General features: G+C 59.9%; 56 protein-coding genes (1 of these 56 running past the window's edge). 29 read left to right on the top strand and 27 right to left on the bottom strand.

Annotation, left to right across the window (positions count from 1 at the left end):
* From AB5Y85_RS16960 to putP, 9 genes are all read right to left on the bottom strand, one after another.
* Positions 1-602, bottom strand: partial view of a LysM peptidoglycan-binding domain-containing protein gene (locus AB5Y85_RS16960; RefSeq protein WP_043821617.1) — the 5' portion only. The gene continues 469 nt to the left of window position 1, outside the view; only the first 602 of its 1071 coding nucleotides appear in the window; its start codon is at positions 600-602; its stop codon lies beyond the left edge, outside the window.
* A 9-nt stretch (positions 603-611) separates the two neighbouring features.
* Positions 612-1193, bottom strand: a complete 582-nt coding sequence (locus AB5Y85_RS16955; protein ID WP_005354505.1) for a YqaA family protein — start codon at positions 1191-1193, stop codon at positions 612-614.
* The gene (locus AB5Y85_RS16950; RefSeq protein ID WP_005335507.1) at positions 1190-1807 is read right to left on the bottom strand and encodes a protein-L-isoaspartate(D-aspartate) O-methyltransferase; all 618 of its coding nucleotides are present in this window, start codon (positions 1805-1807) and stop codon (positions 1190-1192) included. Before AB5Y85_RS16950 ends, AB5Y85_RS16955 begins: the two co-directional genes overlap by 4 nt.
* Before the next feature lie 7 nt (positions 1808-1814).
* Positions 1815-2576 carry a 5'/3'-nucleotidase SurE gene (gene surE, locus AB5Y85_RS16945; RefSeq protein WP_005335515.1) on the bottom strand — a complete coding sequence of 254 codons (762 nt, stop codon included), beginning with the start codon at positions 2574-2576 and terminating at the stop codon, positions 1815-1817.
* Positions 2557-3615, bottom strand: coding sequence for a tRNA pseudouridine(13) synthase TruD (truD, locus tag AB5Y85_RS16940; RefSeq protein ID WP_257687823.1), 1059 nt, complete (start codon positions 3613-3615; stop codon positions 2557-2559). The genes surE and truD overlap by 20 nt, the downstream gene beginning before the upstream one ends.
* The gene (gene ispF, locus AB5Y85_RS16935) at positions 3615-4091 is read right to left on the bottom strand and encodes a 2-C-methyl-D-erythritol 2,4-cyclodiphosphate synthase (RefSeq protein ID WP_005335518.1); all 477 of its coding nucleotides are present in this window, start codon (positions 4089-4091) and stop codon (positions 3615-3617) included. The genes truD and ispF overlap by 1 nt, the downstream gene beginning before the upstream one ends.
* A 146-nt stretch (positions 4092-4237) precedes the next feature.
* On the bottom strand, positions 4238-4930 hold the full coding sequence (ispD, locus tag AB5Y85_RS16930; RefSeq protein ID WP_257687822.1) for a 2-C-methyl-D-erythritol 4-phosphate cytidylyltransferase: 693 nt from the start codon (positions 4928-4930) through the stop codon (positions 4238-4240).
* Complete coding sequence (gene ftsB, locus AB5Y85_RS16925) at positions 4923-5240, bottom strand: cell division protein FtsB (RefSeq protein WP_257687821.1); 318 nt, start codon at positions 5238-5240, stop codon at positions 4923-4925. Before ftsB ends, ispD begins: the two co-directional genes overlap by 8 nt.
* Positions 5241-5448: 208 nt before the next feature.
* Positions 5449-6966, bottom strand: coding sequence for a sodium/proline symporter PutP (gene putP / locus AB5Y85_RS16920; RefSeq protein ID WP_005354514.1), 1518 nt, complete (start codon positions 6964-6966; stop codon positions 5449-5451).
* Positions 6967-7292: 326 nt separating this feature from the next.
* Here putP and AB5Y85_RS16915 point away from each other — a divergent pair, with 326 nt between their 5' ends.
* Complete coding sequence (locus tag AB5Y85_RS16915; protein ID WP_368221836.1) at positions 7293-8186, top strand: VirK/YbjX family protein; 894 nt, start codon at positions 7293-7295, stop codon at positions 8184-8186.
* A gap of 69 nt (positions 8187-8255) precedes the next feature.
* On the opposite strand, the gene AB5Y85_RS16910 is transcribed toward AB5Y85_RS16915, so the two are convergent.
* The 8 genes from AB5Y85_RS16910 to AB5Y85_RS16875 all read right to left on the bottom strand — a co-directional run bounded on the left by AB5Y85_RS16910 (position 8256) and on the right by AB5Y85_RS16875 (position 16388).
* The gene (locus tag AB5Y85_RS16910; RefSeq protein WP_005354531.1) at positions 8256-9182 is read right to left on the bottom strand and encodes a L,D-transpeptidase family protein; all 927 of its coding nucleotides are present in this window, start codon (positions 9180-9182) and stop codon (positions 8256-8258) included.
* 187 nt (positions 9183-9369) lie between these two features.
* Positions 9370-10611: a mechanosensitive ion channel family protein gene (locus tag AB5Y85_RS16905; protein ID WP_058059635.1), complete on the bottom strand. Its 1242-nt coding sequence runs from the start codon at positions 10609-10611 to the stop codon at positions 9370-9372.
* 143 nt (positions 10612-10754) lie between these two features.
* A complete protein-coding gene (locus AB5Y85_RS16900; RefSeq protein WP_005335525.1) occupies positions 10755-11954 on the bottom strand; it encodes an acetate kinase in 1200 nt (399 codons plus the stop codon).
* A gap of 274 nt (positions 11955-12228) precedes the next feature.
* The gene (locus AB5Y85_RS16895; RefSeq protein WP_257687819.1) at positions 12229-12699 is read right to left on the bottom strand and encodes a YhcH/YjgK/YiaL family protein; all 471 of its coding nucleotides are present in this window, start codon (positions 12697-12699) and stop codon (positions 12229-12231) included.
* Between the two features lie 314 nt (positions 12700-13013).
* The gene (locus AB5Y85_RS16890) at positions 13014-14120 is read right to left on the bottom strand and encodes a 1-acyl-sn-glycerol-3-phosphate acyltransferase (RefSeq protein WP_005362790.1); all 1107 of its coding nucleotides are present in this window, start codon (positions 14118-14120) and stop codon (positions 13014-13016) included.
* Between the two features lie 130 nt (positions 14121-14250).
* Positions 14251-14949: an aspartate/glutamate racemase family protein gene (locus tag AB5Y85_RS16885; protein ID WP_257687818.1), complete on the bottom strand. Its 699-nt coding sequence runs from the start codon at positions 14947-14949 to the stop codon at positions 14251-14253.
* 126 nt (positions 14950-15075) lie between these two features.
* Entirely contained in the window at positions 15076-15666 is a 591-nt protein-coding gene (locus tag AB5Y85_RS16880; protein WP_005335534.1) for a LysE family translocator, read from the bottom strand.
* Between the two features lie 125 nt (positions 15667-15791).
* On the bottom strand, positions 15792-16388 hold the full coding sequence (locus AB5Y85_RS16875) for a LysE family translocator (protein WP_206901178.1): 597 nt from the start codon (positions 16386-16388) through the stop codon (positions 15792-15794).
* Between the two features lie 116 nt (positions 16389-16504).
* On the opposite strand from AB5Y85_RS16875, the gene AB5Y85_RS16870 reads away from it, so the two are divergent.
* From AB5Y85_RS16870 to AB5Y85_RS16860, 3 genes are all read left to right on the top strand, one after another.
* A complete protein-coding gene (locus tag AB5Y85_RS16870) occupies positions 16505-17881 on the top strand; it encodes a PLP-dependent aminotransferase family protein (protein ID WP_101529607.1) in 1377 nt (458 codons plus the stop codon).
* Between the two features lie 54 nt (positions 17882-17935).
* Positions 17936-18403 carry a hypothetical protein gene (locus AB5Y85_RS16865; RefSeq protein ID WP_257687817.1) on the top strand — a complete coding sequence of 156 codons (468 nt, stop codon included), beginning with the start codon at positions 17936-17938 and terminating at the stop codon, positions 18401-18403.
* A gap of 168 nt (positions 18404-18571) precedes the next feature.
* Positions 18572-20233, top strand: a complete 1662-nt coding sequence (locus AB5Y85_RS16860; protein ID WP_257687816.1) for a hypothetical protein — start codon at positions 18572-18574, stop codon at positions 20231-20233.
* A 117-nt stretch (positions 20234-20350) separates the two neighbouring features.
* Here AB5Y85_RS16860 and AB5Y85_RS16855 read toward each other — a convergent pair whose 3' ends face one another.
* Positions 20351-20764 carry a CBS domain-containing protein gene (locus tag AB5Y85_RS16855; protein ID WP_040068349.1) on the bottom strand — a complete coding sequence of 138 codons (414 nt, stop codon included), beginning with the start codon at positions 20762-20764 and terminating at the stop codon, positions 20351-20353.
* Positions 20765-20918: 154 nt separating this feature from the next.
* Here AB5Y85_RS16855 and AB5Y85_RS16850 point away from each other — a divergent pair, with 154 nt between their 5' ends.
* The 3 genes from AB5Y85_RS16850 to AB5Y85_RS16840 are packed head-to-tail and all read left to right on the top strand — an operon-like array spanning position 20919 to position 24131.
* On the top strand, positions 20919-22829 hold the full coding sequence (locus AB5Y85_RS16850) for an ABC transporter ATP-binding protein (RefSeq protein WP_257687815.1): 1911 nt from the start codon (positions 20919-20921) through the stop codon (positions 22827-22829).
* Positions 22822-23283, top strand: coding sequence for a DUF2390 domain-containing protein (locus AB5Y85_RS16845; protein ID WP_042052355.1), 462 nt, complete (start codon positions 22822-22824; stop codon positions 23281-23283). Before AB5Y85_RS16850 ends, AB5Y85_RS16845 begins: the two co-directional genes overlap by 8 nt.
* Positions 23277-24131: a 23S rRNA (adenine(2030)-N(6))-methyltransferase RlmJ gene (locus tag AB5Y85_RS16840; RefSeq protein ID WP_257687814.1), complete on the top strand. Its 855-nt coding sequence runs from the start codon at positions 23277-23279 to the stop codon at positions 24129-24131. Before AB5Y85_RS16845 ends, AB5Y85_RS16840 begins: the two co-directional genes overlap by 7 nt.
* Positions 24132-24248: 117 nt before the next feature.
* Here AB5Y85_RS16840 and AB5Y85_RS16835 read toward each other — a convergent pair whose 3' ends face one another.
* Complete coding sequence (locus AB5Y85_RS16835) at positions 24249-24455, bottom strand: hypothetical protein (protein WP_043821654.1); 207 nt, start codon at positions 24453-24455, stop codon at positions 24249-24251.
* 191 nt (positions 24456-24646) lie between these two features.
* On the opposite strand from AB5Y85_RS16835, the gene AB5Y85_RS16830 reads away from it, so the two are divergent.
* Both AB5Y85_RS16830 and AB5Y85_RS16825 read left to right on the top strand, forming a co-directional pair.
* Positions 24647-25012 (top strand): DUF2061 domain-containing protein, encoded by a 366-nt coding sequence (locus AB5Y85_RS16830; RefSeq protein ID WP_042084552.1) that lies wholly within the window; start codon positions 24647-24649, stop codon positions 25010-25012.
* 188 nt (positions 25013-25200) lie between these two features.
* The gene (locus tag AB5Y85_RS16825) at positions 25201-25797 is read left to right on the top strand and encodes an MliC family protein (RefSeq protein ID WP_101529611.1); all 597 of its coding nucleotides are present in this window, start codon (positions 25201-25203) and stop codon (positions 25795-25797) included.
* Positions 25798-25835: 38 nt separating this feature from the next.
* On the opposite strand, the gene AB5Y85_RS16820 is transcribed toward AB5Y85_RS16825, so the two are convergent.
* Positions 25836-27011 carry a retropepsin-like aspartic protease gene (locus AB5Y85_RS16820; protein WP_042084557.1) on the bottom strand — a complete coding sequence of 392 codons (1176 nt, stop codon included), beginning with the start codon at positions 27009-27011 and terminating at the stop codon, positions 25836-25838.
* A gap of 483 nt (positions 27012-27494) precedes the next feature.
* Between AB5Y85_RS16820 and AB5Y85_RS16815 the strand changes: the two genes are divergently transcribed.
* The 3 genes from AB5Y85_RS16815 to AB5Y85_RS16805 all read left to right on the top strand — a co-directional run bounded on the left by AB5Y85_RS16815 (position 27495) and on the right by AB5Y85_RS16805 (position 29822).
* Positions 27495-27923 (top strand): VOC family protein, encoded by a 429-nt coding sequence (locus AB5Y85_RS16815; protein WP_257687813.1) that lies wholly within the window; start codon positions 27495-27497, stop codon positions 27921-27923.
* A gap of 178 nt (positions 27924-28101) precedes the next feature.
* Positions 28102-29178, top strand: coding sequence for an RES family NAD+ phosphorylase (locus AB5Y85_RS16810; protein WP_257687411.1), 1077 nt, complete (start codon positions 28102-28104; stop codon positions 29176-29178).
* Positions 29179-29336: 158 nt separating this feature from the next.
* Positions 29337-29822, top strand: a complete 486-nt coding sequence (locus tag AB5Y85_RS16805; RefSeq protein ID WP_101529612.1) for a GNAT family N-acetyltransferase — start codon at positions 29337-29339, stop codon at positions 29820-29822.
* A 123-nt stretch (positions 29823-29945) separates the two neighbouring features.
* Here AB5Y85_RS16805 and eno read toward each other — a convergent pair whose 3' ends face one another.
* The 5 genes from eno to rlmD form a co-directional block, all read right to left on the bottom strand.
* Entirely contained in the window at positions 29946-31247 is a 1302-nt protein-coding gene (gene eno, locus AB5Y85_RS16800; protein WP_005335583.1) for a phosphopyruvate hydratase, read from the bottom strand.
* A gap of 89 nt (positions 31248-31336) precedes the next feature.
* A complete protein-coding gene (gene pyrG / locus AB5Y85_RS16795) occupies positions 31337-32974 on the bottom strand; it encodes a glutamine hydrolyzing CTP synthase (RefSeq protein ID WP_005335584.1) in 1638 nt (545 codons plus the stop codon).
* 141 nt (positions 32975-33115) lie between these two features.
* The gene (gene mazG / locus AB5Y85_RS16790; RefSeq protein WP_101529613.1) at positions 33116-33913 is read right to left on the bottom strand and encodes a nucleoside triphosphate pyrophosphohydrolase; all 798 of its coding nucleotides are present in this window, start codon (positions 33911-33913) and stop codon (positions 33116-33118) included.
* A gap of 73 nt (positions 33914-33986) precedes the next feature.
* The gene (gene relA, locus AB5Y85_RS16785; RefSeq protein WP_005335588.1) at positions 33987-36200 is read right to left on the bottom strand and encodes a GTP diphosphokinase; all 2214 of its coding nucleotides are present in this window, start codon (positions 36198-36200) and stop codon (positions 33987-33989) included.
* Positions 36201-36431: 231 nt separating this feature from the next.
* A complete protein-coding gene (gene rlmD / locus AB5Y85_RS16780) occupies positions 36432-37754 on the bottom strand; it encodes a 23S rRNA (uracil(1939)-C(5))-methyltransferase RlmD (RefSeq protein WP_100645155.1) in 1323 nt (440 codons plus the stop codon).
* A gap of 153 nt (positions 37755-37907) precedes the next feature.
* Here rlmD and barA point away from each other — a divergent pair, with 153 nt between their 5' ends.
* The 7 genes from barA (at position 37908) to galE (ending at position 46909) form a co-directional block, all read left to right on the top strand.
* Positions 37908-40625, top strand: a complete 2718-nt coding sequence (barA, locus tag AB5Y85_RS16775) for a two-component sensor histidine kinase BarA (protein WP_257687410.1) — start codon at positions 37908-37910, stop codon at positions 40623-40625.
* 89 nt (positions 40626-40714) lie between these two features.
* The gene (locus tag AB5Y85_RS16770) at positions 40715-41194 is read left to right on the top strand and encodes a DUF1456 family protein (protein ID WP_005335594.1); all 480 of its coding nucleotides are present in this window, start codon (positions 40715-40717) and stop codon (positions 41192-41194) included.
* A 34-nt stretch (positions 41195-41228) separates the two neighbouring features.
* Positions 41229-42116, top strand: a complete 888-nt coding sequence (locus AB5Y85_RS16765) for an N-acetylmuramoyl-L-alanine amidase (RefSeq protein ID WP_257687409.1) — start codon at positions 41229-41231, stop codon at positions 42114-42116.
* Positions 42117-42271: 155 nt separating this feature from the next.
* Positions 42272-42739, top strand: a complete 468-nt coding sequence (locus tag AB5Y85_RS16760; RefSeq protein WP_005362843.1) for a Dps family protein — start codon at positions 42272-42274, stop codon at positions 42737-42739.
* Between the two features lie 289 nt (positions 42740-43028).
* Positions 43029-44678, top strand: coding sequence for a hydroxylamine reductase (hcp, locus tag AB5Y85_RS16755; protein WP_088868515.1), 1650 nt, complete (start codon positions 43029-43031; stop codon positions 44676-44678).
* Between the two features lie 111 nt (positions 44679-44789).
* Positions 44790-45779: a hybrid-cluster NAD(P)-dependent oxidoreductase gene (locus AB5Y85_RS16750; protein ID WP_257687408.1), complete on the top strand. Its 990-nt coding sequence runs from the start codon at positions 44790-44792 to the stop codon at positions 45777-45779.
* A gap of 116 nt (positions 45780-45895) precedes the next feature.
* Complete coding sequence (galE, locus tag AB5Y85_RS16745; RefSeq protein ID WP_005354620.1) at positions 45896-46909, top strand: UDP-glucose 4-epimerase GalE; 1014 nt, start codon at positions 45896-45898, stop codon at positions 46907-46909.
* A gap of 69 nt (positions 46910-46978) precedes the next feature.
* Here the strand turns inward: galE and AB5Y85_RS16740 are convergent, their stop codons facing one another.
* Entirely contained in the window at positions 46979-47680 is a 702-nt protein-coding gene (locus AB5Y85_RS16740) for a phosphatase PAP2 family protein (protein ID WP_257687407.1), read from the bottom strand.
* A gap of 258 nt (positions 47681-47938) precedes the next feature.
* Here AB5Y85_RS16740 and mpl point away from each other — a divergent pair, with 258 nt between their 5' ends.
* The gene (mpl, locus tag AB5Y85_RS16735) at positions 47939-49309 is read left to right on the top strand and encodes a UDP-N-acetylmuramate:L-alanyl-gamma-D-glutamyl-meso-diaminopimelate ligase (RefSeq protein ID WP_257687406.1); all 1371 of its coding nucleotides are present in this window, start codon (positions 47939-47941) and stop codon (positions 49307-49309) included.
* Positions 49306-49917, top strand: a complete 612-nt coding sequence (locus tag AB5Y85_RS16730) for a flavin prenyltransferase UbiX (protein WP_257687405.1) — start codon at positions 49306-49308, stop codon at positions 49915-49917. The genes mpl and AB5Y85_RS16730 overlap by 4 nt, the downstream gene beginning before the upstream one ends.
* Positions 49918-49989: 72 nt before the next feature.
* Here the strand turns inward: AB5Y85_RS16730 and AB5Y85_RS16725 are convergent, their stop codons facing one another.
* Positions 49990-50604: a TetR/AcrR family transcriptional regulator gene (locus AB5Y85_RS16725; RefSeq protein WP_042079938.1), complete on the bottom strand. Its 615-nt coding sequence runs from the start codon at positions 50602-50604 to the stop codon at positions 49990-49992.
* Positions 50605-50805: 201 nt separating this feature from the next.
* On the opposite strand from AB5Y85_RS16725, the gene hpt reads away from it, so the two are divergent.
* The 8 genes from hpt (at position 50806) to AB5Y85_RS16685 (ending at position 56576) form a co-directional block, all read left to right on the top strand.
* Positions 50806-51336 (top strand): hypoxanthine phosphoribosyltransferase, encoded by a 531-nt coding sequence (gene hpt / locus AB5Y85_RS16720; RefSeq protein WP_005335618.1) that lies wholly within the window; start codon positions 50806-50808, stop codon positions 51334-51336.
* 111 nt (positions 51337-51447) lie between these two features.
* Positions 51448-52365 carry an ABC transporter ATP-binding protein gene (locus AB5Y85_RS16715; RefSeq protein ID WP_100652864.1) on the top strand — a complete coding sequence of 306 codons (918 nt, stop codon included), beginning with the start codon at positions 51448-51450 and terminating at the stop codon, positions 52363-52365.
* Entirely contained in the window at positions 52362-53135 is a 774-nt protein-coding gene (locus AB5Y85_RS16710) for an ABC transporter permease (RefSeq protein WP_005362866.1), read from the top strand. The genes AB5Y85_RS16715 and AB5Y85_RS16710 overlap by 4 nt, the downstream gene beginning before the upstream one ends.
* Before the next feature lie 226 nt (positions 53136-53361).
* Positions 53362-54513, top strand: a complete 1152-nt coding sequence (locus tag AB5Y85_RS16705; RefSeq protein ID WP_257687404.1) for a double-cubane-cluster-containing anaerobic reductase — start codon at positions 53362-53364, stop codon at positions 54511-54513.
* A gap of 9 nt (positions 54514-54522) precedes the next feature.
* Complete coding sequence (locus AB5Y85_RS16700) at positions 54523-55305, top strand: acyl-CoA dehydratase activase (protein ID WP_257687403.1); 783 nt, start codon at positions 54523-54525, stop codon at positions 55303-55305.
* The gene (locus tag AB5Y85_RS16695) at positions 55302-55610 is read left to right on the top strand and encodes a DUF3343 domain-containing protein (protein ID WP_257687402.1); all 309 of its coding nucleotides are present in this window, start codon (positions 55302-55304) and stop codon (positions 55608-55610) included. The genes AB5Y85_RS16700 and AB5Y85_RS16695 overlap by 4 nt, the downstream gene beginning before the upstream one ends.
* A 14-nt stretch (positions 55611-55624) precedes the next feature.
* Positions 55625-56044 carry a MauE/DoxX family redox-associated membrane protein gene (locus tag AB5Y85_RS16690; protein ID WP_257687401.1) on the top strand — a complete coding sequence of 140 codons (420 nt, stop codon included), beginning with the start codon at positions 55625-55627 and terminating at the stop codon, positions 56042-56044.
* 4 nt (positions 56045-56048) lie between these two features.
* Entirely contained in the window at positions 56049-56576 is a 528-nt protein-coding gene (locus tag AB5Y85_RS16685) for a rhodanese-like domain-containing protein (RefSeq protein ID WP_216960909.1), read from the top strand.
* Positions 56577-56639 lie beyond the last annotated feature (63 nt).

Here is a 56639-nt window from a genome sequence, read left to right as displayed (position 1 = left end):
CCAGATCCACTCGGCTCGGCCAACGGACGCGGACCGCTGCTCGGACGGCTCACGGCCACCGGCGTCACGGTTGCCGGACGAGTCGCAGCCACCATCTGGGTCGAACCGCCGCCTGCGGTCTGGACATTGAGCACCTGACCCGGTTGCAGCGCATAGGGGGCGCTCAGGTTGTTGCTCTGGGCCAGCGCCTGCGGCGTCATGCCGAACTGGCGGCCGATGCTGCTCAGGGTATCGCCGCGGCGCACCTCATAGGTACCGGCACTGCGGCTGCTGCCAACACTGGCGCTGGAGCCATCGAGTCGCAAACGCTGCCCCGGATAGATGTTGTAGGGCGGGCTGATGTTGTTGAGGCTGGCCAGCGACGGCACGTCGTTGCCGGAGTTGAAGGCGATGGAGTAGAGGGTATCGCCCCGCTTCACCACATAGCTGCCGCCCTGAATGGGGGCGCTGACCTGGGCACCGCTTTGGCGAGCAGGAATGGTCGAGACAAACTGCCCCTCATCAACACCATCTACCGGAGCTGCATTTTTACTGGATGAGCAGGCAAGCAGCAGCCATGACAACACCACGACACTGCTTCCTTGCCAAATACGCGAACGCATAATGGATCCTTAACGACTAAACCAGAAATAGGCCACCACGGCCAGACCAATACAGAGCCAACCGAGCACATCTACGTAGTGCATCAGTTTGCGTTCCATCTTCTCGCCACCCCAGCGCATCAGGCCCGCAACCAGGAAAAAGCGCATGCCACGACCGATGAGGGAGGTGATGATGAAGGGCAGCAGAGCCATTTGCAACAACCCTGCCGTCACGGTAAACACCTTGTAGGGGATAGGGGTGAAGCTGGCAATGAAAATGACCCAGATCCCCCACTGCTCAAACCAGTTGCGAGCGATTTCGATCTTGTCCTGATAACCCACAGACTCCACCAGTGGCAGCACGACCGGATCCCACAGGGCATAGCCAAGGGCATAGCCAAACAGGGCGCCCAGCACAGAGAAGACGGTAGCCAGCGTGGCGTAGTGCCACGCCTTGTGGGGCTTGGCGAGCGCCATCGGCGCCAGCATCACATCCACCGGGATCGGCCAGAATACCGACTCGATAAAAGCGGTGATGGAGAGATACCAGGGGGCATGCTTGTGGCGAGCCCACTGCATCACCAGTACGTACAAACGGGAAAACAACTTCACTCAACATCTCCGTCAATCAGGGGAACAAAACGTACCGGCTCCAGAATACGGCTGGTCAGCTGGGATCCGGATCGTTCGATCAGTTGCAGGGTCTGCTGGCTGTCACCCACGGGCAACACCAGTCGACCCCCTTCGGCCAGCTGATCGGTGAGCGCCGTCGGGATCTCGCTCGCCGCGGCCGTCACCAGAATGGCATCATAAGGCCCCTTGTTGGGCCACCCCAGCCAGCCGTTGCCGTGCTTGGCCGAGACATTGTGCAGATCGAGCTGGCGCAGTCGGCGTCGGGCCTGGAACTGCAGCGACTTGATCCGCTCCACGGTATACACATGCTCCACCAGATGGGCGAGGATCGCCGTCTGATAGCCCGAGCCAGTGCCAATCTCCAGCACATGGGCCGGATTGTTTTGCATCAGCAACTCGGTCATTCGCGCCACCATATAGGGCTGCGAAATGGTCTGGCCGTGGCCAATGGGCAGGGCGGTGTTGTCCCACGCCTTGTGCGCCATGGCCTCGTCCACAAACAGCTGGCGCGGCACTTTCGCGATGGTCGCCAGCACGCGAAAATCGCGAATATCCTGCGCAATGAGCTGATTTAACAGGCGCTGTACTATCACACCACCCTCATCCCTGCAGATCTAACCAGGCCCCCAGACCGGCGAGACTGTCATAGGCAGTCATGTCGATGGTCAGGGGGGTAATCGAGACATAGCCCTGCTCGATGGCAGCAAAATCGGTGCCTTCACCGGCATCCTGCTGGCTACCGGGAGGGCCGATCCAGTAGATGGGCTGGCCACGGGGATCCTCGGTGCAGATCACCGACTCCGCCCGGTGGCGATTGCCAAGGCGGGTGGTTTTGATCCCCTTGATCTGCTCAAGGGGCAAGTCCGGCACGTTGACGTTGAGGATCTGATCGGCAGGCAGGGGGTGTTTCATCAGCCCCTTCACCAGCAGGGCCGCATAGTGGGCAGCCGTGGCGAAGTGGGTCTTGCCTACCAGCGAGATGGCGATGGAGGGGTAGCCAAGATGGCGCCCCTCGGTGGCCGCGGCGACCGTGCCCGAGTAGATGACATCATCCCCCAGGTTGGCACCGTGGTTGATACCGGCCACCACCATGTCGGGTTCAGGGCGCACCAGCTCGTTGACCGCCAGATGCACGCAGTCGGTCGGCGTCCCCTTCACCGCATAGCTCTCGCACCCATTAAAGCCGTTTTCTGCGATGCGGGTAACCCGCAGCGGTACTTCCAGCGTCAGGGAGTGACTCGCGCCGCTGCGGTTGCGATCCGGTGCCACCACAATGACCTCGCCGCAGGCGCGCAGCGCCTCGCTGAGGGCACGAATGCCCTCGGCATGCACACCATCATCATTACTGACCAGAATTCGCATCGGTCTGATTCCTGAAACCGTGATCGGCCTCTTCGGCCTGCATTAACTCGCGCACCACGCTGGTGGCAAACGCGCCCGCCGGCAGGAAGAAGGAGAGGGTCAGCGCCTCGCCATCCAGCTGCCAGCTCATCTGCTCCGGCTTGAGCAGCAGCGGGCGCCTGTCCTGATCCAGCCCGGCCTTCTCCAGCCCGTCACACCAATCGCTGTAAGGGGCCAGCACGCCCAGTTCGAACTCGGCAGCGGCGCCCTGACTGGCCAAGCGGCCACGGCCCCACTGGGGGGCGGTGAGCTGCACGTCGCCGGAGGCAAGACGCGCTTCCAGCTCGGGGGTCACGCTCTCTTCGCTGAAGATGGAGTGGCTGCCCTTGAGCATCACGCAATCACCGGCCAGCAGCTGATGAGCCAGCCCCTGCTCGATACGGGCGCTGACAATGGCGTTGAACAGCATGCTGCGGGCGGCAGAGAGGTAGAGGGAGCGCTTGTTGCGATCCTTGATCCGCTTGCCGGCAAACATCGCCTTGGCCGCTTCCAGGTTGTTGCCATCGCGGCCAAAACGCTGCTCACCATAGTAATTGGGTACGCCCTGCCCGGCGATAGCTTGCAGGCGCGCTTCCAACCCGTCGGCCTGTTCCAGACCGGTGAGACGCAGGGTGAAGTGGTTGCCCTTGAGGTAGCCGACCCGCAGCTTCTTGTTGTGGCGCTTCACCTCGAGGATCCGGATGCTGTCGCTCTCGATAACCGACAAGTCCGGCTCGGCCTTGCCCGGCAGATGAATGCCAAACCACTGCTCGGTCACCGCGTGGCGATCCTTCAGGCCCGCCCAGGTCACCGCATTGCGGTTGACCCCGGCCGCATCGGCCAGCAGACCCGCTACCCAGGCGGTGTTTTCGCCGGTTTTGCGCACCCGGACGAAGATATGCTCCCCTTCCCCGCAAGGCTCGAAGCCGAGATCTTCATTGACCACGAAGTCGGCGGCCTCGGCCTTGAGGATACCGCGGGCAGTGGGCGCCCCGTGCAGATAGGCAAGTTGTTCCAGCATTATTGTTTCACCAGTAGGACGACGGCTTCGGTGGCGATCCCTTCCTTGCGCCCCGTAAACCCAAGCTGTTCGGTGGTGGTCGCCTTGACGTTCACCCGGTTTAAATCACATTGCAGATCGGCGGCCAGCACAGCACACATGGCGTCGATATGGGGGGCCATTTTGGGAGCCTGGGCGATGATGGTCACATCCAGGTTGCCGATGGCATACCCCGCCTTCTGTACCCGGGCAAAGACATCACGCAGCAGAATGCGACTGTCGATCCCCTTGAACTCGGCAGCGGTATCGGGGAAGTGGCGACCGATGTCACCGGCACCGATGGCCCCCAGCAGGGCATCGCTCACCGCGTGCAGCACCACATCGCCGTCAGAGTGGGCAACCAGCCCCTGCTCGTAGGGAACCGGCACGCCACCCAGCATGCAGGGGCCAACACCACCAAATTTATGAACATCAAAACCATGACCAATGCGCATCATCAGCGGCAACCTCCCAACATGCTGAAACCAACCCCATCAATTTTGTGTACGTCCACACCATGTCCAATCCGGATCATGCTAACTCCTTGTTCGGGCCTGTTTGTTCGAGACACTCTGCTCTGAACGGTCTGTTCTGACTGAGGGGCTTATGCCTGCTGGCTTAAAAACAGCCCCGCCAGCGACAAGTCTTCCGGCCGGGTCACTTTGATATTGTCGGCGCGCCCCTCCACCATCCGCACCGTGAATCCGGCCCGCTCCATGGCGGAGGCCTCGTCGGTGATGGAGGCGCCCAGCAGCAGCCCCTCTTCCAGCGCCCGCTTCAGCGCTCGGGTCGGGAACATCTGCGGCGTCAGGGCATGCCAGAGCTGCTCGCGCTCGACGGTGGCGATGATATTGCCCTCCCCATCGGAGCGCTTCATGGTATCGCGCACCCGACTGCCGAGAATGGCACCGCCGCAGTTCATGGCCGCGGCAATCAGCGCATCAAGATCGCCGTGAGTCAGGCAGGGGCGGGCCGCATCGTGCACCAGCACCCACACCCCTTGCGCCACATGGAGGCCATTGAGGACGGAAAAGGCGCGCTCGGCGCCTCCCTCTACCCGCACAATGCGCGGGTCGGCCGCCACGGGCAGGGCCTCGAACCAGCGGTCATGGGGCGCAAGCGCCACGATCACCTGGGCGATGGCCGGGTGGGAGAGCAGCCGCTCCAGGGTATGTTCGAGAATGGTTTTACCCGCCAGTTGCAGGTACTGCTTGGGGCAATCGGCCCCCATTCGGCTGCCGATACCGGCGGCAGGGACGATCGCCGTCAGGCCGGATACCCGGCTGGCATCAGTCATCGTAGGGTTCATCGTCCGGCGCTGTCTCTTTGTCTTTCTCTTTGGGGATGATCCGGTAGAAGGTCTCCCCCTGCTTGATGTAACCCAGATCGTTGCGCGACAACTCCTCGATGGCCTCGAGGCCAGAGGTGAGATCATCTATCTCGCGGTAAATGAGGTCGTTACGATCCTTGAGAGTCTGGTTGTCCCGCTGTTGCTGCGAGATGGCCTCCGACAGGTTCTGATAATCGGATAGCCCGTTCTTCCCCAGCCAGAGGTCATATTGCAGTCCCCCCAGCAGGAAGATCAGGATCAGGGTGAATAGCCGCATGCACTAGGTCTCCTTCAGGCGGCCTAGTGTCCCATATTCGGTGCCAAGACAAAAGAAAGCGAGCACCCGGGAGCCCCCGGCCGAACATAAAAAAGTGCCCAAGAGTGAATCAGATAGCACAAAGCCCCGCCAAACCGGTGCAAGGATGGCCAACCAGGGCGCTCCTTGTCCGGGGGCGGGGCTCTCAATCAGAAAGCGGTAAGGGGGATCAGTTCACCGCGACCGGCTCTCCCGCGCTCTCGGCCGGAGTGTTGTACTCCTCCTCGGCATCGCGGAAACGCTCCAGCATCGCTTTTGAGGGCGCTTCGCCAAGCAGACTGCCCACCACTATGGCCAGCAGTGCGAACAGGAAGCCCGGGATGATCTCATACAGCCCCAGCCAGCCGAACTGCTTCCAGACGATGACGGTGATGGCACCGACCAGCATGCCCGCCAGGGCGCCGTTGCGGGTCATTCGCGGCCAGAGCACCGAGAGCAGCACCACGGGGCCGAAGGCGGCACCGAAACCGGCCCAGGCGTAGCTCACCAGCCCCAGCACCCGGTTTTCCGGATTCATGGCGACGGCGATGGCAATCACCGCGATCAGCAGCACCATCAGGCGACCCACCCACACCAGCTCACGCTGGGAGGCGTTCTTGCGCAGGAACGGCTTGTAGAGATCCTCGGTGATGGCGCTGGAGCAGACCAGCAGCTGGCAGCTTAGAGTGCTCATCACCGCCGCCAGAATGGCGGAGAGCAGCACACCGGCGATCCAGGGGTTGAACAGGATCTTGGATAGCTCGATAAAGACCCGCTCCGGGTTGCCGGTCACTCCAGCCGCCACTTCCGGGAAGCGGGCGAAATAGGCCAGCCCGAAGAAGCCGATGGCCACCGCACCAGCGAGGCAGAACACCATCCAGGTCATGCTGATGCGACGGGCATTGGCCATGGAGTGGTGGGAATCCGCCGCCATGAAGCGGGCCAGAATGTGGGGCTGACCGAAGTAACCAAGGCCCCAGGCCATCAGCGAGACAATGGCGATCACATCCAGATTCTTGAACATGTCGAGGTTGGTGGCGCTCTTGGCGGCCACCTCGATCATGGCGCTGTCCACCCCGCCGACGGCGATGATGACGAAGACCGGGGTCAGGATCAGGGCGAAGATCATCAGGGTCGCCTGCACCGTGTCGGTCCAGCTCACCGCGAGGAAGCCGCCGAAGAAGGTGTAAGTGATGGTGGCGGCGGCACCGACCCAGAGGGCGGTGTTGTAATCCATGCCGAAGGTGCTCTCGAACAGACGGGCACCGGCCACCACGCCGGAGGCGCAATAGATGGTGAAGAAGAGCAGGATCACCAGCGCCGAGAGAATGCGCAGCACCTTGCTGTGATCTTCAAAGCGGTAGGTGAAATAGTCCGGCAGGGTCAGGGCGTTGCGGTTCTTCTCGGTATGTACCCGCAGGCGACCCGCTACCCAGCGCCAGTTGAGGTAGGCGCCGATGACCAGACCGATGGCGATCCAGCTCTCGGAGATGCCGCTGACGAAGACGGCGCCGGGCAGCCCCATCAGCAGCCAGCCGCTCATGTCGGAGGCACCGGCAGAGAGAGCGGTAACCCAGCTCCCCATTCGGCGGCCGCCCAGAATGTAGTCATCAAAGTTGCGGGTGGCGCGATAGGCGACGAAGCCGATCAACACCATTCCGAGGATATACACCAGGAAGGTGATTAACATGGGTGTGCTAGCTGTCATGCAAAACTCCGTTTTGTGTCATTTTCTGCCCGCTCTGGTGACGGGCTCATCCCTAAAAAACCGGCCTAGCTTAATCAGCCGTTCGCGCCAGCTCAACCACTTTTAACAAACACAAAACACAATAAAAACCTTTGCGCATCAAATCATCTGCCGCATCAAGAGGATGGCGCCAGATTTCCTGCCGTGGCCGTGACGGTCATCTCGCAGCGCCAGCCGCTACTGAGCGTTATGTTTTCACATTTTGTTACTATCCATTTTTTTACAAGCCAGCGCCCCGCTCCTACACTCCCCGCCCTGTCTCATCACACCAGTCAGAGGTCGGCACCATGTCATCTCATCTGTCACACCTGCGAACCCTCGCCCGCCGCCTTCATCCGGTGGAGGAGTCGGGTCATCTCATCCGACGGGCCAAGTATGTGGGGCGTCTCTGGCTCAATCCTGGCGCCCGCGCCCTCTATCGCCAGCAGCAGGAGCAACCGCTGCTGGCGCAGGCGATCAGCCGCTTCCCCGATATTCTGGAAAAGCCGATCCACCCCTATCGCCACAAGGGGCTCCGCAAGCGCCTGCGAGCCGGGCTTATCAGCGGCCACTACCAGCAGCTGGCACGTCAGCTGCCCAAGGCGCAACAACTGGCGATCTACAGCGGGCGCGGCCTGCTGCTGGCCCAGTGGCAGAGCGACAAGCTGACGGCCCCCCTCACCCTGCAACTGGATTACCAAACCCACATGGGCAAAGAGGGGGAGATGAGCCTGACCCTCAAGCTGGGTGACGCTGCGCTCTATTACATGGCCCTCAATCTGTGTCCCGCGCCAAACCCGACCCTCGAGATCTGTTCGCTGCAGGGCGGCAAGGGGCAGAGCGAGGAGATCAAGCTGGTCACCAAGGCGTGCGGCGGGCTGCGCCCCATGTCCCTGCTGGTCTATATGGCCGCCGAGCTGGCCCGGGGGCTGGCGTGCAAGAGCCTGCTCGGGATCCGCACCCAAAGCCACGTCTATCAGAGCAGCAAGCGCACCGCCGAGCGGGTCAAGTTCGACCTCGACGGCTTGTGGCAGGAGCATCAGGGCTGTGTGCTGGATGAGCTCTGGATGAGCCTGCCGCTGGAGGTGCCCCGCAAGACACTGGAGGAGATCCCCTCCCGCAAGCGGGCCAGCTACAAGGCGCGCTATCAGCTGCTCGATCTGCTCGGCAGCGAGCTGCAGGCAAATCTGCTGCGAAGCTGAGTCAACGCAGCAGAAACAAAAAGGGCGAACAGCTTGCTGTTCGCCCTTTGTCGTGACGGGGATTTGCCCTTAGCGGTTGATTGCCATCGGCATGCCGTTGCGCTGCTCCAGCGCTTGCTTAACCAGTTGGGAGTCGCTGTCTGCGTGGGCAATGAAGCGGGTCACCGCCGGGGTCATCGGCAGCGGTGCCGGTAGCTTGGAGTTGAACTCCTCTTCGCTGCGTGACAGCGGCTGGTGCACTTCCAGATAGCGGACGCCGTTGGGCTCGAGAGAGGCCTTGATCGGCTGGTTGACGAACTGGACGCGGGTACCGACCGGTACCTGCTTGAACAGGTAGGCGATGTCGTCGTTGCGCAGACGCACGCAACCGTGGCTCACCCGCAGGCCGATGCCGAAGTTGGCGTTGGTACCGTGGATGGCGTACATCTTGCCGATGTAGAGGGCAAACAGACCCATGGGGTTGTCCGGGCCGGCTGGCCATACCGCAGGCAGGCTCTCGCCACGGGCGGCATATTCGGCATGCATCTTGGCGGTCGGGGTCCAGGTCGGGCCCGCTTTCTTGCGCTGCACGCTGGTCACCCAGTTTTCCGGGGTGTCGGTGCCGAGCTGGCCGATGCCAATGGGCAGCACTTCCACCACTTTTTTACCCTTGGGGTAGTAGTAGAGGCGCATCTCGGCCACGTTCAGCACGATCCCTTCACGGGGTGCATCCGGCAGGATCAGTTGCTGGGGGATCACCAGCTTCTCGCCGGTCTGTACCAGCAGGGGATCCGCATCGGGGTTGGCTTCGGTCATGTTGGTGAGCCCCAGCTGGAATTTGGCCGCAATGGCCTCCAGCGGCTGGCCGTTCTCTTCGGCCGGAACCACATATTCCAGATTTTCCCCTACCAGACGGCTGTTGGCCGCAGGCAGAGCATATTCAACAGCGAAAACCGGCGCAGCGGTCAGCAGCAGGCTGTAGCAGAGTGTTGCCACACTATTGCGAAGGAGCTTCATAACTTTCCCATGATGATGACTTGAAGTGACGTCTCTGGGCTGGCAGCTGATCAAGAGGGGATCAGGGGCGCGAAGAGAAGGCCGCCATTTTTCTCCTCTGCACGGCAAATTTCAACTGACAAGTGGCGACGGGTCGATGATTAATATACGGTTTTTTCCGCGTCCCCGACCCGCCCCATTTCCCTGTTTATCCCCGTTGCCAGGCACGCATGTCGTAACCTGTGGGAGATTGATGCAACCGCAGATGAAATTGCTCAATGATGGCGAAGATATGGTCGAAAATATCGGCCTGAATCCCTTCGTAATCAGCCCATGCGGTGGTCGCGGTAAAGCAGTAAATTTCCAGCGGCAAACCGTCTGACGTGGGTGCCAGCTGGCGCACCATCAGGGTCATGTCCTTGCGAATGCCGGGGTGGGCGCGCAGGTAGGCATCCAGATAGGCGCGCAGGGTGCCAAGGTTGGTGAGGTGACGACCGTTGATGGGACAGCTCAGGGCATCGCTCAGCTGCTGATTGTAGGCACTCAGCTCCTGCTCCTTGCGGCTCAGATAGGGAGCCAGCAGTTGCGCCTGCTTGAGCTGCAACTGCTCATCGGCCGTCAGAAAACGCACGCTAGTCATGTCGATATTGACGCTGCGCTTGATGCGGCGGCCGCCGGACTCGGTCATCCCCTGCCAGTTCTTGAAAGAGTCGGAGATCAGGGCATAGGTGGGAATGGTGGTGATGGTCTTGTCCCAGTTCGACACTTTGACCGTGGTGAGGCCGATGTCGGTCACCTCGCCATCGGCGCCGTACTTGTCCATCTGCAGCCAGTCACCGACGCTCAGCATCCGGTTGGCGGAGAGCTGGATCCCCGCCACCAGCCCGAGGATGGGGTCTTTGAACACCAGCATCAGCACTGCGGTCATGGCACCCAGACCGCTGAACAGGAACAGCGGCGACTTGCCGAGCAGCAGGGCGATCATCAGGATGCCCACCAGAATGCTGCCTACCAGCTTGGCCCCCTGGAAGATGCCGCGCAGGGGCAAATCCCGACCAAGGCGGGTGTAACGGCTCACCGACAACAGGCAGTCGAGCAGGGCGAAGAAGGCCAGCAGCAGGAACAGCAAAATCCAGAGCTGGGCCACCATCTCGATAAGTTTCAGGCTATCCGATTGGCGGGGCAGCCAGATCTCCGCCTGACCGAGCAGCACGGCGCCCTGCAGCACGAAGGCGAGCCGGTTGAAGAGGCGCTGTTGCAGCTGGGGCGGCAGCCACACCTGCTTGGCCTTGCCGAGGATCCCCACCAGCCGGACCAGCAACACCCGGTGCAGCGCCATGTGCAGCAGCAACGAGGTGATGACGATAAAACCCAGCGCGATCACCAGCGCCATCAGGCTGGTCACTTCCACCCCAAGGCCCGACAACCAGTTAAAAAACGCCTCTTTCATTGCTCTCTCCCGAACCGGGCAGCCCGCTGGCTGCAAAAACAGTGGTGGTCAGGGTACCGCTCCCCTCCCCCATGTCAAATCGGTGAACGCCAGAAATGACAACGCCCGGCACAGGCCGGGCGTTGTTTCAAAGCGAGGCTGACTTAGCAGACCAGGCTCAGGGCATCGCGGGCGATGACCAGCTCTTCGTTGGTCGGGATCACCATGGCGCAACGGCTGTCGGCGGTAGTGATGCGGCCTTCGCCACCCAGTACCGCGGCGTTGTTGGCCTCTTTGTCCACCTTGAAACCGAACAGAGCCAGACGCGCCAGCACCATCTCGCGCACCATGGCGGCGTTCTCACCGATACCACCGGTAAAGACCACGGCGTCCAGACGACCGTCCATCGCAGCGGCATAGGCGCCGACATACTTGGCCACACGGTAGGTGAAGACATCCAGCGCACGCTTGGCACCGGCGTCGGTAGCGTAGTTGGTGGTGACGTAGCGGCAGTCGCTGCTCGCTTCGGTCATCCCCAGCAGACCGGACTCACGGGTCAGGGTGTGGTTGATCTGCTCCACGCTGTAACCGAGCTGGTCGTGCATGAAGAAGACCACGGCCGGATCGATATCACCGGAGCGGGTACCCATCGCCAGACCTTCCAGCGGAGTCAGCCCCATGGAGGTGTCAACGGATTCGCCGTTCTTGATGGCGCAGACAGAGGCACCGTTACCCAGGTGGCAGTTGATGATGTTCAGTTCATTCAACGGCTTGCCCAGCTCTTTCGCGGCTTCTTCCGCGATGTAGCGGTGAGAAGTACCGTGGGCACCGTAACGACGGATGCCGTGTTCGCGGTAGAGCTTGTGCGGCAGCGCATAGAGGTAGGCCTCTTGCGGCAGGGTCTGGTGGAAAGCGGTGTCGAAGACGGCCACGTTCTTCTCGGACAGCTGCGGGAACACTTTCAGCGCGGCGCGAATACCGATGAGGTGGGCCGGGTTGTGCAGCGGGGCGAACGGAATGGCGGCTTCGATACCGGCGATCACGCCGTCATCAATGCGCACGGAGCGGGAGAACTGCTCGCCACCGTGTACGATTCGGTGACCGATGGCCACCAGTTGCTCGGCAAGAGTCGGATCCTGCGGCAGGATGTGACCCACGATATGGTCTAGGGCCTCCTGGTGAGCGGCACCCGCTCCCAGCATGGCTTCGCCCTTGACCCCGTGGAGTTTCCATTTGATACGTGCATCATCCAGATTGAAGCATTCGGCCAGGCCGGACAGCATGTCCTCACCTGTTTCGGCGTCCATTACGGCAAATTTCAGGGAAGAGCTACCGCAGTTAAGGATCAATACCAACTTGCTCATTTTCTACATCTTCCTGTGCTTCGGCTTTATGCCGACAGTGTCGTGTCATCCAAAAGAGGATGGGATTCCCCTGCCGGGGGCTTATGGTCGCAGGAGGGTGCGTCCAATTTTTCAATTCTTGCTCTTGAAAGAGTCATCGCAACCTGTGGTGCGTATCACTGGTTTCAATTCTTGCTCTTGAAAGAGTGATCGCAACTTGTGGTGCGTATCACTGGCTTCAATGCTTGCGAGTCTCAACGCATCAGCTGCGCAGGGCTCGCCTCAATGGGAGTGCTCAGGCGATAGCCAGCAGATCCTTGTGTACCTTGACCACCAGCTTCTTCACCTTGGCAGGCTGGTTGAAGGTACAGAGCGGGCGGTGCAGCTCGCCCGGCCAGAAGATGGCGAAATCGCCCGGTTGCAGCGCCAGATAGCTGGTCTGCTCGTCATCGACAAACCAGAGGTCGGGATGGGGATGGTCGGCGCCGTCACTCACGTAGTCGTGGGGGCCCACACCTATCCACTCTTCACCGCATAGCAGCAACTGGATATCGAGATACTGCTCATGGAATTCGCCACGGCGATCCGCGGCTTGCTCGGTCAGATCCTCGCTCACCAGACAGAACAGGTTGAGGCCATCAATCTCGGTCTTGCCGAGCGGAGCGTCACCCCAGTACGCCACGCTCTTCACCACCTCGGCCATGATGCGGGCCAGCGGGGCGGGCAGCGGCGTCCGCTGCAGGGTGTTCAGGCTACCGGTGATCATGGCGTCTGTTTCCTGTTAGGTATATCTGGGCGGCATCTTTGCCAGCCAATGAAAAAGGACCTGTGACAGGTCCTTCAATAATGCCGTCTGCAATCCGTGCAAACCGATTTAGAGCTTTTGCTCATGTTCAGCTATATGGGCACTGTTACACACTCGTCAGCACCTTGCCAAGAGACATAATCCCATTTTCATAGTGATCGTACCAGCTGAAACCATATTATTCACCACCCTTTCCCCCTCGACTTTGACCAGACGCAAAAACGGGCGCATCAGCGCCCGTTTTTTTCGCAAAACCGTTTAACAACCGGTTTCATTCAAGCCTTTTTGGCGTTTTCCACCGGTTTGGCGTACATGGCCCGCCAGATCGCCTTGTGCTCTTCCGGCACCTCTGACTGACGAGTCAGGAAGGCCGCCTGTTCGATGGTATTGGCCTTGCCGGAGACATCGGCCGCCAGATAGTTGCTGGGGAACAGGTGGTAGCTGCTCCAGATCGCCTTGTCGATCAGCGCGGCCAGTTCGTCCGGATCGCTGAATCCCTCGGTGATCGGCGCGCCGAAGGAGACGTGTACCCGCCCCTTCATGCCGACGATACCGGCGACGATACTCTCGATATCCTCGAACTCGCCCTTCTCGTAGCTGCCGTTGACCGACTTCTCGTAGAGCTCGCGCGCCTTCGCCTTGTCGGTCGGGTCCAGCTCGTAGCTGATGCTGACCGGCACGATATTGAGGCTGCGCATGTAGTCGACGAAGTCGATCTTCTGCTTCTTGCCGTCGACGTAGAACATCTTGAGGATGGCGGGATCGGTCTTGTCATCGCCATTCTTGGCGCGCCCTTCCTTCTGGGCGATCCAGATGGAGTGACCTTCGTGGACCGAGTTGCCAATATAGGCAGACAACTCGCCGAGCGCCTTCATCATCTCCCGCGGCCCCTTGGCGGAGCGTTTGACGATAAAGCTCTTGTTGAGCTTCATCAGCTCGGTAGCGCAGGGTTTGCGCAGCAGGTTGTCACCGATGGCGATGCGCACGGTATCGAAACCGTGGGTGTGCAGCCCCCAGTTGACGAACGCCGGGTCCATGGCGATGTCTCTGTGGTTGGAGACAAACAGATAGCCCTGCTCTTTCTTCAGATGCTCGATCCCGGAGAAGGTCACCCCCTTGGTGGAGGTGGCGATCATGCGGGACATGTACCGGGTGACCCCCATCTGGACCTGATGCACAGTGGTCACTTTTGACCATTTGCGGCGCAGGAACAGGCGGATCATCGGGCGGATGGCCCAACCCAGCCAGCTCATCAGGGAACCGAAACGATACTTGGCGATGGCGCCGATAAATTCATCATCCTGGATCAGCCGTTCGATGGCTGCCGGCACTTCTTCATCGCGGTAGGGGCGAATATCCGCGAATCTATCTACTTCAGTCACAATGTCAGCCTTGCATGCTAGGAAACCGCAGCCAACCCGCGTTGGCCGGGGAAAATTCAGGGCGCAATTTTACACGCTTTTATGGCAAGGGGTATGAGACAAGCATGAATAGTGAGATCTGACCAGTTTATTAATCGGATGCCAGTGCCAGCGCGACCGCCGCTTCGGCATGGATGGCAGTGGTGTCGTAGAGCGGCACCGCCGCCCGGGCATCGCCCACCAGCAGGGCAATCTCGGTGCAGCCGAGGATCACCGCCTCGGCGCCAGCGGCTGCCAGCCCCTCGATAATCGCCAGATACTCGGCCCGCGACGATTCGCGGATCTCCCCCAGACAGAGCTCGTCATAGATGATCCTGTGTACCCGCTCCCGCCCGGCCTCATCGGGTACCAGCACCGCCAACCCGAAGCGATCCTGCAAGCGCCCCTTGTAAAAATCCTGCTCCATGGTGAAGCGGGTGCCGAGCAGGCCAACCCGGGTTATCCCGTCCGCCCGCAATTTGACCGCAGTGGCATCGGCGATATGGAGCAGCGGGATATCGATGGCCGCCTCAATCTCGGGGGCGACCTTGTGCATGGTGTTGGTGCCGATCAGCAAGAAATCGGCGCCGCCATCCTGCAACTTGCGCGCCTCCGCCGCCAGCTGACGGGCGGTAGCGGGCCAGTCACCGGCATGCTGCAACCGCTCGATACCGGCAAAGTCGACGCTATTGAGCAGCACCCGCGCCGAGTGCAAACCACCGAGCTGTGTCCGCACCCCGCGGTTGAGCGCCTGATAGTAACTGACGGTGGACTCCCAGCTCATGCCACCCAACAGACCGATACATTTCATAGGAACTCCTTTTATCCCAAGGGAGGGCTGAACCACGCCACCTTGCAGGCAAGGTCACGCGGGCGAGATAAAAAAGGCCCCGCAGGGCCAACAAGACAGCCGGTAAAGGCCCGGGTCAACCCTGGGCTAAATCCAGATCATCCCGACACAGGCGGCCGTCGCCAGCCCCATGCCAAGATTGAAACGCCGCCAACCCCGGGCGGTGCGAATGATTTGCCGCACCTGGGCACCAAAAAGCACCCAGAACGCCCCGGTGTAGAGGCCGGTAATAAAGAAGATCACCAGCACCCAGAGCGCGGAGGGCCAGTAAGCCTCCCCCGCCAGAGTGAAACCGCTGATGGCGGAGAGCGCCATCATCCACGCCTTGGGGTTGAGCAGTTGCAGCATGGCCCCCTGATGGGCGGGAATGAGCGGCCGGTTGCCCTCGGCCGGGCCGCTGGCGGTCGCCACCTTCCACGCCAGCCAGAGCAGATACGCCGAGCCGATAAGCTTGAGGCCGTCGTGCAGCAGCGGCACCTTCTCGAACACCACGCCAAGCCCCAGCGCGGTAGCGAGGATCATCAGATTGATCCCCCCGACCACCCCAACCAGCAGGGGAATCGTGCGGCGAAAACCCTGCGCCGCCCCGGCGCTGGTGAGCAACATATTGTTGGGCCCTGGCGTGCCGCAGGTAACCAGGGCAAACCCCGCCAGGGGCAGTAACCAGTTCAGATCCATCTCAACCTCTTGTCGATGCAACGCCCCCGTTATGGGGAAAGCCTTCTAATATGCAGAGCCAACCCCGTGGCGACAAGTCAGAAATGCCTCTTTCTCGGCCACCTCCCCCATCGGCGCAACACGGCTCAATACCAGAGCATCACCACGCAGAGCGCCGTCAGCAGACCGAGGGAGCCGTTGAGTCGGCGCCAACCCCGATCCGAGCAGATCCAGTTGCTCAGCTGATGGCCGAACAATACCCAGACAAAGCAGACCGGCAGGGCCACCAGTACAAACATGACCATCACTGCCAGCTGACTCGACCAGTAACTGGCGCCGGGCAGGCTGAACAGACTGATGGCGGAGATCCCCATCATCCACGCCTTGGGATTGAGGAACTGAAAGCCCAGCCCCTCCAGCATGGTTAGCGGACGGGCGCGCCGGGCCGGATCCCCCGGCGCCCCGGCCACCGCGATACGCCACGCCAGCCACAACAGATAGAGGCTGCCGAAGATCTGCAAACCGAGGCGCAACAAAGGCCAGCGCTCGAACAGCGGATAGAGCCCCAGCGCCAGCACCAGTTGCAGCACCGGCTGCCCCAACCCCACCCCGAGCAGATGTGGCAGGGTGCGACGCACCCCGAAGTTGGCACCGGAGGCCGTCAGCATCAGGTTGTTGGGCCCAGGCGTACCGCAGGTGAGTACGGCAAAACCGAACAGGGTGACATACCACTCCATCGTCATATTGTGACTCCTTGCTCGCCACATTGTATCGATACAATGTGTGCTATTTGGTTGTTATCAGGTTGAAATTCACGCTATATTGACAACAAATTTTGATCAATGGATTTATTGTCACCATGACAATCTGGACACCCGACCTTGCGGCCTTCGATGGCCCCCTCTACCTCAAGCTGGTCAAAGCGATCGAACAGGGGATCGTGAATGGCGAGCTGCCACCGCAGACCCGATTACCCACCCACCGATCCCTGGCGGATCGTCTAGGTGTCACCGTAGGCACCGTCACCCGCGCCTACAGCGAGGCGGAGCGGCGCGGCCTGCTGGCCGCCCGGGTGGGTCACGGCACCTGGGTCAAGGGAGCGAACACGGATCCCGCCAATGAGTGGGTGATCCGCCAGGAGGAGGGGCATCGCATCGAGCTGTGGCAGAACCTGCCGGTGCAGCTGGATCGGGCGGCCATCATTCGCCCCATGTTGGGGGAAGTGGCGGACGGGGATCTCAACGCTCTGCTCGGCTACGACAAGGAGGCGGGACGACCGGATCAGCGCCAGCAGTTCGTCAACTGGCTGGCGGAGCAAGGGGTGGCCTGCAGTGAGGATCGCCTGCTGTTCAGCCACGGCGCCCAGCACGGCATCATGCTGGCGCTACTGGCTACCAATTGCGTGGGAGAGACCATCCTGTGCGAGGGGCTGAGCTACCCCGGTATGCTGGGTAACGCTCGCCAGCTGAAGAATCAGGTGGTGGGACTGGCGATGGACGAGGAGGGGCTGCTGCCCGAGGCGCTGGACGCCGCCTGCCGTACCCGCCGGGCCAAGCTGCTCTACCTCACCCCGACCCTGCAAAACCCCACCACCGCCATCATGAGTCTGGCGCGGCGGGAGGCCATCGTCGCCATCGCCCGTCGCCACGATCTGCTGATCATCGAGGATGACGTCAACGGCCTGCTGCCCCAGCAACCTGTGATCCCTCTGGTCAATCTGGCGCCGGAGCGGGTCATCTATCTGGGTAGTCTGGCCAAGATCGCCTGCGGCGGCCTGCGGGTCGGCTTCGTGCTTACGCCCCCCGCCCTGCGCAGCGCCTTCGCCCAGACCATGCGGCTGTCGAGCTGGATGGTGAGCCCGCTGCTGATCGAGCTGGCCTGCAAAATGGTCAGTCAGCGCCAGATCATGCCGCTGGTCGAGCAGCAGCGAGAGATCCTCAAACGCCGTGGCGAACTGCTGCGCCACCTGCTGCCCGCCGCCCGCTGGCAGCCGGGCAGCATGCACGCCTGGCTGCCGCTGCCGGAGCCCTGGCGCAGCCAGCAGTTTGCTGCCGCCGCCGACGCCCTTGACGTTGGCGTGGCGAGCGGGGAACACTTCGCCGCCGGTCAGTTTGCCGCTCCGCAGGGGGTGCGCCTGAGCCTGAGCCAGCCCGCCACCGACGCCCGGGTCGGCGAAGGGCTGGCCCGTCTGGCTCAACTGCTGCAGGGGACGCCCCCCAGCAATCCCCTGCTATAGTCAGGGCCAACCGACCTGACCTTCACGCTTCATCGTCATAGCCAAGGAGATGCCGTGCCCCCCATCAGAGCCGCCCTGCTGCTTGCCACCCTGTTGTTGGGTGGCTGCGCCTCGTCAACGACCCACCAGCAGCTGGGGGCGGCACTCAATGGATTGGAAGGGGAGTTGCAACGGCTGGAAGAGGAGCTGGCGGCGATGAACGGCCTGCACTATCAAAAGGCGATCGATGCCCCGCTCAGTTTGCGCCGCGCACTCGGGGCGCCGCAGCCCACCCCAGAGGGGCTGGTGCCGGTAGCCAGCAAGCTGGAGGATGGGCCACTCCTTCACTATCAATACCGCCTGCCTGCGGGGATGGCGAGCCTGCCCCAGGACAACCTCTGCCAGCGCTACGAGTTCGAGCTGCGCCATCTTGGCCGCCTCGGCAAACTGGAATTGAGCTGGCTGGGGGAACAGGGCAAGGGGTCGCGGCTGATCCGCCAGAGCGACTGCCCCTTCGGGACGCAGATCCGCCCTCGGCAATAACAGGTTGCAGCCCTGATAGATGGCATAACCGATTGAAATAACAGCCCATAGTGCGCCCTCCACCACCCTGCTGACTACTGTCAGCTTTTCACTCAGCGAGTGCTGTGCCTATGTTCCTCTTGGGTCTACCATAATCAACCTAATGGTTTGCTCACAGGAAGTACCTGCATGACGATACTGCTGCTCGAAGAGGATCCCCTGCTCCGTAGCGCCATCACCCGGGAACTGACCGAACAGGGGGTGCCCGCCGACCGGATCCACTACCACAACCATCCAAACCACGAGCGCAGCGGCCTGCTGGCCCTGCTGCAACAGCACGCCTTCGACGCCATCATCTGTCAGCAGGACAAGCAGCAGGATCTTGACGGAGCCCGGCTGCTGCACGAAGCGCACTATCTCGGCCTGCTGCAACCCGGTTGCGTATTGCTGCTGCTCGATGCCGATCAGAGCGAGCAGGAGTTTCTCCCCTCGGATCTATACTTCTCCCTCTATCTGCCCCTCCCCTTCATGACCCAGCAGCTCACCGCGGTGCTCGGCCAGCTGGTGAAGTTAAGCAGCCTGACCCGCACGCTGGCCGCCCCCATTCTGCTGCGGGAGTGGCAACTGGCTACCGCCCTCTGTGAAGACCTGCTGTTTCAACGGGAGAATCGCTCGCTGACCCCCTGGCTGGATCGGCTCAAGGGCTATCTGCTGCTGCAATCAGCCGAGCGGATCACTGCCGCCCAGCACTATGCCCTCTGTGCCAACGAATATCAGGCGAGCTGGCCAAGGGCCGGGCTCTTCTACGCCATGCTGGGGCTCGGCAAATTGCAAAGCGCCCAGACCGACTTGCAGCGCCATCAGGCCAGCGTCTCGATGGCCACCCGGCTGGAGCTGCAACTCGCCAGCCAGCTGCATCAGCATCACTGGCTGGCGGCGTGGGAGACCATGGGAGAGCTGCTGCAGATCCGCCCCCATCAGCCGCGCTGGCATCAGCTGGCGATGTTGCTCGGGCTGGTGCTGCAAGATGAGGAGAAGGTGCTGGAGCAGGCCAACAGCCTGACCCTGCGCCACTTCAGCGAGCAGCGCGTCCGGCTCGCCATCGACAGCTTCATGCTCAATGCCAGTCTGGCGGTGCTGTGGCACGCCCCCTCCAGCAATCGGATCCGCTCCCTGCAACAGGAGTGGGAGCACCTCAAGCGCACCGTCCACCTGCAACCCCACGAATATGAGCTGCTGCAGGCGTTGATGCTGGGGCTGGATTACCGCTTCGACGAGGCGCTGATCCTGATTGCCCACCACCAGCCGGATGAGGGGAGCGACAACCACCTCACCCTGCTGCTCGGCTTTGCGGTCAGCCAGTTCTGCGGTTTGCCCCACCACGCCCAGCGCTACCTGACCCAGCTGACCCAATACCGCGTCAGGGTGGCGCCCCACCCGCTCACCCGCCAGCTGTTCCACCATCTGGTGGCCGAGCTGGGCCAGCGCCTGACGGCGAGAGAACAACGGCTGAGCGAACTGCGCCAGCTGCGCCACAAGGCTATGCAGGCCAGCCAGTATCAGACAGCCCTGCAAGCGGGCTTGCAGCTGCTGGAGGAGTTCCCCGCCCTGCCGGGCGATGCCTGGCAACTGCTGGAGCTGCTGCAACACTGCTGGCCAGCGGGTATGGCGGCCCCCAGAGTGGCGCTGCTGGTCGATACCCTGGAGCGGCGCCTCAAGCACAGCCCCGCGTTTCTCGATCAGCATGCCCGGCAGTACCAGCGCACCCTGCAGGAGATCCGCACCCATCTGCAGCCGCACCTCTCCGGCAGCGGCCCCTCCTGTCTTGTCGCAGGGCAGCCCGAGCCGTGATGATGCAGGCGCCGTACAAATCGGCATTATCGGCAAAGCCAACATAGAGAGAGGGGAGCCTTGGCTCCCCTCTCTCTATGTTGGTTCTCTGTCAGCTGATGACGATGAGCGTTGGGCTCAAACCAGCGCATCACTCTCCAGCGCCGCCTTGAGAAAATCTTTCCAGCTGATAATGCCGACCAGAGCGCCATTCTCCAGCACCGGCAGACAGGAGACCCCCTTCTCCAGCATCAGCTTGACGCCGTCGCGCACGGTGAGATGGGGAGCAATGGTGACGAGCTGACGACTCATGATCTGGTGGGCCCGCTTGTTGAGGGTTTCGGTATCGCGGCTCATCTCGGCTTCGGAGTCGAGATAGGGGCTGATGGCGCGGAACAGATCCCGATCCGAGATGACCCCCACCAGCTCCTCCTCTTCCAGCACCAGCAGGTGGCGAAAGTGGGCCTGCTCGAAGATATCCCTGATGACTCGGAGTCGATCATCCATTGAAACGGTGGCGACCCGGGTCGTCATAATATCCCTGATATGCATGCTAACCTCCCGTAACCAAACTGGTTTCTCTGTTATGGCATGTTTTTGCAGTGCCAGCCAGTGGCCAACCCTTCGCTACAGTGCAAATCAGCGTCATTTCACGTAAGATCCGCGCCAGTTTTTCTCCTCCATTTTGAGCAAGCAGATCCCACCCATGATAGTTGCCAGTCAAATCGAACTGATCCGCGGCGGCCGCAAGCTGCTGGACAACGCCTCCGCCACCATTCACCCGGGCCACAAAGTGGGTCTGGTGGGCAAAAACGGCTGTGGCAAGTCCACCTTTTTTGCACTGGTACGGGGCGAGCTGGCCATCGACAGCGGCACCTTCAGCCTGCCCACCGGCTGGCAGATTGCAGGCGTCGCGCAGGAGACACCGGCGCTCGACTGCTCCGCGCTCGAGTATGTGATCGACGGCGACAAGGAGTTCCGCTCGCTGGAAGCACAGCTGGTACAGGCCGAGCAGGATGACAATGGTCTGCTGGTGGCCGAGCTGCACGGTCGCCTCGATACCATAGGCGCCTACAGCATTCGCGCCCGCGCCGCCGAACTGCTGCACGGCCTCGGTTTCAGCGACAAGCAGCTCAGCTCGCCGGTACGCAGTTTCTCCGGTGGCTGGCGCATGCGTCTGAACCTCGCCCAGGCGCTGCTCTGCCGCTCCGATCTGCTGCTGCTCGATGAACCGACCAACCACCTGGATCTCGATGCGGTGATCTGGCTGGAGAAGTGGCTCAAGGGCTATCAGGGCACGCTGGTGCTGATCTCTCACGACCGCGATTTCCTCGATTCGGTCATCAGCCGCATCATCCATATCGAGAACGGCAAGCTCAACGAATACACCGGCGGCTACTCCGACTTCGAACTGCAGCGCGCCGAACATCTGGCCCAGCAGCAGTCCATGTACGAGAAGCAGCAGCGGGAGATGTCCCACATGCAGGCGTATGTGGATCGCTTCCGCTACAAGGCCTCCAAGGCCCGCCAGGCACAGAGCCGCCTGAAAGCGATGGAGCGGATGGAGAAGATCCTGCCCGCCCACGCCGACTCGGAATTCAGCTTCGAGTTTCGCGAGCCCTCGGCCCTGCCGACCCCGCTCATCGCCATGGAGAACCTCTCTGCCGGTTACGGTGACAAGGTGATCCTGGAGAAGATCAAACTCAATCTGGTACCGGGTTCGCGCATCGGTCTGCTCGGTCGCAACGGCGCCGGTAAATCCACCTTTATCAAGATGCTGTCGGGCTCCAACCCGCCGCTCTCCGGCAAGCTCGAAGTGAGCGCCGGGGTGAGCATCGGCTACTTCGCCCAGCATCAGCTGGAGACCCTGCGTCTCGATGATTCCCCGCTCGATCATCTGGCCCGCCTCGCGCCGGACAAGACCGAGCAGGAGCTGCGCAACTATCTGGGCAGCTTCGGTTTTCACGGAGACAAGGCGCTCGACAAGGTGGCGCCCTTCTCCGGTGGCGAAAAAGCGCGGCTGGTTCTGGCGCTGATCACCTGGCAAAAGCCGAACCTCCTGCTGCTGGATGAACCGACCAACCACCTGGATCTGGAGATGCGCCACGCCCTCACCATGGCGCTGCAAGGCTTCGAAGGGGCCATGGTAGTGGTCTCCCACGACCGTCACCTGCTGCGTACCACCACAGATGACTTCTATCTGGTACACGGTGGCCGGGTCGAGCCGTTCGACGGCGATCTGGACGACTACCACAAGTGGCTCGGCGAGCAGGAGAAAGAGGCCAACGCCAAACCGGCCGACGGCCCCGTCTCTGCCAACTCGGCAGTGGCGCGCAAGGATCAGAAGCGGCGCGAGGCGGAGTTCCGCCAGCAAACCCGTCCCCTGCGCCAGAAGCTGGAAAAGCTCGAAGCGAGCATGGAGAAACTGCAAGGCAAGCTTGGCGACATCGAGAGCCAACTGGCCGACCCAGCTATCTACGAAGAGAGCGCTAAAACCAAGCTCTCCGAGCTGCTCAAATCCCAAGGCCCCCTCAAGGAGCAGCTGGAAGAGGTAGAGCTGGAGTGGATGAGCCTCTCCGAAGAGCTGGAAACCATGGAGCAAGCCTTCTTTGCGTGACGAACAGCTGATGGCCAGCGAGCGGGTCGCGGTCCACGAATTGCCGACGCCGATCGGCTTCTGGCACTGGAGCGGCAAGGTCTATGGTGAGCGCAGCCAGGATTGGCTCACCGTGCAGGAGCAGGGGGGCAACGTCAATCTGGCGCTGCTGCTGCACCGGCTCGATCAACTCGGCATCGTGGTCGATCTCACCGACCTGCAACCAGCGCTGGTGCAAACCGAGGCGGTGCTAACCCCGTGGCGCGCCCTGCGCCAAAGCGCCAAGGCGCGACTCGACGAGCAGCAGTATCAGTCGATGCTAGCCCACGAACTGGAGCTGGAGCGGCTGCAACAGGGCGTCCTGTTGCAGACCCTGCGCAGCCTCTCCCTGTTTCGCGGCAACAGCCGCAATTTGTTGAACTATCTATCGTTACTGGGTGCCCAGCAGGGCCCCCTCAGAGATCTAATATGCTGAGCTATCGCCACGCCTTTCACGCCGGCAACCATGCCGACGTGCTGAAACACGCCGTTCAGGCCCTGATCATCGAGTCCCTCAAGAAGAAGGAGAAACCCTTCATCGTGCTGGACACCCATGCCGGTGGCGGTCTCTACGACCTGCGCGGCGACTGGTCCCAGAAGAAGGCCGAGTATGCCGATGGCATCGGCCGCCTGTGGGACGAGCGGGCCCAATGGTCTGCCATGGCCCCCTATCTCGGCATCATCGAAGAGATGAACAGCGATGGCGAGCTGCACTACTACCCCGGCTCGCCGGAGCTCTCCCGTCGCCTCACCCGCGAGCAGGACAAGCTGGCGCTGATGGAGCTGCACAACAACGAGGTCGAAGATCTGCGCGCCAATATGGGTTACGACCCTCGCGTGGCCGTGCACCACCGCGACGGCTTCGAGGGGCTGATCGCCCTGCTGCCGCCGACCCCGCGCCGCGGGCTGGTGCTGATCGACCCGCCCTATGAGCTCAAAGAAGATTACTTCGCCGTGGTCGACACCCTGAAAAAGGCGCAGAAACGCTGGGCGACCGGCATCTACGCCCTCTGGTATCCCATTCTGGGGGAAGAGGCGGACAAATCCCGCGACATGCTGCGCGCCATCAAGCGCGAAAACTTCGGCAACGTGCTGGTGGCCGAGCTGGAAGTGGCCGGTCAGACCAAGGATTGGGGCATGAACGGCTCAGGCATGCTGATCATCAGCCCGCCCTGGATGCTGGACGAGCAGATTGAAGCCTTCCTCAAACCGCTGTGTGCCAAGCTGGCGCAGGGCGCCGGCGCCCAGTACAAGGTGGAGTGGCTCAACAAGGCCGAAGGTTAATCCCCCGCCCCACAGCGACCACAAAGTTGAAACGCAAAGGCCCCATCACGGGGCTTTTTCTATTGGTGCGGCCGGTGTGCGCGGCAGCCTGAACCTGTGCGTCAACCGCAGCGCGCCCTATGAGCGGGCGGGCAGATCCTGTTTCAGCGCAACCAGCAACAGGGCCAGCAGGCCAAAGGGCGGAAACAGACAGAGCAGGGAGCAGATAAGGGTGATCAGCGCCGGATGCTCGCTCTTGCGGCGCGCCAGTCGCCAGGCGATGAGGCCGACAATGACCATCAGCAACGCAATGAACTGGCCAAGCAGGGTGGCATTGATATTCATGAAAGATCCTTTTTCATGGGCAAGTGTGAAAAACCTGTACTTTATCGCCTTGGCTGCGATTGGCAACCGCTGAACCGCACCGGCCACTCGCCCTTTGATAGGTTCTCTCTATTCTGGCAATAGATGAGAATAGTTTTCATTTAATCTCATTTCGGCAGATACTCTCATCATCAACAGAGGGAGCCGCCATCATGAAAAAGACCATCAGCTTTGCCATTCTGCACTTCGGTGTCGCCTTTACCGTGGCCTACCTGCTGACCGGTGAGCTGCTGACCGCCAGCCTGATCGCCCTGATCGAGCCCGCCGTCAACACGGTCGCCTTCTACTTTCATGACCTTGGCTGGCACAAGCTCAAGCCAAATCACAGCCTGCAGGCCAAGACCAGCAGCTTCGCGGTGGTCCACTTCTCGGTGGCCTTCGGGGTAGCCTTCCTGCTGAGCGGCGAGCTGCTCACCGGCGGCGTGATGGCGATGATCGAACCGGCCATCAACACAGTGGTGTTCTTCTTCCACGAGCGGTTGTGGCGCGCCCGCAGTCAGCAACTGGCGCTGGCCTGATCAACCGGGCAACCCGCCTCCCCCCTTTATCGCGGCCACAAAAAACCCGACATTCCGGCCAGGAGTGTCGGGTTTTTCCGTTTGGCAGCCATTCAGCAGTGCAAAATGCGCTCGGCGTCCCTGCTGCATTGCCCTGTAGAGTGTGCTGTAGTAGGCAGATATGCCCTCCTCATTGCTGGAATCTATCGATGAACAAGACCTTGCTTGCCACCCTGCTGTTTGCCCCTCTGCTGGCTAGCGCCGCAACCCCTTCCTTTGACTGCACCAAAGCCTCCGGGTCGGTCGAAACCCTGATCTGCAAGGATGCCGGACTGGCCGCCCTTGATAACGAACTGGCGGCCCTCTACCCCAAGGCGATTGCCGCGCTCTCTCCCGAACAGCTCAAGACAGAGCGCGCCATGCAGCGCGGCTGGATCAAGGGTCGCAACGACTGTTGGAAGGGACAGGATCTGCGCCAGTGTGTGGAAGATAACTACCTGCTGCGGATCACCGAACTGCAGATCAGCGGCGGCCAGCTGATGGTGCCGGCACCGGTCAACTACCAGTGCGGCAAGAACGTCACTCTCTCCACCTACTTCTATAACGATGCCAAGCTGCCCGCCGCGGTGATCAACCTGAGCGAGGGCAACAAGCAGCAGCAAGTGCTCGCCTATGAAGCTCCCAGCGCCAGCGGCGCCCGTTATGAAGGGCAAAACCTTACCTTCTTCACCAAGGGGGACGACGCCACGCTGGAGCGTTACGGCCAGCCAACCCTCACCTGCATGGAAAACCCAACCAAGGGCTGAGGCTCATAGGGGCGGCTCGTCTTGCCGCCCCACCTTGACTAGATAGCGATATCCAGCGGTTTTCCTTCCCGCACAATCCGCAACTTGAGCGACCCCGGCTTGCCGGTGCTGAGCAGTTCACGCACCTTGTCGATCTCGAGGGGACGATAAGCCACCCCGTTGATCTGCTCCAGAATGTCGCCGTTGGCCAGACCATAGGGGGCAAGATCCCGTTCGTCGCTGTAGTAGACCTGCAGATGCTTGCCATCAAAGCGCACCCCGATATTGCGCAGGATTGGCGGCACTTTGCGCGCCAGGCTGTCGGCGTCGTAGCAGAGCATCATCCGCCCGGGCATGATCGCAAAGCGATTGAAGCGGCTAACAAAATCCAGCCCCAGACCATACTGCTCATTGCTGTTTTCCGACACGCGCAGCTCACCGAGCTGGCGCTCATCAAAGTGCAGGCCGGTGAGGATATGTTCACGCCCCTCCACCATACCGCTGGCGTCCACCCCTTTGCGTGGCGTGGCATCTTCGCCAGAGATCGCCTTCTGGCTCGCCATAAAGTCGATAAAGGCATGATCGGCATAGCTCTGATCGGCCCCGGTATCCAGATACATACGCACGCTGCTCTCGCCGTGGGTCAGATACACTGCCGGGGAGCGGTTGTAGCTGTCTTCATAGCCGATGCAACGCTCGAACGTGGCTGCCGACGGTGCCGTCAGCGAAGCCGTGAGCTGATGCCTGTCGCGATCAAACACCCAGTTGAAACGGCGGATGGTGTCGATCCCGAGGATGCCATCGATACGGCTGCCAAGAGACTGGGAGAAAAGATCGAAATCAATAGTTGCCCACAGATCGCTGTCATCAATGGTGACCGACCCCACCGAGAAGGGCTGCGGCTCAACAAAGCCAAGCTGCTCGCTGCCCAGTTGGCTCGACACGCTGTTCACACTGGCAAAATCAGCCTGATAGGCCCTGGGCAATTCGCTTAAGGTCAGCGCCTTGAAGCGGCTGGCCAGACGACGATCGATAAAGGTGATACTGGCCCCGGTATCGAGCAAAAACTGGTACTGCTCACCTGCGATGGTGACGGGGATCAGGGGGGCACTTTCGTAATGCACGGTCAGCACCGGGCCGGGTGCATTGCGCTTGGTGGATGAATCCGGGGCTGTGCAGCCTTGGACGACGAACAGGGCCAACATGGCCAGCGCCACTTTGAACTGCGACTTCATAACTCTCCTTCCCGATAGCAGATGCCCCCGCGACGCCACCGCATAATGCTATCTTGTTGATTTATAGATAAATAAGCTGTTTGAGCGGGGAGCGCGGACAATAACAAAGAGTTTTATGCTGGTTCAAGCCAGATATAACCATGAATATTCTATGGCGATAGCTCAAGAATGGTTGTTCACGCTATGTCGGCGCGTCATCAATCGTGGGTGACATTTGATTAATTTATTGATCTTGCACAGAAATTCTCAATATTGAGCTTTCTCTCCACAGCGCCATGGTTAATATTGCCATTTGGCAACAATTGCCTCGTCGGAGTCTCCCATGAGCCATGCCAATCTCACCCCATTGGTTACAAAACAGCAGACTGGAGGCTGAAATTCAGGGGCGGTAGCCATGCCATATCTCGCCCGGTCCCTTTTTGATCCAAACAAACTGACCGGCAAGCCGCTGACTCATCCACAACATGCAAATCAAGGTGGTGTATGGAAACACAAACCCTGCATCGTGGTCGCTTGATCGACCATATCCAGCTGGTGGTCAAAGATCTGGTCGCCAGCCAGCGCTTTTACACGGCCATTCTCACCACCCTCGATATTCCGCTGGGCGGCACAGGTGAGGGCTACTTCTGGGCAGACGAACTGTTTGTCACCGCTGTCGATAGCCCCGCCGCGCTGGGGGTGTTGACCGGTCGCCACCATCTCGCCTTTCAGGCAAAAGATCGCGCCATGGTGGATCGTTTTTATCAGGCCGCACTCACCAATGGCGGCAAAGACAACGGCGTCCCCGGCGAGCGCAATTATCACCCCGGCTATTACGCAGCCTTTGTCCTCGACCCGGATGGCAATAATATCGAAGCGGTTTATCACGGTGAGGCAAAGCGTAGTGTGGAATCGGTGGAGATTCAGTTTTAGAAGAAGAATGAAACACTAGTGACGTGGCCGTTGCTGTGGTGCAATGATGCGCTACGCCTAGCAAAATAGTATTTCCATAATTTTTATTACGGCGCTTTACAGCATTCAAATCTATACGGAATTGCGCGATCAGTGCCGTATTCCATCTAACTACTGTGAAGCTAAAAGGAACATTAAAATGCATGAACAAGAAACGGATGATAATTGCGCATTACTTTGTTCAGATTGTTTTGAGGATGAAGGGCTTAGAATCGATTCATACAAAATTGGCCTTGAGTCATCAGAAAAATGCCCACAATGCAAAAGTAAAAGCGGAAAAAAACTTACTAAAGAGCTTATCTTGGGATTAGCTTGGCGTTTCTTTGTCAGTGGAACAACTATTCGCTGTGACTATGGCGCAGCGCCAGTAATTCAGACTAATGAGTATCACTATGGAAAAAGTGATATCCGACCATCGCCTTGGCTGGAAAGAGATATAACACTGATTGAAGATGCAGCTAAAATTGGTTTTTTTCACTACGGACCACGATTGTGGATGGTTGGCGAGGTTGAACCACTGAAGGATCTGCAACTAGATGGCAGTCGAGCGAGAATTATTCAGCGTGTAATCAAGGAGTATCCTGAGAGATTGATTCCTGGTGGAATGAAGTTTTATCGACTCAGAATTAACCCTAAAAATCCTGCTAATCATACCGAATATGACAGTCCTCCTATTGAGTTCTCGGGAAATGGACGTTTAGATTCTGTTGATTTATCAGTTATGTACGGTTCCCAGGATATTGATGTTTGCATACATGAATGCCGTGCTTCCACAGAGGATGAAATATATGTTGCAACGTTTGAAACCACTAGAGACCTACACCTTTTAGATCTGACTCATGTTTTAGAGGAGGATGTTACGGAGTTCGAAAGCTTAGATATGGCTATACATATGTTGTTTCTTGCCAAATCTCACTCTTATGAAATATCCAGAGATATAGCTAAGGCGGCACTGGCCGCTGGTTTTGATGGGGTTATTTACCCTTCATTTTTCAGTCTAATTAGAACAGGTGGCCACCCATTTGAAACGAGCTATGGCCTATCCTTACGACGTTACCACCCAGAGCGAGAAAAATATGCAAATGCTTTCACTGTAAAAAACTTCGCACTGTTTGGGTATCCCTTACAGTCCGGCTTGGTGAAAGTAAAATCTATCAATAGGCTTATAATTACCCAAGTCGGGTATCAAGGCCATTTTGGTCCAATAGAGTATTAAGTTAAAATCAAGCCCGTAGGTTCGATTAGCGAAGCGTAATCGGACGTTCGCGATAGAAATATTTCGTGATAGTACCAGTTGCCTTTAGAGACCAACTTTCACGCTGTCTCATTTTTCACCTGTATCTTTGCTGGCTAACCCCCGCGCCAAGGAGATAAATGAAGCCTGACTTAACCGGCACTCGGATTGTGCTGCGCACCATTGGCCCGCAGTATGCTGCCGATCTGTTCGAGATTTATGGCAATCCGCTGACCATGGAGTTTGCCTCTGATCCCTGCTTTACCTCTCCCGCCATGGTGGCGCAGATGATGGCGAGCGTGGTGCGGCTGGAGCACACGGGTGAGTCGCTGGAGTGGGCGATTGTCGAGCGGGAGGACAATAAGGTGATCGGCACCTGCGGCCTGCACAGTTTCAGCGAGGCGGGCCGCTGCTGCGAGGTGGGCTGCCTGCTCAATGCGGCCTATTGGCGCAGAGGGTTTATGTCGGAGGCGCTGGGATTGCTGTTCGCCCACGCCAGCATACTGGGAGTCACTCGCCTCACCGCAGATATCGATGCAGATAACGTCCGCTCTATCGCCCTGTTTGCAAAACTGGGCTTCAAGGCGCATGCAGGGCGCTATCAGCGCACGCTCCCCTTTATCTGACCCGAGACCAGAGGCACAACCCCCTCGCCTCTCAGGCCGTTTTGGCAATGTTCAGGCATAAAAAAACCGGAACCCAAGGGTTCCGGTTTTTTTCATTCCAGCCGAGGCTGGCAAACCAGCAAATTAAGCCTGGTTTTTAACTTCTTTCAGACCGCGGAAAGGAGCTTTGGCACCCAGAGCTTCTTCGATACGGATCAGCTGGTTGTACTTGGCAACACGGTCAGAACGGCTCATGGAACCGGTCTTGATCTGGCCAGCAGCGGTACCAACAGCCAGGTCGGCGATGGTAGCGTCTTCGGTCTCACCGGAGCGGTGGGAGATGACGGCAGTGTAGCCAGCGTCTTTGGCCATCTTGATGGCAGCCAGAGTTTCGGTCAGGGAACCGATCTGGTTGAACTTGATCAGGATGGAGTTGGCGATGCCGTTGTCGATACCACGCTTCAGGATCTTGGTGTTGGTTACGAACAGGTCGTCACCCACGATCTGGATTTTCTTGCCCAGTTCAGCAGTCTGGTAGGCGAAACCTTCCCAGTCAGATTCGTCCAGGCCATCTTCGATGGAGACGATCGGGAACTTGGTGGTCAGGTCAGCCAGGAAGTCGGAGAAACCGTTGGAGGTGAAGACACGACCTTCGCCTTTCAGGTTGTACTCTTTCTTCTCTGCGTCGTAGAACTCGGAAGCAGCGCAGTCCATAGCCAGGGTGATGTCGGTGCCCAGTTTGTAACCGGCAGCGGCAACGGCTTCAGCGATAACTTCCAGCGCTTCGGCGTTGGATTTCAGGTTCGGAGCGAAACCACCTTCGTCACCAACTGCAGTGTTGTAGCCCTTGGACTTCAGCACTTTGGCCAGGTTGTGGAACACTTCTGCGCCCATGCGAACGGCTTCTTTCAGGGTCTTGGCGCCAACCGGCTGGATCATGAACTCCTGGATGTCGACGTTGTTGTCGGCGTGCTCACCACCGTTGATGATGTTCATCATCGGCAGCGGCATGGAGTAAACACCCGGGGTGCCGTTCAGCTCGGCGATGTGGGCGTACAGCGGCATGCCTTTGGCAGCAGCGGCAGCTTTGGCGTTAGCCAGGGAAACAGCCAGGATGGCGTTGGCGCCGAACTTGGATTTGTTCTCGGTACCGTCGAGGTCGATCATGATCTGGTCAACGGTGGCCTGGTCCTTGGCATCTTTACCCAGCAGAGCTTGAGCGATCGGGCCGTTTACGGCTTCGATGGCTTTCAGCACGCCTTTACCCAGGAAACGGCTCTTGTCGCCGTCACGCAGTTCCAGCGCTTCGCGGGAACCGGTGGACGCGCCAGACGGAGCGGCTGCCATACCAACAAAACCACCTTCCAGGTGAACTTCGGCCTCAACGGTCGGGTTACCACGGGAGTCGATGATTTCACGACCGATCACTTTAACGATCTTGGACATGTGTATTTCCTCAGGTTTCGTAAAAAAACAACAAAAATATGCCAAAAAAAGCGGCTGTGGCACAGTGCCCCAACCGCATTTATTTTCAATTACTTCAAATTACGCTTCTGATACTCGCCTGCCGCCTTCACAAAACCGGCGAACAGAGCGTGGCCATCACGAGGAGTAGAGGTGAACTCCGGGTGGAACTGCGCAGCCACGAACCAGGGGTGATCCGGGATCTCGATGATTTCCACCAACTTCTTGTCGGCGGAGAGACCGGTCACTTTCAGACCTGCCGCTTCAATCTGCGGCAGCAGCTTGTTGTTGACTTCGTAACGGTGACGGTGACGCTCGTAAATGGTCGGGCTGCCGTACATCTGACGCACCTTGGAATCTTCGACCAGGTGGCAGAGCTGGGAACCCAGACGCATGGTACCGCCCAGATCGGACTTCTCGGTACGGGTCTCGACGTTGCCCTCTTCATCCACCCACTCGGTGATGAGGCCGACGACCGGATACGCGCAATCTTTCTTGAATTCGGAGGAGTGAGCCCCTTCCATACCCGCCACGTTGCGAGCGAATTCGATCATGGCAACCTGCATGCCGAGGCAGATACCCAGGTAGGGGATCTTGTTCTCGCGGGCATACTGGGCAGCCAGAATTTTGCCTTCCACACCGCGCTCACCGAAGCCACCCGGCACCAGGATAGCGTCCAGACCTTCCAGCAGCTCGGCGCCACGGGTCTCGATGTCCTGAGAGTCGATGTACTTGATGTTGACGGAGTGACGGGTCTTGAGACCACCGTGCTTGAGCGCCTCGTTGACGGACTTGTAAGCGTCCGGCAGGGAGACGTACTTGCCGACCATACCGATGGTCACTTCACCAGTCGGGTTGGCCTCTTCGTAAATAACCTGTTCCCACTCGGACAAGTCAGCCTCTTTGCACTCCAGACCGAAACGCTCGGTGAAGTAGGAGTCCAGATTCTGGGACTTGAGCAGTGCCGGGATCTTGTAGATGGAGTCGACGTCTTTCATGGAGATGACGGCGCGCTCGGGCACGTTGCAGAACAGGGCAATTTTGGCGCGCTCATTGGCCGGAATGGCACGGTCGGAGCGGCAGATCAGCACATCCGGCTGGATACCGATGGAGAGCAGCTCTTTAACGGAGTGCTGGGTCGGCTTGGTCTTCACTTCACCGGCTGCGGCCAGGTAAGGAACCAGCGTCAGGTGCATGAACATGGCGTTGTTGCGGCCCACTTCGGCAGCCAGCTGACGAATGGCTTCGAGGAACGGCAGGGACTCGATGTCACCCACGGTACCGCCTACTTCGACGATGGCAACCTGATGGCCTTCGGCACCGGCAATCACCCGCTCCTTGATGGCGTTGGTGATGTGCGGGATAACCTGAATGGTGGCGCCCAGATAGTCACCACGACGCTCTTTACGCAGTACGTCGGCGTAGATACGGCCGGTGGTAAAGTTGTTGCGACGGGTCATCTTGGTGCGGATGAAACGCTCGTAGTGGCCCAAATCCAGATCGGTTTCGGCCCCGTCCTCGGTTACGAACACTTCACCATGCTGGGTCGGGCTCATGGTGCCCGGATCCACGTTGATGTACGGGTCCAGTTTCATGATGGTCACATCCAGACCACGGGCTTCCAGAATGGCTGCCAGAGAAGCTGCGGCAATGCCTTTGCCGAGGGATGAAACAACGCCACCAGTAACAAAAATATATTTGGTCGTCATGCTGAACCTGAAAGAAGTTTAGGGAATTTTAAGGGGTGCTTCGGGGATGAAGCAGGACGGGGAAACAGTATACCAAAAACCCCTCTCCCAAACAATGAGCAAAAATCTATCAGGCTCACCGCCCCCCCATCTTGCGCCAAATCAACTTTGCTCGGTTTCCTTCGCCTTATCCCAAGCGGCATCGAGCTTTTCGAGGGTGCAATCGGTCATTTTCAAGCCTTCTGCGGCGATTATCTGCTCAACCTGACGAAAGCGACGTTCGAACTTGGCGTTGGCACCGCGCAGCACCTGCTCCGGATCCTTGCCCAGATGACGCACCAGATTGACGGTGGCAAACAACAGGTCGCCAAGCTCATCGCTTACCCGCGCCTCGTCCACATCGGCCATCAATGCCTCTTCCATCACCTCGTCGATCTCTTCGTGGATCTTGTCCACCACAGGCCCCAACGTCTTCCAGTCAAAACCGACGGTGGCACAGCGTTTCTGAATTTTGGCGGCGCGGGTCAGGGCAGGCAGCGCCTGCGGGATATCGTCCAGCACGCTCTCTTTGTCGAGGGCCGCTCGTTCTTTGGCTTTTTCCGCCTCCCAGTTCGCTTTTACCGCTTTCTCGTCGCCAAGGTCTACATCGGAAAAAACGTGGGGATGACGGCGAATGAGTTTTTCGCTCACCGTATCGACGATATCGGCGAAGTCGAACAAGCCCCGCTCTTTACCCAGCTGGGCGTAAAACACCACCTGAAACAGCAGGTCGCCCAACTCCCCTTTCAGCCCCTGCCAATCCTCGGTCTCGATGGCATCGGCCACCTCATAGGCCTCTTCCAGAGTGTGCGGCACTATGGTCTGGAAGTTCTGTTTCAGATCCCAGGGGCAGCCGTTTTGCGGATCGCGCAGACGAGCCATGATGTCGAGCAGTTGGGGCAGATCGTAACGTTGAGACATGAGATATTCGCTTTCAATTCGTTCAAAAAGGGTCATAAATACAGACCGGCCACTGGGGCCGGTCTGTTCGATATCAAAGCCGCTTGGCGCTGATCACGTCGTTAAGCTGACTGAGCTTGGCCAACGCCCGGTTGAAGGCGTTGATGTTGTAAATCTCCAGCTCCATGTCGATCTCGGCGGTCTGCTCGCGCACGTTGGAGCGTGAACGCACCCCCATCACATTGATCTTCTCGTTGGCCAGCACGGTAGTGATATCGCGCAGTAGGCCGGAGCGATCGTTGGAGATGATCCGGATGGTGAGGCCATAGCCGCCGGAGTAGTTCTCCCCCCACACCGCATCGATCAGCCGCTCCGGGTTGCGCCGTGACAGCTCCTTGAGCTGCTCACAATCTTCCCGGTGAATGGATACACCGCGCCCCATGGTGATAAAGCCCTGAATGGAGTCCCCCGGAATGGGCTGGCAGCAGCGGGCAATATGGGTCATCAGGTTGCCGACCCCTTCCACCACTATGTGATCCTTGGGCTTGTGGCGCATCGGCGCATTGGCCTTCTGCTCCAGCTTCTCCAGCAGGCGGCGATCTTCCTCTTCCGCCGTCGGCTTGTTGTAACAGGTGTCGAGATAGTTGAGCACCTGGTTGATGCGGATGTCGCCGCTGCCGATACCAGCCAGCAGATCGTCGGTGCTCTCCAGATTGAAGCGGCGCAGCATGTTGCCCTTGTCGATCTTGGACATGCTGAGGTTGTGGCGATCCAGCTCCTTCTCGAACAGCTCGCGACCGGCCACGATATTCTTGTCCCGATCCAGTTTTCTGAACCAGGTCGCCACCTTGGCCCGCGCACGGCTGGAGCGCAGGAAGCCGGCGTTGGGGTTCATCCAGTCGCGGCTCGGGTTCGGCTCTTTCTGGGTGATCACCTCCACCTGATCGCCGGTCTGCAGCGCATAGGTGAACGGCACGATGCGGCCGTCAATCTTCGCGCCGATGCAGCGGTGACCGATCATGCTGTGGACGTGATAGGCAAAATCGAGCGGGGTGGCGCCTGCCGGCAGGTCAATGACATCCCCTTTCGGGGTGAAGACGTAGACTCTGTCCTCGAACACCTGACTGCGCAGATCTTCCAGCAGGGAGCCGCTCTCGGAGAGATCCTCCTGCCAGGCGAGCAGCTTGCGCAGCCACTCGATCTTGTCTTCGAAGGTGTTGGCCTTGCCGCCAGCCTGTGCCCCTTCCTTGTAGCGCCAGTGCGCCGCGACGCCGAGCTCGGCATCCTGATGCATCTGGTCGGTACGGATCTGGATCTCGACCGTCTTGCCCTCAGGCCCCACCACTACGGTGTGGATCGACTGATAGCCGTTGGGTTTGGGGTTGGCGACATAGTCGTCAAACTCGCGGGGAATGTGGTGGAACTGGGTATGCACGATACCGAGCGCCGCATAGCAATCCTGCAACCGCTTGGTCACTACCCGCACCGCGCGCACGTCGAATAACTCGTTGAATTCGAGGTGCTTCTTCTGCATCTTGCGCCAGATGCTGTAGATGTGTTTCGGGCGACCGTACACCTCTGCGTCAACTCCCGCCTCTTTCAACCCATTACGCAGGGATTGCACAAACTCGCGGATGTAGCGCTCGCGGTCGAGCCGCTTCTCGTCGAGCTGCTTGGCGATCTGCTTGTAGGTATCCGGGTGCAGGTAACGGAAGGCGAGATCTTCCAGCTCCCACTTGAGCTGGCCGATGCCCAGACGGTTGGCGAGCGGCGCATAGATGTTGGTGATCTCCTGGGCCATCAGCACCCGGGTCTCTTCATCAGCCGTCTTCGCTTCCCGCAGGCAGGCGATCCGCTCCGCCAGCTTGATCACCACGGCGCGCACATCCTCGACCATAGCGAGCAACATGCGACGCACGTTGTCGACCTGCTCCGGCGAGGTTTCGCTGCGATGGAGAGTCTGCAGGGAGCGGATGGCCTCCATCTCCAGCACCCCTTCCACCAGCTTGGCGATCTTGGAGCCAAAGTCCTCGTCCATCCGCTCCTGGCTGATGAGACCGGCTTCGACGAAGGGGTAGATGATGGCGGCTTTGAGAGTGCCGATATCCATGCTGAGCATCTGCAGGATGCCCACCATTTCGATGCCGCGCACCAGCAGCTTGCTGGTCAGCGCCTCGTCACCGAGCGTCAGACAATACTGGTAGACGGTTCGCAGCTGATCCTTTTCACTGTCACTCAAGGAGAGCGAGCTGACCCACTCTTCCAGGGTGAAGTTGTCTTTCAAATGAATATCGCGAACCGCAACCATGGTATCAATCCTTTAAATTATCGGGCCGAAAGCTGTCACTTTCTCCCCTCATGAGATTGCCTCAAATGGGGATATCCAGCGCACTTTTCAAGGCATATTGTCCAGAAAGACAATAGAGTGCGCCAACAGGCCCTGCCGAACGACGAGGGTCTAGATTACCCCAATCACATCAGCTCAAACAGACGCAGACATGCCAGATTACATATCTGCATCGCCGTACTGATGAGTCATTTACTCCCGTTCAAACAGCGCCATGGACTCCAGATGACCGGTGTGAGGGAACATATCGAGCATGCCGAGGCGCACCAGACGGTAACCCCCTTTCACCAGTACCTGACTGTCCCGCGCCAGGGTGACCGGGTTACAGGAGACGTAGACCACCCGCTTGGGGGAAAGTTTCACGACGTGTCCCATCACTTCCAGCGCACCGGGGCGAGCCGGATCCAGCAGCACCAGATCAAACCCTTCCCGCGCCCAGGACATGCCGACGATGTCATCGCTCAGGTCAGCTTTGTAGAAACGGGCATTGGTGATGCCGTTGCGACGGGCGTTCTCTTCGGCCCGCTGCACCATGGCCAGTTCACCTTCGACACCCACCACTTCGCGAGCCTGACGGGCCAGCGGCAGGGTGAAGTTGCCGATGCCGCAGAAGAGATCGAGCACCTTGTCATCCTTGCTCGCCCCGAGCCATGTCAGCGCCTGCTCAACCATGCTCTGGTTGATGGGGCCGTTGACCTGAATGAAATCACCGGGAGCAAATGCAAGAGACAGGCCATCCAGCGAGTAGGATGGGGAAAATTGTTGCTGCAGCGCTTCGATGCGATCATCGGCCGCCTGCAGATAGAGGTCGATCCCCTGCGCTTTTGCAAACTCCACCAGCAGGGCGCGATCCGCCTCATTGGGGCGGCCGGTGTGGCGCAGCAGCATCATGATCCCCTGCTCCGCCTGGATAAGCTCCGCATGGCCCAGCTCGCGCTGGCTCTTGAGGCGATTGAGGCATTCACGCAGCGGGGCAATCAGCGCAGAGAGCGGCTCAGCCAGTACAGGGCAACTGTCGATCTCCACCAGATCGTTGCTGTTGCGACGGCGGAAACCGACCCGGGTGCAGCGACCGTTCTTGTCAAATTTGATGGCCAGACGACAGACCCGGCGATAGGCACGATCTTCACCGGTCAGTACCGGCTCCAGCGCAGGCGCCTTGATGTTGCCCAACCGCTCGAACAGGCTGACCAGTCCGGCCGCCTTGGCGGCTTGCTGATCGGCAACCGACATGTGCTGGGCACTGCAACCGCCGCACTCGCGATAATGGCTGCAAAAGGGAGCGATACGATTGGCCGCCGGGGTCACCACCTGTTGCAAGGCGGCGTGACCATACTGCTTTTTCTCTTCGGTGATGCGTGCCTTGACGGTCTCGCCGGGCAGTGCCCCTTCGACAAAGATCGCCTTGCCCTGATGGCGACCGATACCGACGCAGTGGTGATCGAGAGTGTCTATCGTAAATTCAATGCGTTGGAGCTGGGTGGACTTCTTTTGGGGCTTGAAAAACTGGGCCATAAAACTTGGTGCCTATAGGTGGCTATGTCATGATTGTGGAATCTGCTGCCGGGTATTGTCCCACAAGAATAATAGTATGACCAAATACGGCCACAGAGCCCGTGTATTGCCATCAACCCTATCGCCAACCCTGTTCACTGGTGGCCTGTTCGTATGACCAAATATGGCCTGAGAGCACGCGTTCTCGCCTTCACCATCCTGCCCACCCTGATCATCGGTGGCCTGATGGCCGGTTACTTCACCTTCCACCGCTACCAGCAGCTGGAAAACAACCTCATTGATCAGGGGATCAACATCATCGAACCGCTGGCGATCGCCAGTGAATACGGGATGACCCAGCACAGCCGAGAATCCCTCAAGCGGCTGATTGGCCTGACCCACCGCAAGAACTCCCCCTTCATCAAGTCCATCGCTGTCTTCACCCAGGACAACCAGCTGTTCGTCACCTCGAACTACCACCGGGATTTCACCCGGCTCAGGCTGCCCGATGGCGAGCCCATTCCGGATCTGACCAGCGTGACGTTTCAGGGGGATGACATCATTTTGCGCACCCCGATCCAGGCTGAAACCAGTCTGGATGGCTTCCCGCTGCCCAGCGATGTAGAGCCGCCGATGATCGGCTACATCTCGATGCAGATGGCGACCGACAGGGCCATGCTGCTGCAGTACCGCGACACCTTCTTTGCGGTGATCATGGTGCTCATCGGGGTGGCCTTCAGTACCCTGTTTGGCTTCCGGCTGGTCAAGAGCGTGACCCAACCCATCACCAACATGGTGCAGGCGGTGCACAAGATCAGGGAGGGGCGGCTCGATACCCGGGTCAGCGGCCAGCTCACCGGCGAGCTGGATATGCTGAAAAACGGCATCAACGCCATGGCCAAGGCGCTCTCCGAATATCACGAAGAGATGCAGCAGAATATCGATCAGGCCACCTCTGACCTGCGCGAAACCCTGGAGCAGATCGAGATCCAGAACGTCGAACTCGACATGGCCAAGAAACGGGCGCAAGAGGCGGCGCGGGTCAAGTCGGAGTTTCTGGCCAACATGTCCCACGAGCTTCGTACACCGCTCAACGGGGTCATCGGTTTTACCCGCCAGCTGCTGAAAACCAGCCTGACCCCGAGCCAGACCGACTACATGCAGACCATCGAGAAATCGGCGCGCAACCTGCTTGGCATCATCAACGACATCCTCGACTTCTCTAAGCTGGAAGCGGGCAAGCTGCAGCTGGAACATATCCCGTTCAGCCTGCGCGACACCCTCAACGAGACCATGCACCTGCTCGGCCCCAGCGCCCACGACAAGCAGCTGGAGCTCTCCCTGCGGGTGGATGCCGATGTGCCGGATTACCTCACCGGCGACCCCATGCGTCTGCAACAGGTGCTGACCAACCTCACCGGCAACGCCATCAAGTTCACCGAGCAGGGCAACGTGGATGTCCATATCGAGCAGACCGGCAGTGGCAACCACAAAGTGAGGCTCAACGTCCAGATCCGCGATACCGGCATCGGTATCTCCCAAGAGCAGCAACATCAGCTATTCCAGGCCTTCAATCAGGCCGACTCCTCCATCTCCCGCCGTTATGGCGGCACGGGCCTGGGCCTCGTCATCACCCAGAAGCTGGTGCAGCAGATGGGCGGCCAGATCCGCTTCGAATCGGAGCTCGGCAAAGGCTCCATCTTCTCGTTCAGTCTGGATGTGGAGGTCTCCCCCCTGCCCCAGACCGATCAACCGCCGCTGGATCGGATCCGTGGCAAACGGCTCTGGCTGCTGGAACCGGATCCCTTCGCGCAAGCCTCCCTGCTCGCCCTGCTGGCGGAGTGGCACCTCGACGTGCACCCACTGACCAGCGATGATCCCTGGCCCGAGATGAGCGAGCAGGAGATGGTGATCATCGGCAGCAGCACCCTGCATACGCCGCAGCAGGTGCTCGGCCGCCTCGACAAACTGAACGGCCAGCAGCAGAACACCATAGTGCTGCTCAGCAGCCACGAGCCGGCGCTCTATGAAGCTATGCTGGCCCATGGCGCCCAGCACTGTCTCTCCAAACCGGTCAACCACCGCAAGCTGCTGCACGCCCTGCTCTCGCCGGAATCGAGCCGCCAGAAGCTGCCCGCTCAGCCTGCGCCGCGCCAGTTGCAGCCGATCAAGGTGCTGGCGGTGGACGACAACGCCGCCAACCTCAAGCTGATCGCCGCCATGCTCAAGGAGATGGTGAGTCAGGTGGTGGTGTGCAAAAACGGCAAGGAGGCGGTCAAGCAGGCACAGAGCCAGCCGTTCGACATCATCTTCATGGATATCCAGATGCCGATCATGGATGGCATCAGCGCCACCCAGGCGATCCGCAACCAGTCCCTCAACACCACCACCCCGATCGTGGCGGTGACCGCCCACGCCATCCCCGGCGAACGGGAGCGGCTGATCCGGCAGGGGATGGACGACTATCTGGCCAAGCCCATCGACGAGAGCATGCTGGCCCAGCTCATCACCGACTTTGCCCATCGCCGCCACCAGAATAATGGTGCCCAACAGATCGACTGGGCACTGGCGGTGCGGCAGGCGGCAGGGAAAGAGCATCTCGCCAGAGAGATGCTGACCATGCTGCTGGCCAGTTTCGACGAGGTCGAGCCAGTGCTGGATAGCGCGCTGGCTGGCGAAATTGAAGATAGTGAAGTGCTGGCCCAGCTCCATCGCCTCAACGGCGGCTGTGCCTATTCCGGGGTGCCGGGACTGCAACGGCTGCTCTCCCAGCTGGAGCAACAGCTGCGTGACGGCGTGCCGGTCAGCGAGCTGGAACCCGAGCTGCTGGAGCTGCAAGATGCGCTGGAACTGGTGCGCCAGGAGGCGCCCCGCTATCTCGGCAGGGCTTGATGAGCTTGACCTGAACTGTAGCGGCCCCCGCTTTTTCTGACGTGAGGGCTGCCAGATGGTAAAGTTGCGCCGTTTACACAGGAGTCAGCATGACCAACAACGATATTCTGCGCCGTCTGCGCTACGCCCTCACCATCAGCAACGACCAGATGGTCGAGATGTTTGCCAAGGGCAACCTGACGGTCACTCACGCCCAGCTGCACAGCTGGTTGATGAAAGAGGCGGCGGAAGGTGAAGAGCAAGAGGCAGGCTATGTTGCCTGTCCCGACTCGGCCCTGAGCCAGTTCCTCGACGGTTTCATCATCGCCCGCCGCGGCGTGCGGGAAGATGCACCGGCCCAGGTGATCCCGAACCGGATCAACAACAACATGATCCTGCGCAAGCTGCGCATCGGTCTCAACTTCAAGGAAGAGGATATGCTCGGCACCCTCAAACTCGCCGACTTCAACCTCTCCAAGTCCGAGCTCAGTGCCCTGTTCCGCTCCAAGGATCACAAGCACTATCAGGATTGCGGGGATCAGATCCTGCGCAACTTCCTGATCGGCCTCACGGCCAAATACCGCGGCTAACCAGCCGCGCGACTGACCAGACAGAGCCTTCGACATGTGCCAGCGACTCACTCCTCCCACGCTCAGCAACCTGGCTGCAGCAGGGGGATGGCGCTGGCGCTGTCTTCTTCCCCTCTTCTTTCTACCACTGGTTCTACTGCTGAGCGCCTGTACCCCGTCCGAGTACCGGCTCTCGACCCGCTATCAGAGCGCCAACCAGAACGAGCGGATCGCCTTTCTGATCCTCCACTACACCGACGAAGATGATGCCAATTCCCTGCGCCTCTTGACCGAGCCGGAGCACAAGGTGAGCGCCCACTACCTGATCCCCCGCGACAGCCACGAAACACCGCTACCGGTCTATCAGCTGGTGCCGGACAGCGCGCGCGCCTGGCATGCGGGACGCAGCCGTTGGCACCAATATGCCGGGCTCAATGCCAGCTCCCTTGGCATCGAGATCGTCAACCTCGGCTATCCAGCGGAAGATGAGTCGCTGGCCCCCGATGCCCGCCGCTGGCAACCCTATACCCCGCAGCAGATTGCTGCCGTCGGCGCACTCAGCCGGGAGCTGGCCGCCCGCTACCAGATTCCACCGACCCAGGTGCTGGGCCACAGCGATGTCGCCCCCGAGCGCAAGCAGGATCCCGGCCCTCACTTCCCCTGGCGCCAGCTCTATCTGACGTACGGAGTCGGCGCCTGGCCAGATGAAGGTCGGGTGGCCGAGTTACTGGCCAGCCCCTTGCCCGATTGGGATGCAGCCATGTGGCAACAGCAACTGGCCCGCTATGGCTATGGCCTGCCCCAGACTGGCCAGTGGGATGAGCAGAGCCGCGCCGTCATGGGCGCCTTTCAGCTCCACTTTCGCGCCAGCAGGGTCGATAGCAAACCGGACCGCGAGTGTCAGGCCATCCTGATGGCGCTGCTCGAAAAATACTTCCCCTAATACTCATCCATTGCCCCTGTTGCTGCGCACTGTTTGATAGCCTTTAGCTATCAAACAGTTAGGCACAAGCAATTGTCCCTGCATTTTGCAAGGCGTTACTCTGACTGCGTTCCGAAAGAGAATTTCAAACCGATTTCCAAATCTGGAGGTGAATGATGAAAAGCCCGATTGGTCTTGATACTGCTCAATCACAAGCCCTGGCAGCCGAGTTGAACAAATTGCTGGCCAGCTACCAGATCCTCTACATGAACGTGCGCGGCTTCCACTGGAATATCCGTGGCAACCAGTTCTTCGAACTGCACCTGAAATTTGAAGAGATTTACAACGACCTGCTGCTGAAAGTCGATGCACTGGCCGAGCGGATCCTGACCCTGGATGGCGTGCCCATGCACAGCTTCAGCGACTATCTGAAAGTCTCTGCCATCCCCGAGCAAAAAGGGCTGCACGATGGCCGCGCCTGTGTCGAATCCCTGCTGGATAGCTTCCGTGAACTGCTGGTCGCCCAGCGCCGCATTCTGGGTCAAGCCGCCGAAGCCGGTGATGAGGGCACAGCCTCCATCCTCTCCGACTATGTGCAGCAGCAGGAAAAACTGGTCTGGATGCTGCGCGCTTATCTGGCCTGATAGTGAACCAAGCCGACTACAGCGTACGTATGCTGGCTTGAGTAAGTACCGGGCCGAAAGCTCCTGACCAGACCACGGCCCAATCCGTCTGATTGTTATGTTCTGTTGCAAACCTGAGTTGTCTCTCCTTTTATCCACCCGCTTGCCGCCCTGTTTGGGCGGCTTTTTTTGTTTTTGATCTGCATCAAGGGAATCTTAATTGGCAAATTGAATGCCTATTAAGTTTTTCGCGAGAGGAATAGAATCGCCACAAAACAGACAACTGAAATGTCCAATTAGGAGAGACATGATGTTTTGTGTGCAATGTGAACAGACAATTCGTACCCCGGCAGGCAACGGCTGTGCCTACGCACAAGGTATGTGCGGCAAGACGGCTGAAACCTCGGATCTGCAGGATGTGCTGATCTACACCCTGCAGGGGCTCAGCGCCTGGGCGCTGGCCGCCCGCGAGCAGGGCATCATCGACCGCGAGATCGATGCCTTCGTGCCCAAGGCCTTCTTCGCTACCCTCACCAACGTCAACTTCGATTCCGCCCGTATCGTGGCGTACGTCAATCAGGCCCTCGCCTATCGCCAGCAGTTGGCCGATCGTCTGACCGCCATGGCGGTGCAGGTCAACGACTTGCCACAGTCCGCTTACTTCGAACCCGGTGCCGAACTGCTGGAACAACTTGCCCATGCCGCGCCAGCCGCCCCCAATCGGGGCAAGAGCGAGGTGAACGAGGACATCATGGGGCTGCGTCTGCTCTGTCTCTACGGCCTCAAGGGCGCCGCTGCCTACATGGAGCACGCCCGGGTGCTGGATCAGCAGAGTGACGAGGTGGCCGCCGAATTCCACCGCATCATGAGCTGGCTCAGCACAGACCCGAGCGAAATGGGTCGGCTATTCAGCTGTGCCATGGAGATCGGTCAGCTCAACTTCAAAATCATGGAGATGCTGGATCTCGGTGAAACCAGCGCCTTCGGTCATCCGGAGCCGACCCAGGTACGCGTAACCCCCATCCCCGGCAAGTGCATTCTGGTCTCCGGCCACGACATGATGGATCTCAAACTCATTCTGGAGCAGACCAAGGGGACCGGCATTCATGTCTACACCCACGGCGAGATGCTGCCCGCGCTGGCCTACCCCTTCTTCAAACAGTACCCCCATCTGGTGGGCAACTACGGCTCCGCCTGGCAGAACCAGCAGAAGGAGTTTGCCAACTTCCCGGGCGCGGTGGTGATGACCTCCAACTGCATCATCGACCCGAATGTGGGCAACTACTCGGATCGTATCTTCACCCGCTCCATCGTCGGCTGGCCGGGCGTCACCCATCTGGAGGGAGATGATTTCTCCGCAGTGATCGCCAAGGCCCAAGCGCTGGAAGGCTTCAAGCACACCGAGCTCGAGCACTTCATCACCATCGGCTTTGCCCGCAACGCTCTGATGCAGGCAGCACCCGCGGTGATCGAGAAGGTCAAAGCCGGGGAGATCAGCCACTTTTTCCTGGTGGGTGGCTGTGACGGCGACAAGGCCGAGCGCGCCTACTTCACCGAGTTTGCCAAGGCGGCGCCGCGCGACAGCCTGCTGCTCACGCTGGGCTGCGGCAAGTACAAGTTCAACAAGCTCGACTTTGGCGACATCGGCGGCATTCCGCGTCTGCTGGACGTGGGTCAGTGCAACGATGCCTATTCCGCCATCCAGTTGGCGCTGGCACTCTCCGAGGCGTTCGAGTGCGGGGTCAACGATCTGCCGCTGACGCTGGTGCTCTCCTGGTTCGAGCAAAAAGCCATCGTCATTCTGCTCACCCTGCTCTCCCTCGGGGTGAAGGACATTCGTACCGGGCCGACCGCCCCCGCCTTCCTCACCCCGGCGCTGCTCAAGGTGCTGGAGGAGCAATTTGGCCTGAAAGGGACCACCACGGCCGAGGCTGACTTGGCCGAGATCCTGGCGGCCTGATCGGCACCTCATGTTGTAAGCGTTTGGCGAGCCGCCCGGCTCGCCTTTTTTCTGGATCCGGCTTTTTCACCAGACGTTTTTCGAACCGTTTAAAACCTAAGGAGCCTTGTGATGACCTCTCTCACGCTCACCTGCATTGGCCGCCAACAGAACACCCACGACGTCGTGAGCTGGCAGCTGGCGCCGCTTTCCGGCAGCCTCCCTCCCGTGCTGGCTGGCCAGTGCATCACCCTGCATACCGAGATAGACGGCCAGCCTGAGTGCCGCGCCTATACCCTCTCCTCCAGCCCGCAGGATGCATGCTGGCAAGTGACTATCAAGGATGTGGGACGGGTCTCTCGCCATCTGCACCAGACCCTGCAAGTGGGCGACGAGATCCGGGTGGATGGTCCCTTTGGCGATTTCAACCTGACCAACCTCCCTTGCAAACGGCCACTGCTGCTCAGTGCCGGTTCCGGCATCACCCCCATGTGGGCCATGCTGCGGGACGAGCTCGCCAAACGGCCGGATGCCGATATCCGCTTTATCCATAGCACCCGCTCGCCAGCAGATGTGATCTTCGCAGATGACTTGGCTGCATTGGCCGAAGCGCACCCCGGTGTACGCCATGCCCTGATACTGGAAGGGGCCCCAGCAGATCACCCCTGGATTGGCAGGCTCACCCCCGCCATGCTGGCCGAACTGGCCCCAGATCTGCGCGAACGCCATGTCTATCTCTGTGGCCCGGCCCCCTATATGGCGGCGGTCAGGACCATGCTGACGGAGCTGGGATTGCCGCCGGAGCAACTGCATCAGGAGTCCTTTGGCCTTCCTCCAGCAGAGCCCGCCACGACCACCAACGATCACTTCTGGCTGACCCTGAAAAAGAGCGGAAAAAAGGTGAAAATCCTGCCGGGTCAGACCCTGCTGGCGGCGCTGGAAGCTGCAGGCGAAACCATAATGGCGGCTTGTCGCGCCGGGGTATGTGGCAGCTGTCGTTGCACCACCACAGGTGACATCGAGCGCCAGAGCGTGATGACCCTGAGTGCTCAGGATCTGGAGAGCGGCGTTGCTCTGGCCTGCTCCTGCACCGCAAAAGGGGATATCGGCCTCGATTATTGAGGCGTGGTGAAGGCTTTTGTGAGGTGCGGTGAAAGCGTCATCGGTATCCCAACCTTTTCCCAAGTAGACAGGGGCGCTAGACTCTGCCCCAGTTTCACCAGAACACGGGATAAAAAATGACAATACTGGTCACAGGGGGCGCCGGCTATATCGGCTCCCATACCCTGGTTGAACTCTTGAACGTCGGGCAGCAGGTCGTGGTACTCGACAACCTCTCCAACTCCTCACCGGAGTCACTCAAGCGAGTCGAGCAGATTACCGGCAAGCCGGTCACCTTCGTCGAAGGGGATGTGCTGGACAGAGCCTGCCTGCAGCAGCTGTTCGCCAACCACCAGATCGAATCGGTCATTCACTTCGCCGGTCTCAAGGCGGTCGGGGAGTCGAGCCAGATCCCGCTCACCTACTACCAGAACAACATCAGCGGCACTCTGGTGCTGTGCGAAGAGATGGCCAGGGCTGGCGTTTTCCGGCTGGTATTCAGCTCCTCGGCCACCGTCTATGGCGATCCCGCCTCGGTACCGCTGCGGGAAGATTTCCCCACCAGCGCCACCAACCCCTATGGTCGCTCCAAGCTGATGGTGGAGGAGATCCTCCGTGATCTCGCCAAATCCGATCCCCGCTGGGCTATCGTGCTGCTGCGTTACTTCAACCCGGTCGGCGCCCACGAGAGCGGCCTGATTGGTGAAGATCCCAACGGCATCCCCAACAACCTGTTGCCCTATATCAGCCAGGTGGGTGTCGGCAAGCTCAAGGAGCTGGGGGTATTTGGCAACGACTACCCGACCCCGGATGGCACCGGCGTACGTGACTACATCCATGTGGTGGATCTCGCCATCGGCCACCTGAAAGCACTGGCGCGCATCAAGAGCGACACCGGCGTCTTCACCTACAACCTGGGCACAGGTCAGGGCTACTCGGTACTGGAGATGGTCAAGGCGTTTGAAGCGGCCAGCGGCCGACCCATTCCCTACCAGATCAAACCCCGTCGCCCGGGCGACATCGCCGAGTGCTGGGCAGAGCCGACGCTGGCCCGTGCCGAGCTGGGTTGGCAGGCAGAGCGCGGTCTGGAGCAGATGATGGTCGATACCTGGCGCTGGCAAAGCAACAACCCGAACGGCTATCAAGGCTGATCTCTCGCGGGTGGATAACAAAACGCCCCGACATTTTCATGTCGGGGCGTTTTATTTTGCGACGTTCAATCAGTGGGTCTGACTGCGCAGCAGCGGCACACGGGCCAATCGGGGGGCAATGCGCTCTATCAGCCGATCCGCCAGCGGGGTCAACAGCAGCCAGGGCAGACAGAGGGTCGCCAGCCCCAGCGCGCCGACGTAGACATCGGTAAACCAGTGGGCGCCAGCCAGAATGCGCGGCGCGGAAAAGATCGGCACCATCAGCAATGCGGTGACTCCCGCCCAGCGCGGCAGATAACGCAAGGCGTAGCCGGCGAAGATCATCAGAAACAGGGCGTGATCCCCGGGGAAGCTGTCACCGGAAGAGTCCTTGGTCGGAATAGCACTGATCTGGGTCACCCGCAGCGCATCGGCCACCATCAGGGTCGGGCTGGGTCGCTCAACTGGCAACCTGTGACCAAACTGGTTAATCACCAGAGCACTCAGCAACATCACAATACCCATCGCCACAAGTTGGCGACGACCTGCCAAATCCCGGGCGAAGAAGCAACGGGCCAGGATCAGCCCCATACAGGCCAACACCGCCAGATCGAACAGCCGGTTATTGGTGATGGCCACCAGATCGGCCCACAAAGGCGACTGGCCGAGCCAGCCGTTAACGGTATGAAAAATCGCGAGGTCCCACTGATCCCAGGGACCGTGAGCGGGCAGCGCAGCCCAACTGATGGCCACCAGACCACCGACCAGATAGCAAAGCAGGAACTTGCCCATGGGGACTCTCCTTTGGAAAAGGGCGATATCGTAAAACTGTAGCGTGCGTCACAAAACCGAAGAATTGTAAGAAAGTGCGACACAATATCAAGTCTCAAATAAAGCCTGCCAGCCCATTCCAATCTCGCATATCCCAACAGCGCCAAGATTTATGCCTCCGGTGCTGCATCTGTGGGCCTCTCACCATGAGTGCGGCTTGTGCCACCACCGCAACACCCCCTAGAATGCGCACTTCCCTTTACTGCGAAAGGAAGCGGTATGCATATTCACATTCTCGGGATCTGCGGCACCTTTATGGGTGGTCTGGCGGTGTTGGCAAAACAGCTTGGTTACCGGGTGACCGGTTCGGATGCCAATGTCTATCCCCCCATGAGTACCCAGCTCGAGCAACAGGGCATTGAACTGACCGAAGGCTATGACCCCTCCCAACTCGATCCGGCGCCGGATCTGGTGGTGATCGGCAACGCCATGAGCCGCGGCAACCCCTGTGTTGAATATGTGCTGGACCGCAATTTGCCCTACATCTCCGGCCCCCAGTGGCTGCTGGAGCACGTGCTGCAGGATCGCTGGGTGCTGGCCGTAGCCGGCACCCACGGCAAGACCACCACCGCCAGCATGCTGGCCTGGGTGCTGGAGTACGCCAAGCTGGAGCCCGGTTTCCTCATTGGCGGCGTACCGGGCAACTTCCCGGTCTCCGCCCGTCTCGGCTCCGCCCCCTTCTTCGTCATCGAAGCGGACGAGTATGACTGCGCCTTCTTCGACAAACGCTCCAAGTTCGTCCACTACCACCCGCGCACCCTGGTGATGAACAATCTGGAGTTCGACCACGCGGACATCTTCCCGGATCTCGCCGCGATCCAGCGCCAGTTCCACCACCTGATGCGCACCGTGCCGAGCAACGGCCGGGTGCTGTTCCCGCAAGCCGATGACAACCTCACCGCCGTGCGCAAGATGGGCTGCTGGAGCGAAGTGGAGCTGGTAGGTCAGGACGACGCCAAGTGGAAAGCTGTCAAGCTGGCCGATGACGGCTCCGCCTTCGAGGTGTGGCTGGATGGTGAAAAACAGGGCGAGGTGCACTGGGAGTGCATCGGCGAGCACAACGTCAACAATGGCCTGATGGCCATCGCTGCTGCCCGCCACTCCGGTGTCATGGTGGAGCATGGCATCGCAGCCCTCTGCCAATTCAAATCCCCCAAGCGGCGGATGGAGCTCAAGGGTGAGGTAGCGGGCATCAGCGTCTATGACGACTTCGCCCACCACCCCACCGCCATCGAGACCACCCTCGGCGGCCTGCGCGCCAAAGTGGGCAAGGCCCGCATCCTGGCAGTGCTGGAGCCACGCTCCAACACCATGAAGCTGGGGGTACACAAGGAGGAGCTGGCTGGCTGCTTCGATGGCGCCGACGAGGTGTTCTTCTTCCAACCCCCCAACATCGGCTGGGATCTCGGCGAGGTGACGGCCCATATGACCCGACCGGCCAAGGTATTCAACGATCTGGAGACCCTGATCAACCGGCTGGTGGCCGAGAGCCGCGATGGCGACCATATTCTGATCATGAGCAACGGCGGCTTCGGTGGCATTCATGACAAGCTGATCGCCCGCCTCAAGGATTACCACGGCGAACTATGAACAAAGCGATCACCCTGGCGCTGACCGGCGCCTCCGGCGCCCCCTACGCCCTGCGCCTGCTCCAGTGTCTGGTGCAGGCGGACTATCGGATCTACCTGCTCGCCTCATCGGCGGCTCGTGTGGTACTCAAGACCGAGCAGCAACAGGATTGGCCCGGCTCGCCGAAAGAGCTCTCTGCCTATCTTTGTCGCCAATATGGCGCCAAGGAGGGGCAGATTGTCGCCTGCGGCAAGGAAGAGTGGTTCTCACCGGTGGCCTCCGGTTCGGCCGCGCCCAAACAGATGGTGGTCTGCCCCTGCTCCATGGGCACCGTCTCGGCCATTGCCAACGGCACCTCCGACAACCTGCTGGAGCGGGCGGCGGATGTGGTGCTCAAGGAGCGTGGCCAGCTGATCCTGGTGCCCCGCGAAACCCCCTTCTCGGCGATCCATCTGGAGAACATGCTGAAACTGGCGCGGCTCGGGGTGACCATCATGCCTGCCGCCCCCGGTTTCTATCATGAGCCGAAAAGCATCGCCGATCTGGTGGACTTTATGGTCGCCCGCATCCTCGATCATCTCGGTGTCGAGCATGAGTTGACCCACCGCTGGGGCTATGGCCACCAGTGAGGTGACCGCCATATCCGGCCATAAAAAAACGGCGCCACTCAATGAGTGACGCCGTTTTTTCGTTAAGCCGTGTTAGCGAGCCTGAATTGGCGCCGTCACGTACTTGAACAGGAAATCAGTCACCTCTTGGCGCGCCGGGCGCTGAGGTTGATTGATCATCTGCATCATCACATAGCCAAAACCGGTCAGAGAACGGGCCAGATCCTGTGCTGACAGCACGCTGGTGATCTCCCCTGCATCCATGGCGGTTTGCAGCTCGCTGGCGATCAGCTCAAGGCAGTGATCGAGCAGCCGGGTATAGCGGGGCCATACCTCTTCCCGAACCGATGAGCTCCACTCCAGCCAGATACCGGCATAATCCGGTTGATCGTAGGCGGCATCGACAGAGAGGCGTACATGACGCTGGATCTTGTCGAAAATGGAGCCCTGGTCACCGTATGCCTGCGACAGCATCTGGTTCACAAAGCGTTCGATCTCGGCCAGCACCTCATCTACCAACTCCTCGCGGGTGTTGAAATAGTTGAAGACGGTAGCCACAGAGACCTTGGCCTGTTCGGCTATCTCGGCGTGACCTGCACGGCCAATGCCGCGACGGGAGAACACCTCGATGGCACATTCCATCAATTGGGAGCGACGAGCTTCCGGCGACAGCCGGGTACGACGTCTTATTTCTGCGCGTGGTTCCATAGTTTTTATCATCTAATAGTTATTGATTATGGTGTTTATAGTATTTTAACTAATCATGCCTGAGTGCCTGCTAACTCTATCAATTAAAATAAGCCGATAAAAGCACCACGTATCTCTAGCACCCTTCAACATGAGTGGTAGAATCATCGGTTTTGATATTCATGAACGGCCAAATCCCCTTTGGCCTTATGGGAGTAAGTGATGAAACACACCGTCGAGGTGATGATCTCCGAGGCTGAAGTAGCCGCCCGGATCGCCAAATTGGGTGAAGAGATCACCGCCCGCTATCAGGGTTCTGACGAAGTCGTGATGATTGCGCTGCTGCGCGGTTCCTGCATCTTCCTGGCCGACCTCTGCCGCCAGTGCCAGCTGCCCATCACCCTGGACTTCATGACCGCCTCCAGCTACGGCTCCGGCATGCACAGCACCCGTGACGTCCGCATCCTCAAAGACCTGGACGACGACATCAAGGGCAAGGATGTGGTGATCGTGGAAGACATCATCGACACCGGTTACACCCTCAACAAGGTGCGCGAGATCCTCTCCCTGCGCGAGCCGAAATCCTTGGCCATCTGCACCCTGCTGGACAAACCCTCCCGCCGCGAAGTGCAGGTGCCGGTCGACTGGATTGGCTTCGCCATTCCGGACGAATTCGTGGTCGGTTGTGGCATCGACTACGCCCAGAAGTACCGCAACCTGCCGTTTATCGGCAAAGTGGTACCCCAGGAGTAAGCCAGGTTCAGGAATATCACGGGTGAAGCGGCCTTGCGCCCTTTACTCTGTGCAGGCGGCCTTGGCCGCCTTTTCTGTATCGAGCCGGATTCAACCATCACAGAGGTTGCAATGAACGCACTGGAAATCAGCGGCCTGAAAAAGACCTATCAGGGGGGCGTCGAAGCCCTTAAAGGCATCGATCTTACCGTCAGGCAGGGGGATTTCTTCGCCCTGCTCGGCCCGAACGGCGCGGGCAAATCCACCACCATCGGCGTCATCAGCTCGCTGGTGAACAAGAGCGCCGGCAAGGTGAAGGTATTTGGCTACGACATCGACAGCGATCTCGAGCAGGCCAAGGCTCAGCTCGGGCTGGTACCGCAGGAGTTCAACTTCAGCCAGTTCGAGAAGGTGATCCAGATTGTCACCCATCAGGCCGGTTTCTACGGCGTTCCCAAGGCGGAAGCCAAGATCCGCGCCGAGAAGTACCTGCGCCAGCTCGATCTGTGGGAGAAGCGCGACATGCCTGCCCGCACCCTCTCCGGCGGCATGAAGCGCCGCCTGATGATCGCCCGCGCCCTGATGCACGAGCCCAAACTGCTGATCCTCGATGAACCGACCGCCGGGGTCGATATCGAGATCCGCCGCTCCATGTGGACCTTCCTCAAGGATCTCAACGAGCAGGGCGTCACCATCATCCTTACTACCCACTATCTGGAAGAGGCGGAGATGCTCTGCCGCAACATCGGCATCATCGACAAGGGTCGTCTGATCGAGAACACCAGCATGAAGAATCTGCTGGGCAAGCTGGGTCGCGAGACCTTCCTGCTCGACCTTGCGCCAGGTTCTGCCGTACCTGAGGTGCCGGAGTTCAACGGCCGCATGCAGGATGAACGCACCCTGGAAGTGGATCTCGACAAGAGCCAGTCACTCAACAGCCTGTTCGAGCAGTTGTCCAACCAGCAGGTGCAGGTCGTGAGCATGCGAAACAAAGCCAACCGGCTGGAAGAGCTGTTCGTCAATCTGGTCGAAGAGGGGAGAAAAGCATGAATCTGGCCATCTATTACATCGCCTTCAAGAGCATTCTGGCCAAGGAGGTGAGCCGCTTTACCCGGATCTGGATCCAGACCCTGGTGCCACCGGCCATCACCATGAGCCTCTATTTCGTCATCTTCGGCAACCTGATCGGTTCGCGCATCGGTGACATGGGCGGCTTCACCTACATGGAGTTCATCGTGCCCGGCCTCATCATGATGTCGGTGATCACCAACTCCTACTCCAACGTTGCCTCCTCCTTCTTCAGCGCCAAGTTCCAGCGCAATATCGAGGAGATGCTGGTCGCGCCGGTGCCCAACTACGTCATCATCGCCGGTTACGTGGGCGGTGGCGTAGCGCGCGGCCTCTGTGTCGGCCTCATCGTCACCCTGGTATCGCTGTTCTTCGTGCCGCTGCAGATCCACCATCTGTTCAGCGTCTGCGTGACCGTGCTGCTCACCGCGATCCTCTTCTCGCTGGGTGGCCTTATCAACGCGGTGTTTGCCAAGACTTTCGACGACATCAGCATCATCCCCACCTTCGTGCTGACGCCGCTCACCTATCTGGGCGGGGTGTTCTACTCCATCAGCCTGCTGCCCCCCTTCTGGCAGGGTGTCTCCCAGGTGAACCCCATCATCTACATGGTGAATGCGTTCCGTTACGGCTTCCTCGGCATCTCCGACGTGCCACTCGGCACCGCCTACCTCATCATCATCGGCTTCATCGTGGCCCTCTACGGTATCGCCTGGTGGCTTATCTCTCGGGGCACCGGTCTGCGCCACTAATGACCAAAACGGGCACCTCGCGGTGCCCGTTTTTTATTCCCCCTCTAGCCCCTCCAACCTGCCAGCCCCCTTCTCAATAACCTGCCTGTCATTAAGGATTTACCTGACACCTTGTGATCCACCGCAATTTTCGAATTACCCCCAAAGGTATAATTCTCGCGGTTGGATGTGCCGTCACGGATGGCTCGTCCGTCTCTTCATTTCTCTCATCAGGGCAGGATCGCCTATGTCACTTATCACCGAGTTGCCAGCCATATTCGATAGTTTTTCAGATGCCCGTCGTCAGGGCTTTCTGGCTGTAATGGCACTCAAGGAGCGACAGATCCCCCTGGTCGGTACCTACTGTACCTTTATGCCGCAGGAGGTGGCGATAGCCGCCGGCGCCGTGGTGGTATCGCTCTGCTCCACCAGCGACGAGACCATCGAGGAGGCCGAGAAAGATCTGCCCCGCAACCTTTGCCCGCTCATCAAGAGCAGCTACGGTTTTGGCAAGACCGACAAGTGCCCCTACTTCTACTTCTCCGATCTGGTGGTGGGGGAAACCACCTGCGACGGCAAGAAGAAGATGTACGAGTACATGGCCGAGTTCAAACCGGTGCATGTGATGCAGTTGCCCAACCGCGCCGATGACAAGGCCTCCCGCACCCTGTGGCGCAGCGAAATCGTCCGCTTCAAGCAGGTGCTGGAGCAGCAGTTCGGCAAGCCCATCAGCGAGCAGGCATTGCGAGACGCCATCGTGCAGAAAAACCGCGAGCGCCGCGCGCTGGCCGATTTCTACCGGCTGGGCCAGCTCAATCCGCCGGCACTCAGCGGTACCGACCTGCTCAAGGTGGTCTATGGTGCCACCTTCCGCTTCGACAAGGAGCAGCTCATCAGCGAGCTGCAGGAGATGACCCGCCGCATCAAGGCCGAGTATGCCGAGGGCAAGCGGCTCGATGCCCGCCCGCGCATCCTCATCACCGGCTGCCCCATCGGCGGCGCGGCCGACAAGGTGGTGCGCCTCATCGAGGAGCACGGCGGCTGGGTGGTGGGTTACGAGAACTGCACCGGCGCCAAGGCAACCGAGCAATGCGTCAGCGAAGAGGGCGACCCGTTCGATGCGCTGACCGACAAGTATCTGGCCATCGGCTGCTCCTGCATCTCCCCCAACCACCAACGCATGAATCTGCTGAGCCAGATGGTGGAGGAGTATCAGGCGGACGGGGTGATCGATGTGATCCTGCAGGCTTGCCACACCTATGCGGTGGAGTCGCTCACCATCAAGCGCCATGTGCGCGAACGCCACGGTATCCCCTACATGGCAGTCGAGACCGACTACTCCAGCGCCGACAAGGGACAACTGGCCACCCGGCTGGCCGCCTTTATCGAGATGCTGTAAGGAGGCGCCGTGTCACTCTCCATCGGGATTGACTCGGGCTCCACCGCGACCAAGGGGATCCTGTTCGACCACAAGGATGGCGGGCGTATCGTCCGCCGTTTTCTGGTGCCGACCCCCTTTCGTCCGCTGGCTGCCATCGAGCAAGGCTGGGAGGAGCTCTCGGCCGATTTGCCAGAGCGCCCCCACCTGACCCTGACCGGCTATGGCCGGGATCTGGCGTCGTTCGCCGATCGCCGGGTTACCGAGATCTCCTGCCATGGGCTGGGGGCTCGCCTGCTCTGCCCGTCGGTACACACCGTCATCGACATCGGCGGGCAGGACAGCAAGGTGATCCAGCTAGATAGCGAGGGCAACCTCACCGACTTTCTGATGAACGACAAGTGCGCCGCCGGTACCGGCCGCTTTCTCGAGGTGATCACCCGCACTCTGGGGGCTCGGGTAGAGCAGCTTGACGAACTGCTGCAAGGGGCCGAGCCCCACGACATCAGCAGCATGTGCACCGTGTTTGCCGAATCGGAGGCGATCAGCCTGCGCTCGGCGGGCATTCCGGCCGAGTCGATTCTGGCCGGCATCGTCCGCGCCATGGCCCGGCGCAGTGCCAACTTTATCGGCCGCCTCGGCGCCCGACCGAGCGTACTCTTTACCGGCGGCGTCAGCCACTGCGCCACCTTCCGCCACTATCTGGCCGAAGGGTTGGGCTGCGAAGTGGTCACCCACCCGGATGCCCAGTTTGCCGGTGCGCTGGGGGCAGCCCTGTTCGGCGCGCACGCCAGCACGGGAGGCAAATCATGAATCAGGAGTTTCTCTACCTGTTCCACTCCACCCTCGGCACGGTCAGACTGCGCAAGCGGCTGGAGCAGCACGACCAGTCGTTTCGGGTCTGCGACGTGCCGCGCCTGCTCAGTGCTGGCTGTGGCCTCGCCATTCGCCTCCACTGCCCGCCAGACGAGTGGTCACAGTGGTGCCAGCGCGGTGAAACCGCCGCCGTCTTTCGCTGCGAAGCGGACGGCGACTATCAGGAGCTGGCCCGCTATCCGGCCGATAGCCCGGACATGGCGAAGCAAACGCCTGTGGCTGGCAGTCGGAGTCATGGATGATAAAGAGCTATCCCATGGTTGTTTATCTGCGCATGCTGGCCAATCTGGCGCTGGGGGGATTCTTCCTCGCCTCCGCCGGGTTCAAGCTGATATCCCCCGCCCTGTTCATCGAGCAGATCGGCGCCTTTGGCCTGATCTGGCCGTCACTGATCCCGCCGGTGGCCTGGGGGCTGATCGCGCTGGAGCTCTGCGCAGGGCTTGCGGTCATCGCCAACCGGCGCTGGGGACTGTGGCTGGTGATCGGGCTGCTCGCCCTGTTTATTCCGGTGTTGGGCTATGGCGCTGCCATCGGGCTCGACATCTCTTGCGGCTGTCTGGGCAGGGCTGACCTCAGCTCGTTGCCGGAGGCCATTGTGCGGGATCTGCTGCTACTGACGCTTGCGGGCGCCCTGCTGCGAACTTCCCGCCCCGTTTTTCCCGTTCTAAAGGAGTAGTGACATGATGACATTGCGATCCCGCACCCTGCTGGCCTCGCTGATCGCCGCCAGCTTTGCCCTCACGGGCTGTGGCGACAACCAGTTCGAGCAGGAGGTGAAGCTTGAGCAGTCGGCGGTGCAGCTGGCACAGGAGGCGCAGCAGGGGGGCTATCAGCTGCTGACCGTGGCCGAGCTGAAGACCCGGATGGACAAGGGCGAGGAGCTGGTGATCATCGACACCATGCCCTATGAGGACTCCTACAAGAAAGAGCACATCCCGGGCGCCAAGAACTTTGTCTTCGTGAAGGAGGCCAAGTCCGGCGACAACTGGAGCGAAATCGTCGAGGGGAGCGGCACGGCGGAGCAGTTCCAAGCGCTGCTGGGTGAAGACAAGTCCCGCCCGGTGGTGATCTACTGCGGCTTCGTCAAGTGCGGCCGCAGCCACAACGCAGCCGCCTGGGCGGTGACTCAGGGCTATCAGCAAGTCTATCGGGTGCCGGGCGGCATCTTCGCCTGGAAAGGAGCCGGTTACCCCGTCTCTGCCGAGTAACCGCGTCTGCCCACAAGGCAACACAGCCGATATGAAAGAAGCCCGCAACTGCGGGCTTCTTTC

The sequence above is a fragment of the Aeromonas sp. R3-1 genome, assembly GCF_040908345.1.
Lineage (GTDB): Bacteria > Pseudomonadota > Gammaproteobacteria > Enterobacterales > Aeromonadaceae > Aeromonas > Aeromonas veronii.
The sequence above is the reverse complement of the archived record's forward strand: the minus strand, read 5'-3'. Positions and strand labels throughout refer to the sequence as shown.

Coding starts and splice junctions, on each gene's coding strand:
- surE (WP_005335515.1), bottom strand. CDS start 2,576: ATGCGAATTCTGGTCAGTAATGATGATGGTGTGCATGCCGAGGGCATT.
- truD (WP_257687823.1), bottom strand. CDS start 3,615: ATGCTGGAACAACTTGCCTATCTGCACGGGGCGCCCACTGCCCGCGGT.
- ispF (WP_005335518.1), bottom strand. CDS start 4,091: ATGATGCGCATTGGTCATGGTTTTGATGTTCATAAATTTGGTGGTGTT.
- ispD (WP_257687822.1), bottom strand. CDS start 4,930: ATGACTGATGCCAGCCGGGTATCCGGCCTGACGGCGATCGTCCCTGCC.
- ftsB (WP_257687821.1), bottom strand. CDS start 5,240: ATGCGGCTATTCACCCTGATCCTGATCTTCCTGCTGGGGGGACTGCAA.
- putP (WP_005354514.1), bottom strand. CDS start 6,966: ATGACAGCTAGCACACCCATGTTAATCACCTTCCTGGTGTATATCCTC.
- AB5Y85_RS16915 (WP_368221836.1), top strand. CDS start 7,293: ATGTCATCTCATCTGTCACACCTGCGAACCCTCGCCCGCCGCCTTCAT.
- AB5Y85_RS16910 (WP_005354531.1), bottom strand. CDS start 9,182: ATGAAGCTCCTTCGCAATAGTGTGGCAACACTCTGCTACAGCCTGCTG.
- AB5Y85_RS16905 (WP_058059635.1), bottom strand. CDS start 10,611: ATGAAAGAGGCGTTTTTTAACTGGTTGTCGGGCCTTGGGGTGGAAGTG.
- AB5Y85_RS16900 (WP_005335525.1), bottom strand. CDS start 11,954: ATGAGCAAGTTGGTATTGATCCTTAACTGCGGTAGCTCTTCCCTGAAA.
- AB5Y85_RS16895 (WP_257687819.1), bottom strand. CDS start 12,699: ATGATCACCGGTAGCCTGAACACCCTGCAGCGGACGCCGCTGCCCGCC.
- AB5Y85_RS16885 (WP_257687818.1), bottom strand. CDS start 14,949: ATGAAATGTATCGGTCTGTTGGGTGGCATGAGCTGGGAGTCCACCGTC.
- AB5Y85_RS16880 (WP_005335534.1), bottom strand. CDS start 15,666: ATGGATCTGAACTGGTTACTGCCCCTGGCGGGGTTTGCCCTGGTTACC.
- AB5Y85_RS16875 (WP_206901178.1), bottom strand. CDS start 16,388: ATGACGATGGAGTGGTATGTCACCCTGTTCGGTTTTGCCGTACTCACC.
- AB5Y85_RS16870 (WP_101529607.1), top strand. CDS start 16,505: ATGACAATCTGGACACCCGACCTTGCGGCCTTCGATGGCCCCCTCTAC.
- AB5Y85_RS16860 (WP_257687816.1), top strand. CDS start 18,572: ATGACGATACTGCTGCTCGAAGAGGATCCCCTGCTCCGTAGCGCCATC.
- AB5Y85_RS16855 (WP_040068349.1), bottom strand. CDS start 20,764: ATGCATATCAGGGATATTATGACGACCCGGGTCGCCACCGTTTCAATG.
- AB5Y85_RS16850 (WP_257687815.1), top strand. CDS start 20,919: ATGATAGTTGCCAGTCAAATCGAACTGATCCGCGGCGGCCGCAAGCTG.
- AB5Y85_RS16840 (WP_257687814.1), top strand. CDS start 23,277: ATGCTGAGCTATCGCCACGCCTTTCACGCCGGCAACCATGCCGACGTG.
- AB5Y85_RS16835 (WP_043821654.1), bottom strand. CDS start 24,455: ATGAATATCAATGCCACCCTGCTTGGCCAGTTCATTGCGTTGCTGATG.
- AB5Y85_RS16830 (WP_042084552.1), top strand. CDS start 24,647: ATGAAAAAGACCATCAGCTTTGCCATTCTGCACTTCGGTGTCGCCTTT.
- AB5Y85_RS16825 (WP_101529611.1), top strand. CDS start 25,201: ATGAACAAGACCTTGCTTGCCACCCTGCTGTTTGCCCCTCTGCTGGCT.
- AB5Y85_RS16820 (WP_042084557.1), bottom strand. CDS start 27,011: ATGAAGTCGCAGTTCAAAGTGGCGCTGGCCATGTTGGCCCTGTTCGTC.
- AB5Y85_RS16815 (WP_257687813.1), top strand. CDS start 27,495: ATGGAAACACAAACCCTGCATCGTGGTCGCTTGATCGACCATATCCAG.
- AB5Y85_RS16810 (WP_257687411.1), top strand. CDS start 28,102: ATGCATGAACAAGAAACGGATGATAATTGCGCATTACTTTGTTCAGAT.
- AB5Y85_RS16805 (WP_101529612.1), top strand. CDS start 29,337: ATGAAGCCTGACTTAACCGGCACTCGGATTGTGCTGCGCACCATTGGC.
- eno (WP_005335583.1), bottom strand. CDS start 31,247: ATGTCCAAGATCGTTAAAGTGATCGGTCGTGAAATCATCGACTCCCGT.
- pyrG (WP_005335584.1), bottom strand. CDS start 32,974: ATGACGACCAAATATATTTTTGTTACTGGTGGCGTTGTTTCATCCCTC.
- mazG (WP_101529613.1), bottom strand. CDS start 33,913: ATGTCTCAACGTTACGATCTGCCCCAACTGCTCGACATCATGGCTCGT.
- relA (WP_005335588.1), bottom strand. CDS start 36,200: ATGGTTGCGGTTCGCGATATTCATTTGAAAGACAACTTCACCCTGGAA.
- rlmD (WP_100645155.1), bottom strand. CDS start 37,754: ATGGCCCAGTTTTTCAAGCCCCAAAAGAAGTCCACCCAGCTCCAACGC.
- barA (WP_257687410.1), top strand. CDS start 37,908: ATGACCAAATATGGCCTGAGAGCACGCGTTCTCGCCTTCACCATCCTG.
- AB5Y85_RS16770 (WP_005335594.1), top strand. CDS start 40,715: ATGACCAACAACGATATTCTGCGCCGTCTGCGCTACGCCCTCACCATC.
- AB5Y85_RS16765 (WP_257687409.1), top strand. CDS start 41,229: ATGTGCCAGCGACTCACTCCTCCCACGCTCAGCAACCTGGCTGCAGCA.
- AB5Y85_RS16760 (WP_005362843.1), top strand. CDS start 42,272: ATGAAAAGCCCGATTGGTCTTGATACTGCTCAATCACAAGCCCTGGCA.
- hcp (WP_088868515.1), top strand. CDS start 43,029: ATGTTTTGTGTGCAATGTGAACAGACAATTCGTACCCCGGCAGGCAAC.
- AB5Y85_RS16750 (WP_257687408.1), top strand. CDS start 44,790: ATGACCTCTCTCACGCTCACCTGCATTGGCCGCCAACAGAACACCCAC.
- galE (WP_005354620.1), top strand. CDS start 45,896: ATGACAATACTGGTCACAGGGGGCGCCGGCTATATCGGCTCCCATACC.
- AB5Y85_RS16740 (WP_257687407.1), bottom strand. CDS start 47,680: ATGGGCAAGTTCCTGCTTTGCTATCTGGTCGGTGGTCTGGTGGCCATC.
- mpl (WP_257687406.1), top strand. CDS start 47,939: ATGCATATTCACATTCTCGGGATCTGCGGCACCTTTATGGGTGGTCTG.
- AB5Y85_RS16730 (WP_257687405.1), top strand. CDS start 49,306: ATGAACAAAGCGATCACCCTGGCGCTGACCGGCGCCTCCGGCGCCCCC.
- AB5Y85_RS16725 (WP_042079938.1), bottom strand. CDS start 50,604: ATGGAACCACGCGCAGAAATAAGACGTCGTACCCGGCTGTCGCCGGAA.
- hpt (WP_005335618.1), top strand. CDS start 50,806: ATGAAACACACCGTCGAGGTGATGATCTCCGAGGCTGAAGTAGCCGCC.
- AB5Y85_RS16715 (WP_100652864.1), top strand. CDS start 51,448: ATGAACGCACTGGAAATCAGCGGCCTGAAAAAGACCTATCAGGGGGGC.
- AB5Y85_RS16710 (WP_005362866.1), top strand. CDS start 52,362: ATGAATCTGGCCATCTATTACATCGCCTTCAAGAGCATTCTGGCCAAG.
- AB5Y85_RS16705 (WP_257687404.1), top strand. CDS start 53,362: ATGTCACTTATCACCGAGTTGCCAGCCATATTCGATAGTTTTTCAGAT.
- AB5Y85_RS16695 (WP_257687402.1), top strand. CDS start 55,302: ATGAATCAGGAGTTTCTCTACCTGTTCCACTCCACCCTCGGCACGGTC.
- AB5Y85_RS16690 (WP_257687401.1), top strand. CDS start 55,625: ATGGTTGTTTATCTGCGCATGCTGGCCAATCTGGCGCTGGGGGGATTC.
- AB5Y85_RS16685 (WP_216960909.1), top strand. CDS start 56,049: ATGATGACATTGCGATCCCGCACCCTGCTGGCCTCGCTGATCGCCGCC.